We start from the raw sequence: 55,322 nt of genomic DNA, 5'->3' as shown, positions 1-55,322 counted from the left end.
GTGCGAGAGGTAGACGATGTTGGCGGCCCGGAAATTCACCTTGAGGCGCTCGACCTGGTTCGTCAGCTCCTTGGCGCTGTCATCGCAGCGATCCGCGCGGGCAGGCGAGGCGAGGGTCACAAGGCCGGTGATGGCGGCGGCGACCAGGATCGCGCCGCGGACGTTCAGTTTGAAAATCATGATGAAAAGCCCCTTAGGCCGCGCATTCAACCTTCGTCGCGCGCCGAGCGCAAGGGGTGCACCCAGAGCCTGCCGGGGACGGTCGTCGCCACCTTGCGTCCGGCCGACGGCAACCAAAAAGGGCCGTCGTGACGCCGAATCGGGATGCCTCGGCCGCGCCAGAACGCCTTCCATTCGCGGCAAAAAAGCTTAGAACGCTTCTACGCTTAGAGGCCCGCGAGGGCTCCAAAACCCCGAGATTTGCCCATGAACGCTCCCACCGCCTTCCCCGACCCCGCAAAACCCGTTCCGCCCTACAAGCACACCCCGCTGTTCCCGCTTGGCAAGGACGAGACGCCCTACAAGAAGATCACGGCTGAGGGTGTCAGGGTCGAGAAGGTCCTGGGGAAGGACATGCTGGTGGTGTCGCGCGAGGCGCTGCGGGCGCTGTCGGAGGCGGCCTTCGGCGACATCAACCACTATCTGCGCCCCGGCCATCTGAAGCAGCTCCGCGCAATCCTGGAGGACGGCGAGGCGAGCCCGAACGACAAGTTCGTCGCGCTCGACTTCCTGAAGAACGCCAACATCGCGGCCGGCGGCGTGCTGCCGATGTGCCAGGACACCGGCACCGCGATCATCATGGGCAAGAAGGGCTGCAACGTCATCACCGACGGTGACGACGAGGCGGCGCTGTCGGAAGGCGCGCGCGACGCTTACCTGCGCCGCAATCTGCGCTACTCGCAGGTCGCGCCCTTGTCGATGTACGAGGAGAAGAACACCGCCAACAACATGCCGGCGCAGTGCGAGATCTACGCCGAGGGCGACGACGCCTACAAGTTCATGTTCATGGCGAAGGGCGGCGGCTCTGCCAATAAAAGCTTCCTGTTCCAGGCCACGCCCTCGGTGCTGACCAAGGACCGGCTGCTAGCCTTCCTGAAGGAGAAGATCCTGACGCTGGGCACCGCGGCTTGCCCGCCCTATCACCTCGCCATCGTGATCGGCGGCACCTCGGCCGAGCTGTGCATGAAGACGGTGAAGCTCGCCTCCGCCCGCTATCTCGACGCGCTGCCGACCCACGGCTCGCCCGACGGCAACGCCTTCCGCGACGTCGAGATGGAGAAGGAAATCCACAAGATGACGCAGTCGCTCGGCGTTGGCGCGCAGTTCGGTGGAAAGTATTTCTGCCACGACGTGCGCGTGATCCGCATGCCGCGCCACGGCGCCTCGCTGCCGATCGGGCTCGGCGTGTCCTGCTCGGCCGACCGGCAAGTGCTCGGCAAGATCACCAGGGATGGCGTCTATCTCGAGGAGCTCGAGCACAACCCGGCGCAATATCTGCCGCAGGTCGAGCAGTCGCTCGGCGGCGAGGTCGTCAAGATCGACCTCAACCAGCCGATGAAGGACATCCTGGCGACGTTCTCGAAGTACCCGACCAAGACGCGGGTCTCGATGACCGGCACCATGATCGTCGCGCGCGATAGCGCGCACGCCAAGCTGCGCGAGCGCCTCGAAAGGGGCGAGCCGCTGCCGGACTATTTCAAGAACCATCCGGTCTACTACGCTGGTCCCGCCAAGACGCCCGAGGGCTACGCCTCCGGCGCGTTCGGCCCGACCACCGCGGGTCGCATGGATTCCTTCGTCGACCAGTTCCAGGCGGCAGGCGGTTCGATGGTGATGGTGGCCAAGGGCAACCGCGCGCCTGCCGTGCGCGAGGCCTGCAAGAAGTACGGCGGCTTCTATCTCGGCTCGATCGGCGGTGCGGCGGCGAACCTCGCCGAGCACTGCATCAAGAAGGTCGAGGTGCTCGAATATCCCGAGCTCGGCATGGAAGCGATCTGGCGCATCGAAGTCGTCGACTTCCCGGCGTTCATCATCATCGATGACAAGGGGAACGACTTCTTCAAGGAGCTGAATTTGGGCTAGCGCTCCGCGCAGTTGAACGGCGGTCCGCCGCTGATGGTGCGCTTCAGCGCGGCACCACATACTGCGTCGGCGCGCCATTTTCGGGCCCATCGAACATCACGAGCACGCGCCATGGCTCGCCGCTGATGTCGCTGAGCACCAGCAGGGTCTCTGCCTTGGCGGTGCTGTCGGCGACGCTGAGCGTGTGGGTCGTTCCAAGCTTGCCGCTGCTGGTATCGTAGAAGACGACGGCGGGCGAGATCTGCTGTTCGTTGACCGGCCCGGTCAAGAGCAGCAAGCCGCCTGACACGGCGGCGATGTCCCTGATACCGGTCATTGTACCAAGCGGCAGCGGCGGGTCGATGAGCTTGGCCTTGAGCGGCATGTTCTCGGTGAAGACGGCCTTTGCGTCGACCGTGAGAATATAGGCATTGCCGCCTTTGGAAGGACCACGGAAACCAAGATACATCAGGTCCGCCTTGACCGCGATGCCTTCGATGTTGGCGCCGTTGTCGCCGAGGGGCTTGTCGTAATCCGCGGGCAGTGCGTCCTTGATTGCACCGCGCAGGCGCGTCACAGATGCTTCGACGCCGATCACCTCGTCCGCGGAGATCGGGAAGGGCGGCTCTCCAGTGAGCTTGTCGACGGGAAAGCGAAAGAGGTGATAGCTCGTCGGATTGCTGTCGTCGGGATGATGACGTTTGCGGCCGTGCGATCCGACCACGTAGAAATAACCGTCATCGTAAGCGGTGCCCTCGGCATCCGGATCGCCGCTGGCCTGATCGCTCAGCAGGCGGATTACCTTGCCGGGATTGATCGTCGTGCCTTCGATCGCAAAGAACTGCGCGTATTTCTTTTCGTCGTTGACGACGAGGCAGGATTTGAGGGGCGGGGATGTGGTCGCGCACGCCGCTCCGCTGATGTTGGTGCGGGCATCCGCGTTCTTCTTGAACGGCTCGCTCAGTTGCCACGCCGGCGACCGCGGCTCGAGCTCATCGGCACTCGCCGGCGCTGCTCCGGCAAGTGCGGCCACGGCGGAGGTCAGGAACAGGTGGATGCGATTGCGAGCGGGGAGGGAGACCATGCAAATTCCCCTTCTGCTGCAAGTGTGTTGAGATCAATAAAAATCTTTAGTTGTATGCTGTATCCTGCTCGTGAAGCCGGCTGTGGTCAACGACCTGAGCGCCTTGGCCCCGTGGCCAATGACCGCAGCCCGTTAGCTGCAATTCGTAACCTGGTTCGAGCACAGCGAGCGCCACCAGCCGCGGACGCCGTCCTGGCTCTCGACGAGGCCCCAGAGCCCGCTACAGGCAAAGATGCGCTTCGGGCCGCCGTCGGTGTCGATTGGGCCGCCGAGCTCGCGCTGGGCCGGCATCCATTTGGCATCGACGAACGGCGCCTGGAAAAGTCCGCCCACGCGCGTCGCGCCATTGGCGTAGGATGCGCCGACCTTGTTGGACGCGACCCAGCCGCGCCCCGCATAGGGTTTTGGCGCGCTGCGCGGATATCTCTTGTCGTCCTCGTAGTCCTTGCCCGGCGGTTTTGCGCCTTCGATCAGAAACCAGCCATCCTTGAAGCCGATGATGCGGAATTCGGTGAGCCAGCCGCCGTCGGGCGTGTTCTCGGCACCGCCAAGCTTCAGCCGGTAGGGCGGCGGCAGCGTGCCGAGCACGCGCGCTTTCGCCGAGGGCTCGGCGCGCACGTTGAGGCCATCAGGATCTTTGTCGATAGACCAGGCGCCGAGATCACACGGCTCGGTCCCATCGGGCAGCGTTGCGCGCCTGGCGGCGAGATCGGCGTGGAGCTTTGCGAAATCGGTATCGTCGTTGTCAGGATCCGGCGCGCTGCGCGGCTTCAGCTCGGCCGAGACCGCGCGCGTCGCATCCGGCGTCAGCGTGACGAGCAGGGCCTGGCGCGCAGCGAACACGCTTGCCGGTGTCTTCGGATCGTTCGACGAGGCCGGATAGACGGCGAGGGTGCCGGTCGATCCTTCGGTCCGGTAGGCCGTGCCGGTGACATAGCCCGCCGGCACCATGGCGAGCGCGCTTGCGCGCCACGCCGGTTCGGTGTCATCCGCGCGCGCCGCTTGCGTCGCGACACACAGGATCGCTGCCGCGATGAGACGGAGCACGCGCACGGTTCGCAACGTGCCTACGCGCGCGCACCCGTGAACGGAAAACTGCCCATCGGGCCGATGCCCATCTCGCCGCTCATGCTGTCGCCAGAGACCGTTCCGATGAACTCGAGCGTCAGCGGCATCGGATTAGTGATCGAGACTTTCCAGTTGACGGCGTCGCCGCTGATGGTGCCGTCGAAGATCTCGGCCGAATTGCCGTCGGCGCCCTGCGTTCCGGTCAGTGTGCCGCCGGAGTTCAGCAAGGTCAGCGTGGCCTTGCGCTCGCCCATGGGCGTCGTCATGGTCAGAGTCCAGTTGCCGTCCACGGCCATTCGTGTCTCCCAACTTTTTCCCGGCACCTCGCGACAATCCGCAAGGTGAGCCAGGGACGCCTATAGCCTAACTCGGGGGACGTGCCTAACGCTCTCTTTGACGCGCCCTTAAGCGCGGGCTGCGCGAATACGGCTGCCGATGAGCAGGCGGAAGGCCACGTACTGGATCGCGAACGCAACGATCTTCGCGCCGATCAGGACCACCGAAATATAGAAGGCCCACAGCTTCATGTCGCCGGTCATGGCAACCGCAACGGTCCCCGCGGCGAGCGCAAACATCAGCGCGGCCCAGGCGTAGCCCGCGACGGTAACGTATTCCGGAATGGTCTCGGTCACGATCGCCGGCAGATAACGCAGCATCCAGCCGCGCTTGAGCATGATGATGCCGATCGCGACATGCCCGATCGCGGGCTTCGCCAGCACGAAGCGCGGATCGTGGGTGAGCAGCGTTGCGCCACCGAGCACGATGACGAGGCCGAGGCTCGCCCAGGTCATGTAGCCCAGCGTCTGGCCCTTGACCCGCGACCAGACCACCTGGCCGATGGCGCCAAGGATCGCGACTGCGGTCGCGAGGATGACGTTGTCGGTCACGAGATAGATTACCAGGAAGACGATGGTGGAGAGGAAATCAGAGACGAGCCGGCGGAATACGTCTTTCATCGTCTGTCCTGTCTTCAATGGGGGTGGGGCAGCGCGGCGGCGGGCGCAGCATATTTGATCTGGCGATACTCGGGATACCATTTTGTGAAGTAGATCGCGCTGTTGCGGGCGGCGAAGGCGACCGCAAGGCCCGACCAGAGCGGCAGGCCGGGGACGTAGAGCAGCGCGATGTTGGCGGCCATCATCAACAGCGCGGCGGTGGTCCAGGCGCCGGTGATGACGTAGTTGGCGGTGAGGAAGCCGGGCATCGCCGCCGTCTCGGCCGGGACCGTTTCAACCGCATATTGCAGCGTGAACGGGTGGCGGACCAGCATCGAGCCGAGCGAGATGACGAAGATGCCGATGTCGACCGACAGCTTGACTCCCAGCGTGCTGAGCTTCGGGTCGATCAGCGCGAGGTAGAGGCCGATTGCGGCGAATACGATCGCCGAGCCCGTCGCTAGGATCTTCACGGAGCGGCCGCGCGCGACATCGACCGTGATGGTGGCGAGGCAGATCGCAGACGCGGCAAACACGCTGATCGTGGCCGACGTCACCAGCATCAGGAAAGTGTAGGCGCCGTAGGGCGCGAGGATCAGGAAAATCGCCATGAGCCGCCTCGGTCTGGCTAATCTTTACGATGTAAAGATCAATAATTCAGGAGCGATGCTGGGTCAAGCGAAATCTTTACAGTGTCAAAATAACGTAGGTGACTTCCAAAAAGTGAAGGGCAGCAATGGCTTGGTCGGACGCCTCGTCGGCGAATTCCGCCCAGGGCAGGCGCGACAGGATCGGCAGCGCGGCGGCGAGCAGGAGGCCGACCGAGAGCAAGATGCCGCCGTTGAAGATGACATGGCCGCTCCGTCGCAGCCGGATCATCCGGAGTGCGAGCGCTGCGCAGGCCAGGGCGAGGACGGCAAGGCAATCTGCGGTGATCGAGGGCATATGCATGCGAGGCCTCTTTGGTGACATCCGCGATGTCATTCCGGGGCTCGCGACGTCGTCGCGCCCCGGAATGACAAGAGTTACTGCGCGCCCACCCAATTGCCGTGAAAGCCGTCGGGCACGCGGTGGCCGAGCTGCACCAGCGCAACGGGGCCGGCTTCGACATCGGTGGCGTTGAACACCGCGAGGTCGCTGCGGTTCTCCCGCGCGCGCCAGACCACCGCCAACAGCCAGCCGTCGCCTTCCGTGGCATCCGTCGCGCGCTCGACGAACACCGGCTCGGAGATGGTATCGCCGGCCGGCAGCAGATAATGACCGAGCCGTCTGCCGTTGCCGTCGACATGGACGATGCCCGACAGCGCGCCGAACATCGGCAGCCGCGGATTGGCGCAGGCGTACCAGCCGTGATGGCTTTTCAATCCGGCGCGGCGGTCGTCGATGCGGGGGAATTCGCCGGTGAGATCGTCGAGATAGGTCTGCTGGAAGCGGTCGGTCTTCCCCGAGAGATCGAACGTCCAGCGGCAATGGCGCGCGCGTGATTTCTCCGGATCCGTCGGCCGGCCATCGGGATGCGGAAACAGCGGCGCTTCCTCGAACTGCATGACGTCGGCGATGATGCGGTTGCCGTCCTCCCACGCGTTCATGATGTGGAAGACGTAGCAGGCTTCGCCGCGAAACCAGACGATGTCCTTCGCCGTGCCGTTGCGCTTCATCACGCCGACATAGGCGCCCTTGTCCGGCTCCCAGGCATAAGGCGGCCGTCCGCTCATCGCGCGCTCCATGCTGCCGGTGATCGGCAGGATCGGAAACAGCGCATGGTTCTCGGTGACGATGAAGTCGTGCACCATGCTGGCATAGGGCGCCTCGAAACGTTCGAAGCGCGTCGCCTTGCCGGAGGCGTCGATCGATCCGTAGGAGAGGGCAGGCGTCAGCGGACCCGCGGCGTTGTAGCCGAAGAACACGAGCTCGCCGGTGACCGGGTCGACCTTCGGATGCGCCGTGAAGCTGCCGGCGACACGACCCTGATAATCGTGATAGCCGCGCGTCGCCAGCGTGCCCGGCTCGATCTCGGTCGGCAGATGCGCTTCTTCCAGCGCCAAAAGCTTGCCGGCATGAAAGATGATGTTGGTGTTGGCGACGCCGCCGTCGGTGAGGTTTTGTGGCGCATCCGGCAGCTTGCGGCCGAAGCCGCCGAACAGCGCGCGGCCGGCATCGTGCTCGGCCAGCCATTTCGGCGTGCGGACCCAGCGGTTGCGATAGCTGGCGCGGCCGTTCTCGAGGTGGAAAGCATGCAGCATGCCGTCGCCGACGAACCAGTGCGCACCGGGCGCATCGAACTGCGGATTGGGACCGTTGCGATAGAGCACGCCATTCAGATCGCGCGGCAATTCCCCGACGATTTTGAGGAATGGCGCATCGGCTTCGAATGGAATCGGACCGAGGTTATGGCGGCGCTCGGTGACGGCGTCGTGCTGCACGGCGTATCCCTCCTTATCTTTACATCGTAAAGATCGAATAATGCCGATCACCGCATTCGTCAAGTGAAATCTTTACACTGTCAATATTGCGTCATATAGCTTGCAAATGGCCAAAAGCGACACCAACAGCGAAACAGCGCGCAAGCCGCGTACCCCGAGCAAGACATCGTCGGCCGCGAGCGCGCAGGCGCGTTCCACACGCCGTCCGGCAGTAGCGAAGACGGAGACGCCGTATCATCACGGCGCCCTGCGCGAGGCGCTGCTCCAGGCCGCCGAACGGGTGCTGGAGCGCGACGGGCTCTCCGGCCTGACCTTGCGCGCGGTGGCGCGGGAGGCGGGCGTCTCGCATGCCGCGCCGACCCATCATTTCGGCGATCTCACCGGCCTGCTCAGCGAGCTCGCGGCCGTCGGCTTCCGCCAGTTCAACGCGGCGATGGCCTCGTCCTGCGACGCCGCCACCACGCCGCTGGAGCGCGCGCTGGCGCGGCCGAAGGCCTATGTCGCCTATGCGCAGGCCCATCCCGGCATGTACGGCATCATGTTCCGCACCGAACGGCTCGATTATTCCAGACCCTCGCTGCACGAGGCGGCCGAAGCCTCCTTCGCCGGGCTCGCCAATGCCATCGGCATGATGCGTCAGGAGCAGATCAGCGAAGATTCGCTGACGCTGAACCAGGGTGCGGCGATCGCCCGCGCCTGGTCCATGGTGCACGGCTTCACCATGCTGCTGCTCGACGGACGGCTCGAAGACATTTTGGGGCGGCTGCCCGAGGGGACGACGGCCGAACAGTTGCTCGAGGCGATGCTGACGGCGCCCATCACGGCGAAGCTGCCGGCATAGCGCGTTCGGGCGGGCGCTGCCCTAGCGCATCGTCGCGAGTTCGACCGCACGTCCACGCGTGCCGACAATCTTCACCTCGTCCTTGCCGCAAGTGAAGCTGCGGGCGAAATCGTCCGCCGCCTTGCGAGCGAGCTCATTGGCGGTGGGGTTGGCGATGGCATCGACATAGGCGACGTGGCAGACCGACCCCGGCGGCAGCCGCGTCACGACGAGCATGGCCTTGGTGTTCGGCCGTCCCTGCTTGTCGGGATCGGTGCTATCGGCGATGTGCCAGCGCTGGATCATGGCAATCGGCTTCGTGCCCGCGCTACGCCATTCGACGGTGGCCTCCGACGAATTGAATGGCGCGAACCAGACCTTTGCCGCCGGTTCCTCCGCTGCGGCCTTGCGGTTGCGGCCGACCGAGACGATTTCGCGCAGATCATCCTCGGCGATCAGCACGATCAGGCCGTTTTTTCCCGGGCAGACCCGTGTGGTGCTGCCGTCGAGCTCGCTGGGCTTGCCGATCTGGCGGCAGTCTTTTGGCGCTGTGGAGGAATAGCTGCTGCCCATGGATTGGGCGGCGACGTGACCCGCGCTCAGGCAAGTCAGCAGCACGGTCAGACAAAGGAACGCGATACGCCTCATGACGACGCCTTGATACAGAGGGAACTTCCTCCATCAGACGTCTTCACTGTGGGCAAGGTTCAAACAGAGGCGGGATGTACCTGACAGCGGCGCGGAATCGTTCTAGAAGGGCGCCTTCCGCTGCGCTTACCGCGCTTCGTCCGCGACATCTCATTCGATCATGCCAGCCATCGCTTCCAGCAAATCCTACCGCGTCGGCCGTTCCAAGACCGGACTTGGCCTCTTCGCCACCATGCCGATCAAGAAGGGGACCCGGATCATCCGTTATTTCGGACCGATCCTGGACTCCAAAATTCCCGCGCATGACGAGATCGAGAACAAATACCTGTTCGAGCTCAACAACCGCTGGACCATCGACGGGTCGGTGCGCAAGAACCTCGCCCGCTACATCAACCATTCCTGCCGCCCCAACGCCGAGTCCGACGTCCGGCCGCGCGAGCGCAAGGTCTTCATCCGCGCCATCAAGAACATCGAGCCGGGCGACGAGATCAACTACGATTACGGCACCGACTACTTCAAAGCCTATCTCAAGCCGATCGGCTGCAAATGCCCTTCCTGCGAGGCCAAGCGCAAGAAGCTGCGCGCCGAGGCCCGCGCCGAACGCACCAAGGTGAAGGCGCGCACGGAAGCCAAGGCCAAGAAGGCGGGCGCGAAGGCCGGCAAGAAGAAGCTCAACGGCCATGCCGTTGGCAAGAAGAACGGTCGCGCGCGGGCTTAGCCATTAGCCGCGGTGTCATGCGCCGCGAAAGCGGGGCATCCAGTACGCCGCAGCCCATCCGCATCCGTCTACTGTCTCGGAATACTGGGTCGCCCGGTCGAGCCGGGCGACGACAGCGAGTGACGTGGTCTCACGCCGTCACCACATTCCCGCTCTTCCGCAATCCCACATATTGCAGCTCGGCAAACACGCCGGTCGCGATCGCCTGCGCGACGACCATGAGCTCGCCGCTGATGTTCGGCGACACCGCGCCCGAGAACAGCAGCGCGATGCTGCCGACCGTCCAGGCCGCGTTGCCGACCACGACCAGCAGCACGAGCGGCCTCGCCACGGAGGCACGCGAGGCAAGCCAGCCGACCAGCGCGGTGTAGGCGATCAGGAACAGGCCGGTCTCACGCAGCAGCGCTTCAGGCAGGTTGAACAGCGATGCGAACGCGCCGGCGCCGAAGGTGAAGCCGAGGGCGGCGACGCCGCTGAAGATGGCGTCGGCGAGAAGCGCGCGGCGCAGGAAGGTGGATGCGTCGATCATCGTGGTCTCCATGGTTGGGTTGGGCTTGGGGGTGAATTCAGTGCCGTCCGCGCCACCAGGCGCGGAGCAGGCGGGCGAGGCGGAACGGGCAGAGGCTCTTGCCGACGCCGTGCTCGAAGGCTGTTACCTGCGCGACGACATAGTGGCCGGTCGAATGCACCAGGGGCTCGGGCATGTTGAGGCTGCGTGCCAGCATGCGGGTCGCGAGCGTCACGGCCCAGGGAACAAGGTGGTCTGCGATGGTCCGGTAGAGCAGCAGCGCGATCATGGTCATTTCCTGTTGCGACCGAAGATGCGCCGTGGCGGGGACCAATTCGATTACCTCGCGGGTAAAGAATGCGCCCGTTCGCGACAGTCCTAAAGTGTTCGATGCTGTTCGCTAGGCGCGCGCAGGCTGGTCACCGTGCGCAGTCCCGAGACCATCGCTCTACTAGAAAAAGGATGGGCCGGTTATTTGAAGAAGCGTTTCGGCGGGCTCTACCGGCAAGACATCACGCGACCTAACGGGCGTGGTAGTTGGTTGAGCGTGTGTCACTTGCCAAGCGATGTTCTTGTTGCGCAGGAGCTGCAATCGAAAATTGGAAGGGCTGTAGACGCGTGGGTGACGGTGGGCGGGGCAACTATCTGCAGAATGATCGGTTAAGGAATGATCGCTCTCAGCCTCCTGCGATCGCGCGATGGACGAGCGCGATGACCTCGTCAGCATCCTGTTCGGTGCTGTCAAAGCGAGCCACAAACCGGATTACGTCCTGGCCCCGTCGCGCGAATTGCAGCCCGCTCGCTGCAAGACGGTTGATGGCCAAAGCGGGCAGGTTGATGAAAACCAGATTGGCTTCCACTGGCGCAATGAGCTGAACGTCGGGTAGCGCAGCGAGACCCGCTCCAAGACGCGCGGCCACGGCATTGGCCTTCGCCGCGAGCCGCAGATAAAGGCGATCCTCGACGTAGGCGAGCAGCTGTGCAGACGCAAAGCGCATCTTCGACGAGGTCTGGCCGGCGCGGCGAAGCCGATAGGACAGGGATTCGACGAGATCCTGGTCGAACACCACGATCGCATCCGCCGACATCGCCCCGTTCTTCGTCGCCCCGAAGGACAGGATGTCGACGCCAGCGCGCCATGTCATGTCGGCCGGGCTGCAATCGAGCCGCGCCAGCGCGTTGGCGAACCGGGCGCCATCCATGTGCAGCGACAGATTCCTGTCGTGGGCGATTGCTCCGATTTCGGCGATCTCGGCGAGGGGATAGATTGTTCCATATTCGCTGGCCTGAGTGATCGACACCGCATCGGGCTGGGAGCGATTGCGGACTCCCCAGGCCGCCTGGCCCAGCGCCTGGCGCAGGCTCGACGGCTCGATCCGAAAGTTTCGGCCGGACATGGCGACGAGCTTCGCGCCGCCTGTGAAGGCTTCGGTCGCGCCGCCTTCCGCGGTGTGGATATGCGCCTCTTCGTGACAATAGATGGCGCCATAGGGCCGCGCGCAGCTCGCGAGTGACAAGGCGTTGGCCGCCGTACCGGTCGAGACCGGGAACACGGTGACCGCGGTCTCGAACAGCTCCGAGAAGCGCGCATTCAACAATCTCGAATAATCGTCGTCCCCATAGGCGGCGGCCGGGCCGCGATTGGCCTCGGCGATCGCTCGCAGAATCTCGGGGCAGACCGGCGCGACATTGTCGCTGCGGAAATTCGGGAGCGTCGGGGCTGCTTCGTTCATACCGTCCTGTCCTGCCGTCATATCACGGTTGATTCCTGCTTGTTGATGCGCCGATTGATCAGGAGCAACGGGATTGCGGTGACGAGGATAAGCACCGCGGCCGCGGCGGCCGCCAGACCCGCGCCGGTGCCCTCGATGGCATGGTACATCACGACGGTCGTGGTGACCCAGCCGCTCGCATAGAGCACAATGGTCGCGCTCAACTCGGATGCCGCGGTGATCCAGACCAGCACCAGCCCGCCGACAAGGCCGCTGGCCATCAACGGCACGGTCAGGGTCGCGAAGGTTTTGCTTGGCGAGACCCCGAGATTGATCGAGGCTTCCTCGAGCGAGGGATCGAGCTGGTGCACGATTGCCGAGGACGACCGGATCGCGAAGGGGAGCTTGCGGACGACATAGGCGATGACCAGGATCAGCCAGCCGCCGGTCAGAATCAAGGGACCGCTGTTGAACGCGATGATGAGCCCGATCGCCAGGATCGTGCCCGAGACTGCAAACGGCACCATGCCGACGAAATCGAGCAATCCCGACAGGCGCGAGCGGTGCCGGGCCACGACATAGCCGATCGGGGCGCCGATCAGCATGGTGACGGCGGCCGCGATGCTGGCGAGCGTCAGCGTGTTGAGCAGCGGCCGATAGGAGCCCGACAATAGGGTGGCGTAATTGCCCAATCCGAACTCCCAGGTCAGGACAGGGCCGCGAAAGCGCAGGAGGGAGATCATCAACACGGCCGCGAACGGCAGCAGCGAGGCAATCACAATGCCCCAACTCACGATTGTGGCCGTGAGCCGCAGCCCCGGCGTCAGAGGCAGCTTCGCGGGCGCGCTGCGGGCATTGGTCGAAAACCGGCGCTTGCCAAGGTAGTGCCGCTGAACGAGCAGCGCGATCGCCGTGCAGGCGATCAGGAGCACGCTGAGTGCGCCCGCCGCGGCCGGGTTGGCATCAGATTCGCCGGCGAACAGCTTGAAGATGTCGACGGCCAGGAACGGCCGGTCCTCAGCCAGCACCGCTGGCACGCCGAAATTCTCCAGTGCCTCAATGAACACCAATAGTCCGCCGGCAAGGATCGCCGGCATCACGATGGGCAGCAGCACGGTGCGGATCACATAGGGCCGTGAGCCGCCGAGATTGCGGGCTGCCTCCTCCATCGAGGCGTCGACTGCCTGGAATCCGGCCAGCACGGGCATGACGACGTATGGATAGAGCGTCAACGTGAACACGATGACGATGCCGGGCACGCCGTAGATCGATCCGATCGGGATGCCGATCCCGCGCAGAGCGGTGGTGACGACGCCAGCATGGCCGAACAGCAGCACGAGGGCGTAGGCGCTGACGAAAGAGGGCAGGACCAGCGGTAAGGACGCAAGCGTCAGCAGCAGCGCGCGGCCCGGTATGTCGATCCGGGCGAGACAGAAGGCGAGCGGGATGCCGATCGCGCATGCGAAGGCCGTCGCGAGCGCGGCGCAGAGCAGACTGTTGCCGATGCTGCCAAGATAGTAGCGGCTCTTCACAATCGCCGCATAGTTCCCAAGTGTCAGGCCGCCCGTGCCGTCGATCCGAAAGCTTGCATCCAGGACGAGCGCCAGCGGGTAGAGCAGAAACACCGCGAGCAGCACCAGCGCCGCCAGCGTCACGATGGTGGCGAAGCGTTTCATGGCGCCGGATACGCCGTGATCTGGGCAGGGTCGTAGGCAAGGGTGAGCGGCGCGCCGGGCAAGAGATCGAGCGCCTGGCCGCCGAGCGCCGCAATCCGAATCTGGGTGCCGTCCGGCAGGGTTGCGTGGAGGCGTTGTACCGGGCCGAGAAATTCACGCAGCGCCAGACGCGCATGCACAAGCGAGCCACCGGAACCGTCTCGCAGCTGCAGGGCCTCCGGCCTGACCGACAGCAACACCGGCGCGCCCGGCGCTGCGACCTCGCCTCTGACCGTGAATTCCGTTCCGGCTGCTGCGACAGGGGTGTTACGGCCGTCGAAAGCTCCCGCGATGCCCGGCACCATATTGGTCGAGCCGAGGAATTCGGCGACGAAGGCAGTCTGCGGCATTCGATAGATGCGCTCCGGCGTGTCCACTTGCTCGATCTTGCCGTGACGCAAGACGGCGATGCGGTCGGAGATGGCGAGTGCCTCCTCCTGATCATGCGTCACGTAGATCGCAGTCAGGCCGAGCGCCTGCTGCAGCTGTCGGACCTCGATCCGCATTTCGGTGCGCAACTGCGCGTCGAGGTTGGACAGCGGCTCGTCGAACAGGAGCACGGCGGGCTCGATCACGAGCGCGCGGGCGATTGCCACGCGTTGCAGCTGACCGCCGGAGAGCTGGTGTGGCGAGCGCGGACCGTAACCTGCAAGGCGCACCCGCTCGAGCGCCTTATCGACGCGCGATGCGATCTCGGCAGCCGGAACCTTCCTGGCCTTCAGCCCGTAGGCCACGTTTTCGGCGACGGTGTGGTTCGGGAAGATCGCGTAGTTCTGAAACACCATGCCGGTGTCGCGGCGATGCGCGGGCAGAGCATCGATGCGCCGGCCGTCGAAGCAAATGGAGCCGGATTCGACGTCGATGAAGCCTGCGATCATGCGCAGCAACGTCGTCTTCCCGCAGCCTGACGGCCCAAGCAGCGTGAACAGCTCGCCATGCTTGATGTCGAGCGAGATGTCGTCCACGGCCCGCACCGCGCCGAAGGTGCGGGTCAGGTTTTCAATCCGGATCGCGGTCATCGGATCAGCGCGTGTTCTGGATCGTGGTCTTCAGCCGCGCGAGGGTGTCGCGACGGGCCGCTTCCCATTTGGTGTCGTCATAGGGCAGCACCTTGACTGCCGAGAACGGCAGCATCCCCGGTGCGACTGCCTCGAGCTCGATGTCCTGACGGGCAGGGCGCCGGAACGTCGCCTTCAGCAACATCTCCTGGACTTCCTTGCTGCCCAGATAGTCGACCAGCCGTTTGGCAGGCTCGGGGTTCGGTCCGCCTTTCAGGATGGCCGCGCCTTCGACGCCCGCATAGGTGCCCTCGGCCGGATAGGCGACGCTCACCGGCGCACCGTTATGGGCCCACAGGAAGCCGGCATATTCGAGCGTGATGCCAAGCGGATATTCGCCGCTGCCGATCCCGTCGAAGACCTGGGTCGAGCGGTTGAGCACCTTCGCATTCGCAAGAAGCCCGTCCATCTTGGTCCAGGCTGCGTCGTCCGCGCCCCACAGCGAGAGAAGCGTGGTCGCGGCCGCATATGAGAATCCGGAATTGGCAGGGTCGGTAAAGGCGAGCTTGCCTTTCCATTTCGGATCGAGGAGGTCTGCCCAGGCTTTGGGCCCGCTGGCCTTGTCGATCGCCTTGGTGTTCTGGCCGATCACGACGACCTGGATGTTGGTGCCCAGCCAAAGGTCGTTCGGATCGCGAAATTGCGCCGGCACGGCTTCGCGGCCCTTCGCCGCGTAAGCCTGAAGGTGCGGGCTCGCCAGCCGCAGCAGCGTCGCGCTGACGCCCCAGATCACGTCGCCCTGCGGATTGGCGGCCTCGGACGCGACGCGGCGCACCAGCACACCTGATCCGGTCGAGACCACGTCGACCTTGATTCCGGTCGCCTTGGCGAAGCCTTCGGCTACAAGCTTGTTCACGGTGTCGTCGTTGGCCGAATAGAGCACGACGCTCTGCTGGGCCGAGACCAGCCCGGCCGCGAACAGCGATGCCGCGAGCGTCACGACTCGGGCGAGGATGGAGGCAGGAGGTCTCATCGTGGTTCGCCCTCGTGGGTTCAGCGATTGCTCATGCGGTTGCGGCGAGGTACTCGGTGGCCGCCTTGAGCCCGGCGCCGGGTTCGATCGGCAGGCCGAACTTCGTGAGTGCGTCCTCGAGATGCAGAAGGTCGGTCAGAATGGTCCCCGCGCTCAAAGCACCCATCGTGCCAAACCGGATGACACGGCCGGAGAGACGGTTGCGGGCGCCTGCGATCACCGTGCGGTGATCCTGGTAGAGCTGCCGCACGATGGCTCCGCCTTCGAGCCCGTCGGGGACCTTGAAAACCACGACCGTGTTCGAGCGTGGCTCATCGCGGCAAAAATCTGCGAGTCCGAGCGCCGCGCCGCCGGCGCGCAGCGCGGCGGAGAGCTTCTTGTGGCGCGCGAGCACATTGGCGAAGCCTTCCTCGTGCATCATCGTCAAGGCCTCACGCAGGCCATAGATGAGGCTCACCGGTGCCGTGAACGCGGTCTCGTTCTGCTCCGCGGATTTCAGCGCGCGACGGAAATCCCAATAGAAGGCCGATCGCTGCTCGTCCTGCCCGATCACGTGCCACGCCTTGGCGCTGACGCTGGCAAGTGCGAGGCCGGGCGGGCACATCAAGGCCTTTTGCGAGGCCGAGACAACGATGTCGACGCCCCATTCGTCCTGCCGCATCGCGATGCCGCCGAGACCGCTGACGGAGTCTGCGATGAGCAGCGTTGGCCGGTCGCGCACCAGTGCGCCGAGCGCCGCGAGATCGGCCACGATCCCGGTCGAGCTCTCATTGTGCACGACGACGACGGCGCGATAGGTGTGGTCGCGCAATCGGGCTTCCACCGCGGCGACATCGATCGCCTGGCCCCATTCGATCGCGACCGTGTCGACGGTGATGTTCATGGCCTTGGCGATCGTGGTGAAACGCTCACCGAACTGACCATGCTCGACTACGAGGATCCGATGGCCCGGTCCGGCCACGTTGACGAGCGCAGCCTCCATAACGCCGGTTCCGGAGCTCGCAAAGAACAGGATGCGGTTCGTCGTGCCTAAAATCGGGCGGATCATCTCCTCCGCCTCGCCGATTGCAGTCCGGCATTCGGGTCCGCGATGGTTGACCATCACCCGAGCCATCGCCTGCCGCACCCGCTCGGGCACTTCGGTTGGACCGGGAAGCCGAAGACGGTATCCCGTCGAGGCAATGGCGCTCGGAGTGTCTGTGATCGTCATAGCTTGAAGTCACCGTTCTGACGCATATAGGGAACGAGGCCGCCCGCGCGCAGGATCGCCAGCATGATCGGCGGCAGCGGCTCCGGGCTGAGGGTCTCACCGCTGCGTTCGTTGCGGATCGCGCCGGTGCCGTCGGAGATCAGGATGTCGCCCTCACGAATTCCGCCGGTTTCGCAGACAAGCGGCAGCAGGCCGTTGTTGATCGCGTTGCGGTAGTAGGTGCGCGAGAAGCTTCGCGCCATCACCGCCGGAATGCCGGCCCCGAGCACGGTTGTGACGGCAACCTCCATCGCCGAGCCGCAACCGAAATTCTTGCCCGCCACCAGGATGTCTCCCGGTTGCACAGAAGCTGCAAAGGTCGGATCGACATGCTCGAACAGGAATTGCCTGAGAACGGCGGGGTCGAGGCTCTCCCGCTTGCGGGTCGAGCTGATGATCGAGTCGGTGTTGACGTCGTCGCCGACAAGTCGCGCGCGTCCTCGCAGGGCTGTCATCGCGACACCTCGCGAGGATCGGTCACGACACCGCGGGTCGCGGCGGCTGCGCAAGCTGCCGGGGAGGCGAGGTAGATCGATGCCTTGGCGTTGCCCATGCGGCCCTTGAAGTTCCGGTTGGCGGTCGAGATCACCGAAACCCCGTCGCCGGGGATCACCCCGCAGGTCCCGCAGCAGGAGCCGCAGCCCGGCTCGACCACGGTTGCGCCGAAGCCGACCAGGGCGTCGAGCGTGCCATCGGCCGCCATGGCGTCGCGGACCTCGCGCGATGCCGGCGTGACCACGAGCTGCACGCCGGGTGCAACGCCTCCACCCGCCTCGAGCACCGCGAGAGCCTGATGGAAGTCGCGTAACCTGCCGCCCGTGCAGGTGCCGAGATAGACCATCTGTACCGGCGTGCCGGCCGCATCCTCGAGCGCCACGACCTGATCCACCAGATGCGGCAACGCGATCCGCGGCGTGAGGGCGTCGAGCGCGATCTCCACGGTCCGGCTGTAGTGCGCATCCGGATCCGCTGCGACCGGTTCGAAAGCCTGGCCGGTGCGGCCCTGCAGATAGGCGATGGTTTCAGCATCGGCCGGGAAGATGCCGGTCTTCGCGCCCATCTCGACCGCAAGATTGCTCAGGACGAGGCGGTCCTCCAGCGCGAGGGTGGCGACACCCGGTCCTGCGAATTCGAGTGCCTGATAGGCGGCACCGTCAGCGCCGAGCATGCCCGCGAGGGCCAGTGCGATATCCTTCGCATAGACGCCGCTCGGCAGTTGTCCGGTCAGGACGACGCGGATCGAATCCGGCACGCGCAGCCAGATCCGGCCACACAGCATGACCGCGGCGAGATCGGACGAGCCGATCCCGGTCGCAAAGCAATTCAGTGCCCCGTATGTCACGGCATGGCTGTCGGCTCCGACGACCAGGCCACCCGGCAGAGCGCGGCCCGTCTCCACGATGAGCTGGTGACCGATTCCTTCACCGGCTTCATGCAGCGTGACGCTGAACCGCTTGGCGAAGTCCCGCATCACGCGGTGCAGCTCGATCGTCTGCGGGCTTGTCGGCGGCACGTAATGGTCGAGCGCAAAGACCAATCGGGCGGCATCGCGCACGTTCTCTCCGCCCATCGCCTTGAAATAGTCGAGCGCCATCGGGACCGAACCGTCGGTGCCGAGCGCGCAATCGACCTCGCAGACCACGAGGTCCCCGGCGTGCGCATCCTGCCCGGATTTTCGAGCGAGGATCTTCTCGGAGATCGTACGCCCGGCCATCGCTAGACCTCTGGCATCTCGCAGCCGAGACGTCGGAGCGAGGCGTCGACCCAGCTGCGATCGAGCGTACCGGCTTCGATCGCCGCCATTTGCTTGGTCTCGGCAGACTGCTTGGCTTCGGCGGCCTCGATCACCGCTCGGCAATCGTCGATGGCGACGGCTAGCACGCCGTCGTCGTCGCCCAGCACCAAATCGCCGGGCTGGATGACCATGCCGCCGATCGCGATCGGTCCGTTGATCTCGCCCGGACCGTCCTTGTACGGACCGCGATGGGTGACACCCGCCGCGAAAACGGGAAGGGGGTTTGCCCGGATCGCAGCGGCATCGCGGATCGCGCCATGGATAACGATGCCGGCGACGCCGCGCCGGGCGGCCTGCGCGAGCATCATCTCGCCGAAGATTGCGTTGCTGAGGTCGCCGCCCGCATCGACCACGATGACGTCGCCGGCAACCGCGATGTCGAGCGCTTTGTGGACCATCAGATTGTCGCCGGGGCGCGTCTTCACGGTCAAAGCGGGACCGGCCATGCCGCCAGCCGCATGCATCGGCCGGAGCGTGGCGCCGCCCGCGGCCATGCGCGACATCACATCGCTGATGTTGGCGACCGGAAGGGCGCGAGCCCGTTCGACCCATTCGCCTGCGACAACACGCTTGCGGGAAAGGATCCTGAACCCTACGGCCATATCAACCCCATTGAAAATGGAACGCCGTTACGCATAGTGTAACGGTGACGAGCCGAGGTCAACTGAAAATCGGCAGGACAGGGATTTTCGATGCCCAAGACGCAAGGGGTCGCCGCCGTGCAACGGGCGTTGGCGATCCTGGATACCTTCGCTGGAGCCGGGTCGCGCAGCCTGGCCGACATCGCCAAGATCACGGGCTTGGCGAAACCGACCGTGATGCGCTCGCTGGTGTCGCTGGATGAAGCCGGCTACGTCGTCCGCCTCAGCGACGGCCGCTACGCACTCGGCGCGAAGACTTTCCAGCTCGGCACCACCTATCGGGCCAATTTCAATCTCGAACAGCATGTGCTGCCGGTCCTTCAGCGGCTAAGCCAGGAGACGTTGGAGAGCAGTGCGTTCCACGTGCGTGAACGCGATAGCCGGCTCTGTCTGTTTCGGGTGGATTCGCCGCAGCTCGTGCGCGACGTCGCGCGGCCCACAAACCTCGCGCCACTCGATTTGACCTCGACGGGACAAGTGCTGCGGACGGCGCGCTGGGCAGACCGCACGGATGGCGGCGTGCAGGTCTTCGTCAGTTCCGGAATCTACGACGCTGTGACGGCCTCCCTCTCCACCGCCGTTTTCGGCCACGACGGAGCGCTGGTGGGCGCCATGACCGTGAGCGGCCCAATCGAACGCATCCGTCAGGCCGACCTCCAGGCGCTGGCGTCCCGGCTCACCGACGCCTCGTATCGGCTCTCACTTGTGCTCGGCGCGCCATTGCCCCGCGAGGTCGGCGCGCCGCGGATCATCAGTCTGCCATCGGCCGAAACAGGCTCTCCCTGACGCCGCCCCGTTCTCCATCAATCCTGATGGTTCTCACGATCATCCGGCCCGAGACGCTCGTGCGTCGGCACAGGGCCGGCTTTCGCTGCTACTGGCGTTGGAAGTGACATAGAGGGAGATCGGCCGATTAAAGCCGCCCCTGCGGAGGGTCTCGGCGTCTTTCTCGGGGGCGTTGTGGGTGGTAGGGCTTCCGCCCTCCTCGAAGGATGGAATCGAAGTGAAATTCTTTCCTAATTCTCGCTCGGGCAAATTTCTGCGAGGCGCGGCCGCCGCGTCCGACGATACGCGGTTTTGCCGAGGCGGTGAGGAATGCACTCGTAAAGAAGTGAGCTAGCCGGTTGCGCGCGGGAGCATGCCCTTGGCGGTAATCTCCGCCGAAAGCTCTTCGATCGTCTTGCGTTGTTCCATGGCGGCTTTGCGGATCAGCGCAAAGGCGGCTGGTTCTGCCAGCGCGTGCGAGTGCATCACCTGGAGAACGGCGGCGAGCACGACGCGACGCGACCGAAGACGCTGCTCGAGCTTGACCACCTGCTGCTTCAATTCGTTGGTGCGTTCGCTTCGCTCGATTGCCATGACGAGCGCCGCGTAGATGCCGGCCGAGCGCAACGGCTTGACCAGGAACGAGGCCGGATCGAGCTCGAACACTAGCTTCAGCCGGCTTGGCGTTTCGGTGCCGAGCAGGGCGATGACCGGGCAGCGTCCCAGGAACGCGCGTCGTGCCGGTTGCGTCAAAGGCAGGAACTCGTCATCGATCAACGCCAGATCCGGCGCGAAGTCGATCGCCTCTGTCGGCTCCCACGCGATGCTGTCGACCCCAAGACGCTCGAACTGGCGTCGCACGATGGTTGCGTCGCGTTCGTCCTTGATGGCGACGATTGCCTTACGCCCGCGCAGCGAAAATGAAGACGGTCTGCTCATTTTACAACCCGCAAATGCGGCGCATTCGGCAATGCGCCGCCCGCCGAGGTCTCCCTCGAAGGGCTGACGGCAACGTCGAGCTGCGTCAGGTAAGGATCAGGCTTAACAGGCGCGTCGGCTTCCCAGAAGATATCAAACTGTCCTCGCGGATTGGAAACGGCAAGCCGCGGTGTAAGGACGCAATGATTGTTGCCGCCGTCGATCCAGACCGGTCCTTGCGGCGAATTGTAGCGATGGCCGGCCGCGGCGCGCCGCACCTCGGCGATACTCGATGTGCCAGCGCGCTGCAACGCGCGCGCCAGCAGATAGACGGCGACATAGGCGGATTGCCCGTCGACCGAGGGGCTGCTGTCGTCGCCATAGCGCGCCTTCCAGCGTGCAACGAATGCGCGGTTCTCCGGCAGGCGGATGCTCTCGAAATAGGCCGATGACGTGATGCAGCCGGCCGACGCCGGTCCGACGATCGACAGTTCCGGTTCGCACAGGCTGCAGCTCAGCATCGGAATCTCGAGCCCGGCGGCCTTGGTGCCGGCGTGGAAGGCGCGAATGAAGTCGTAGCTCGAGCTTCCGACCAGCGTGTTGAAGACGATCGGCGGCTTGCGGCGGACGATCTCGTCGACGATGTGCCCGACGGCGCTTTCGCCGAGTTCGAGCAGCCGTTCGGCCAGGATGTGGCCGTCTGCCGCGCTGACCAACTCCCGGGTGACGCGATTGGTCTCCCATGTCCAAACGTAGTTGGAGCCGACGCAGAAGATCTCCCGGGACAGATTGTCGAGCACGTACCGGACGAGCGGCAGGACGTTGTGATTGGGCGAGGCGCCGACATAAATGACGTTGTCGGAGCACTCGAAGCCCTCGTAGCGCGCAGGATACCAGAGCAGGCGATCGGTGCGCTCCACGATCGGCAGAACTTGTTTGCGCGACGCCGACGTGTAGCAGCCGATGATGTGCTCGACGCCGACATTGCGGATGAGATCGTCGCAGACCGTATGGTATTCGGAGATGATGCCGCGAGGATCGCGGATATGAGCGGCAATCGAGAAGCCGAACTCCGTCTGGTTGTTGATCTCGTCGACCGCCATCATCGCGCTCTTGAGGATCTCGCGGCCCATAGCCTGATATGGCCCGGACTGCGAGCAGATGATGCCAACGGGAACAGACGGTTTTGTCATTGACGACTTTCGGTAGTGCAACGCGAAGATGAAATCATCATCGGCGATGACAGTGCAAGTGGCTTGCCGTTTTGCTGCGCAGCACTATCGAAATTTAGGCAGAGAGCATCGTTGACAATGCGATGGGCAGTTACTTAGACTTTTCTCCTACAGGGCTACCTGTCGAACCTCGCGTGCGCCGATCTGGCCGATGACGTCCAGCTCCTTGCACTAAGTGCTTCGTTCGATTGCGGCCCCTAAGCGACAGATCATAGCCGCGGCATTTGAGCCATTCGTCGCCTCATTCGGGAGGGACGGGTGGCTTTTTTCGTTTGCCGCCAAGGAAGCTGGCGATGCGTCCGCGTCGCCAGAACGGTGACGCATGCGCGGAGACGACCGCGCGTCACATCGAGTGTGAGGATGAAGAACGATGGCGGCAACAGATCTCCACTATCTCGGACTCGTCGACGTCGGGCGGAAGATCCAGGCGAAGGAGCTGTCGCCGGTCGAAGCGACCAAAGCGATGCTCGGGCGGATCGAGAAGCTCGACGGCAAGCTCAAGAGTTTCGCTTATGTGATGGCTGACTCGGCGCTCGCGGACGCTGCCACGGCCGAGAAGGAGATCGCTTCCGGAAAGATCAAGGGGCCGCTGCATGGTGTGCCAGTGGCGGTCAAGGATCTCTGCTGGGCCAAGGGCGCGCCGGCGGCCCATGGCATGACCATTCATCGAGATTTCCGTCCCTCCGAGGATGCAACGGTAGTTGCGCGGTTGAAGGATGCCGGCGCCATCATCCTCGGCAAGCTGCAGCAAACCGAAGGCGCCTACGCCGATCATCACCCGAAGATCGACCCGCCGAAGAACCCGTGGAACGCGGATCTCTGGCCCGGCGCATCCTCGAGCGGCTCCGGCGTCGCTACCGCGGCGGGCCTCTGCTTCGGCTCGCTCGGCACCGATACGGGTGGATCAATCCGCTTTCCGTCCGCGGCTAACGGCGTCACCGGGCTCAAGCCGACCTGGGGGCGCGTCAGCCGCTACGGCGCATTCGAGCTTGCGGCGACGCTGGATCATATCGGCCCGATGGCAAGGAGCGCGGTCGATTGCGGCGCCATCCTCGGCGTGATCGCGGGTCAGGACCCCAAGGACACGACGTCGGTTCCGCTGCCCGTACCTGACTATCTCGCCAGTTTGTCCGGCGACCTTCGCGGCGTGACGATCGGCGTCGACCGGCGCTGGACCAGCGAAGGCACCGATGGCGATGCGGCCAAGGTGTTGACCGAGGGTCTGCGTGTAGCGGCCGATCTCGGCGCGAAGATCAAGGAGATCGCGTTCCCCGATCCCAAGGCGGTCATCGACGACTGGTTCCCGCTGTGCGGCATCGAGGTCGCCGTCGCGCACGAGGACACCTATCCCGCGCGCAAGGACGAGTACGGCCCGGCACTCGCTGGCCTGCTCGATCTCGGTCGGCAGCAGTCCGGCATGGACTATCAGAAGATCGTGCTCCGGCGCGAAGCGTTTCGTGGCGCCGTCCGCCTTCTGTTCGAATCGGTCGATCTCCTCGCAGTGCCGGCCCAGGCATTCGCCGCGCCCACGCTCGCCAAGATGGCGTCGCTCGGCGAGGACGCCTCGCTGATCGCAGGCTTGCTTCGCTTCACATGCCCGTTCGACATGACGGGAAGCCCGACCGTGACGCTACCCGGCGGCTTCGCCGCGAATGGCGGTCCGGTTGGCTTCCAGTTCGTCGGTCGTCATTTCGATGAGGCCGGCCTCGTTCGCGCGGGCGATGCGTTCCAGCGCGTTACCGACTGGCACAAGCGTCATCCCGGGATCTGAGTTCAGGAGCCAATCATATGCCCGCAGAAGACTGGTTGAAGAATTCCATCATGGCCAAGCGTGCGGTCGCCAAAGGCGCGACCGGGGCGACGCATAGCCTGACGATCGAAGAGCAGGGCGGCTTCCACTACGTCTACGGTCCCTATGCAAAGCCGACCCTGTCGATCGACCCCGGCGGAGTGGTGGTTGTCGAGACGGAGGATGCGTTCGGCGGTGTGCTCACCAGCGAGAGCGACAGCCCCACCGCCAAACTGAACTTTCCCTATCTGAACCCGCAATGCGGGCCGATCGCGGTTAAGGGCGCCAAGAAGGGCGATTGCCTCGCGATCTACATCCGCGACGTCGAGACCCGCGGCGAGCAGCCGGCCGGCACGACCTGCATTATTCCTGAGTTCGGCGGACTCGTCGGGACAAGCTCGACGGCACTGCTCAATCCGCCATTGCCGGAGCGCGTGAAGAAGCTGCATGTCGACAGGAACGGCGTGCGCTGGAACGACAAGATTACGCTGCCCTACGAGCCGTTCATCGGCACCATCGGCGTCTCGCCGGAGATCGAGGCGATCTCGTCGCTGCAGCCGGATTACCACGGCGGCAACATGGATCTGCCCGACGTCGCCCCCGGGGCGATCATCTATTTCCCGGTGCATACCGACGGCGGGATGCTCTACGTCGGCGACTGTCACGCGACGCAAGGCGACGGCGAACTCTCCGGGGTGGCTCTGGAGCAGCGCGCGACCGTCACGCTGCAGGTCGACCTGATCAAGAACTGGAGCTTCGCCTGGCCGCGGCTCGAGACAAAGGACTTCATCATGACGATCGGCAGCGCGCGTCCGCTCGAGGACGCGGCGCGTATCGCCTATCGCGAGCTCGTGCGCTGGATGGCGGCCGACTACGGCTTCGACGAGATCGACGCCTACATGCTGCTCAGCCAAGCCGGGCGGATGCGCCTCGGCAACATGGTCGACCCTAAATACACGATGGGAGCATCGATCCTGAAGAATTACCTCAAGCCATGACATCCAGTCGCTTTCAGAAACAGGGGATATCACGATGAGTTCGGGACGCAAGTTAGGGATGGTTTTGCTCGGCGCCATGCTCGGTACCGCAGCGGCAATGACCGTTGCTCGGGCCGCGGAACCACCGTTGAAGGTGGGTCTGCTCGAGGACGTGTCGGGCGATCTCGCCTTCATGGGCATGCCGAAGCTGCACGGCTCGCAGCTGGCCGTCGAAGAGATCAACAAGAGCGGCGGCATCCTGGGGCGGCAGATCGAGCTGATCCATCTCGATCCGCAGGGCGACAACGCCCGTTATCAGGAATTCGGCCGACGTCTGCTCAATCGCGACAAGGTCGACGTGCTGATCGGCGGCATCACATCGGCCTCGCGCGAGGCGCTGCGTCCCATCGTCGACCGCACCTCGACGCCTTATTTCTACACCAACCAGTATGAAGGCGGTGTCTGCGACGCCAGCATGATCAGCATGGGCGCGGTGCCCGAGCAGCAATTCTCGACGCTGATCCCGTGGATGGTCGAGAAGTTCGGCAAGAAGGTCTATGTCATCGCGGCCGACTACAATTTCGGTCAGATCTCGGCGGAGTGGAACCGCAAGATCATGAAGGATCTCGGCGGCGAGGTCGTCGGTGAGGAGTTCATTCCCCTCGGCGTGTCGCAGTTCGCGCAGACGATCCAGAACATTCAGAAAGCGAAGCCGGATTGGCTACTTACGATCAATGTCGGCGCTGCCCAGGATTCGTTCTTCGAGCAGGCGGCTGCGGCCAACCTCAATCTGCCGATGGGATCGTCGATCAAGGTCATGCTCGGCTTCGAGCACAAGCGGTTCAAGCCGCCGGCGCTCAACAACATGCATGCGACTGCGAATTGGTTCGAGGAGATCGACACGCCAGAGGCTACCGACTTCAAGAAGCGCTGGCACGCGAAATTCCCTGACGAACTCTACATCAACGACATGGGCTACAATGCCTATAATGCGCTCTACATGTACAAGGCTCTGGTCGAGAAGGCGAAGTCGATCAAGCTCGACGACATGCGCAAGGTCATCGCGACCGGCGATGCATGCATCGACGCTCCCGAAGGCAAGGTGTGCATCGATCCGAAGAGCCAGCACACCTCGCACCGCATGCGCCTGATCTCGGTCGGGCCGAAGCATGAGGTGAAGGTCGAGAAGGACTATGGGACGATCCAGCCGTACTGGCTTGGCGAAATCGGTTGCGATCTCACCAAGAAGAACGACAAGGACCAATACACGCCGAGCCATCTCCCGAAGAAATCGTGACGCCTGACGGGCACGGATTTTGCTCGTATTGAGAGTTGCGCTCTTGGACAAGGCCGGCGCCGCAACGATGCGGCGCCGGGATCGGCAAAGGGACCAAGATGTCGGCTGAAGTATTCTCGGTATTCTATCAGTTCGCCGACGTGTTCGCGTTCCTCATTCTCTCGGCCGCAGGTCTCGCTATCGTGTTCGGCATGATGGGCGTCATCAATATGGCGCATGGCGAGTTCATCATGTGCGGCGCCTATGTCACCGTCGGCCTGGTGAATCTGGGCGTTCCGCTCGCGATTGCCCAGATCCTGGCCGCGCTGACGGCGGGGCTCATCGGTGTCGCCGTCGAGTTCCTGATCGTGCGGCGCTTCTACAAGCGGCCGCTGGATTCTCTGCTCGCCACTTGGGGGCTCAGCCTCATCGTGACGCAATCGATGCTCCTGATTGTCGGTTCAGCCGTGCGGGGCATCGGAACGCCCGAAGGAAGCTTCGCAATCGGCGGCTATACGTTCTCGACCTATCGTCTGGTTCTGTTCGGTTGCGCGGTGGCCGTGCTGGGCGGTCTCTACATCGTTTTCATGAAGACGCGCTTTGGTGTGATCGCCCGGGCGACGATGCAGAATGCGGCGATGGCGAAGGCGCTGGGCGCGCGAACGGGCCGAATCTATTCGATCAGCTTCGGGATCGGCACCGGCCTTGCCGGACTTTGCGGGGCGCTCTACGCGCCAACGATGACGCTGATTCCGACCATGGGGGCGACCTTCGTGGTCGAAAGCTTCGTTACGGTCGTCATTGGAGGGGCAAACGTGCTGCTCGGAACAGCGCCGGCCGCTGTGTTCCTGGCGATGATCCGGATGGCGCTGAACGCGAGCTACGGCCAGATCATCGGACAGATTGGCATGCTGGTCGCCGTTATTTTGATCATTCGGGTGTTGCCCGAGGGGCTCTCCAGCGTTCTGGTTCGTCGTGGGCGCTAAAGGGAATTTGTGATGTTCAAGCTGCTGGAAGGTCCGCAGACGCTCGGACGTGGCAAGATCTTCTGGTCCTGCTTTCTTGCAGTGCTCGCGGGCGCACTGACATATCCGCTGTTCGCCGACTCCTATGATGTGGGGAATTTCGCCTATTTCCTGATCTGGATATTCATGGCGCTCGGCCTCTGCCTGATGTGGGGCTATGGCGGGATGCTGTCGTTCGGCCAGACCTTGTTCTTCGGCATCGCCGGTTACGGTTATGGCGTGCTCGCGATTAACATGGGCGGCGGCACCGCAACGATCGCCGCGCTTGCGCTGTCCGTTGTCCTTGCGATGGTGGCGGCCGGCATCCTCGGCTATTTCATGATCTGGGGTGGCATCAACGGCATCTTCTTCGGGATCGTGACGCTGTCTGCGACGCTGGTGCTTGCCTTCTTCCTCGGCCAGACGGCGGGGCCGGAATGGCACATCGGCCCGGCGCGGCTGAATGGCTTCAACGGCATGAAGGGCATGGACCCGCTCGCCGTCGGCGACTTCTATATCGAAGGATCGGCGCTCTACTACGTCATGATCGCGCTGATCGTGATCGTCTATCTCGCGTTGCGCATGTTCGTGAATTCGGGCATCGGAAACGTCATCGTGGCGACGCGCGAGAACCCGCAGCGCGCCGAGATGCTGGGTTATGACGTCCGGAAATACCAGCTCCTGACCTTCGTGATCGGCAGCGGCCTCGCAGGGCTGAGTGGTGCGCTGTACACGTCCTGGGGCCAATTCATCACGCCGTCCAGCATCGGCCTGCCTGCGGCGGCGATGCCCATCGTATGGGTGGCTTTCTCCGGACGGAGCGATCTGACCGCAACTCTGGTCGGATCGTTCCTGCTGCTGTTCGGCTTTCAGACCATCACGGTCTACAGCCAGCAGGCAGCACTCGTGCTGATGGGAGCGCTGCTGCTCGCCACGGTGATGCTGGCGCCGCAGGGTTTTGTGCTCGGCATCGGCAAGCTTGCTGCCGACTGGTGGAGCGGACGTCGGCGGCGCGATGATAGCCCCGTCATGGCGGAGGCTGGTCGCTTGCAGTCGGAAGAGTCCTGATCATGGCGCTGGTCGAAGTCAAAGGCGTATCCAAGCGTTTTGGCGGATTGACCGCAGTCTCCGACGTCGACCTCACGGTCAACGCCGGCGAGGTCCACTGCCTGATCGGGCCCAATGGCGCCGGCAAGAGCACATTGTTCAAGTTGATCGTGGGTCTCTACCCGCCGAGCCAGGGCAGCATCCTGTTCGATACCGTCGACATCACCAAGGAGCGTCCCTACGCACGCGTGCAGCGGGGCATGAGCATCAAGATGCAGGCTCCGAGCGTGTTCAAGGAGCTGCCGGTTCGGCAAAACATCCAGACTGCGCTCCAGGAACGACTGTCCGGCGCGGAACGCATCGCCGAGGAGGATCGCCTGCTGACTCTGCTCAACCTGGGGCCGGACAGCGATAAGCTCGCGGGTGCGCTGTCGCATGGCCAGCAGCAATGGCTCGAGATCGGGATGGCGCTGGCGCTGAAGCCGCAGCTCCTGCTACTGGACGAACCGACTGCCGGCATGTCGCCGGAGGAAACCTTCAAGACCGGCGAGCTGATCAAGTCGTTCAATGCAGAGGGTATGACGGTTCTTGTCGTCGAGCACGATATGGCCTTCGTGCGCCAGGTCGCCCAGCGCGTCACAGTGCTGCATCTCGGCAAGATTTTCGCACGTGGCGATCTCGAAAGCATTTTGCAGGACGCGAAAGTCGCGGAAATTTATCTCGGTAAGACGCATGCTCACTGAACCCAAGCCCACTGACCGGATTCTGGACGTATCGGAATTATGGGCGGGATACGGTGCGACGCCGATTCTGCAGGGCGTCACCATGTCGGTCTCCCGCGGCGAGATTGTCGGCGTGATCGGCCGTAACGGTGTCGGCAAGTCGACTCTGATGCGGTGCCTGATCGGTTTGCTGCAAACCTGGCGTGGCACGATCAGCTTCATGGAGCAGGACGTAACAAAGCTCGAAGCCGACGCGCGGGCGAGGGCGGGCTTCGGCTACATCCCGCAGGGACGCGATGTCTTTCCGCAGATGACCGTCGAGGAAAACCTGCAGGTCGGCGAGTTGATCGGCGGTCCCGGCGGCAAGAAGCTGCCTGAACTCGTCTATGAGTATTTTCCGCGACTGAAGGAACGCCGGCGGCAGGCCGCAGGCACGATGTCGGGCGGCGAGCAGCAACAGCTCGCCATAGGCCGCGCGCTGATCGGCAATCCGTCCTTGATGATCCTGGACGAGCCGTCCGAGGGTATCCAGCCCTCGATCGTCCAGCACATCTGCGAGGCGCTGAGATCGTTCCGGAACGAGCTCGGGACCACCATCATCTTCGTCGAGCAGAACCTCGACACGATCCTGGCAATCGCCGAGCGTTGTTACATCATGGAGAAGGGCAAGATCGCGCAGTCGCTGGCAGGTGGCGAGGTTAACGAGGACAATGTCCGCGAGCAGCTCCTGCTCTGAACGGCCGCATGGCATGTTTTCAAGTCGTCAACAGGGAGGGAATGGACATGGATCTGGGACTCAAGGGAGCAAAGGTTCTCGTCACCGGCAGCACCAAGGGGATCGGCAGGGCGATCGCCGACACATTCGCGGCGGAAGGCGCGGATGTCGGCATCTGCGCGCGCAACCAGGCCGACGTCGACAGCGCAGTCGCCGCGATCAAGGCGAAGGGCGTCGCTGCCTTTGGTAGTTCGGTCGATGTCTCCAACGGCCCGGCGCTCAAGGCCTGGGTCGAGGACATGGCCTCGAAGCTTGGCGGCATCGACGTCGTGGTCGCCAATGTCAGTGCGCTGTCGATCGGACAGGACGAGGAGAGCTGGGAGAAGGAATTCTCCACCGACATGATGGGCACCGTGCGGCTGGTCAATGCGGCGATGCCGTATCTCGAGAAGAGCAAGGCCGCGGCGATCGTGACCATCTCCAGCGTTTCAGGGCGGGAGGTTGACTTCGCGAGCGGCCCCTACGGCACGTTCAAGGCCGCGATCATCCACTATACGCAAGGTCTCGCCTTCCAGCTTGCCAGCAAAGGCATCCGCGCCAATTCGGTGTCGCCGGGCAACACCTATTTCGAGGGCGGTGTCTGGAATCAGATCAAGGATGGCAATCCCGAGCTGTACAAGACCGCGCTGGCGCTGAATCCGACCGGCCGCATGGGCACGCCGCAGGAAATGGCGAACGGTGCGGTGTTCCTTGCCAGCAAGGCAGCGAGTTTCATCACGGGGACCAACCTCGTGGTCGACGGTGCCCTCACGCGCGGCGTGCAGTTCTAGGCGCTCCCTGAGTAGCGCAGTCACGAAACCGGGCCGTCTGCGGTGCCGGTGGGCGAAGCCGTTTCCGACAACAGCAGGACTGTCAGATGTCAGCAGATCCAATTCACTACAAGTCGATCATCGAAATCTCCGAGCTGTTCCGCCGCGGCGAGCTTCTACCTTCGAAAGTGACCGAGGTAATGCTGAGCCGGATCGCGAAGCTCGATAGCAAGTTTCACGGTTATGCCTTGGTGCTTGCCGAGCGAGCCATGGCGCAGGCGAAGCGCTGCGACGCCGAGCTTGCCAAGGGCATCTGGCGCGGGCCGCTGCACGGCGTGCCGATCGGATTGAAGGATCTCTGCTACACCACTTTCGCGCCGACCGCCGGCGGCACGACAATCCACGCCCGGTTCGTACCCTCCTTCAACGCGACAATCGTGGACCGGCTCGAACACGCCGGCGCCGTCACGCTCGGCAAGCTAAAAATGACCGAGGGCGCCTATACGAGCCATCATCCCGACGACCAGGCGCCGCTCAATCCCTGGGGGACCGACTACTGGGTCGGCTCCTCCTCAAGCGGATCGGGCGTGGCCACTTCGGCGGGACTTTGCTTTGGCTCGATCGGCAGCGACACCGGCGGCTCGATCCGGTTTCCGTCGGCGACGGGCGGGCTGACCGGGATCAAACCCACCTGGGGACGTGTGAGCCGCCACGGCGTCTTCCCGCTGGCTGACTCTCTCGATCATGTCGGGCCGATGTGCCGGAGCGCAGCCGATGCCGCGGCCATGCTCGGCGTCATCGCGGGCGCAGACGTCAATGATCCAACCGCCCTTCAGGCGCCGGTGCCGAACTATCTGGCGGGGATCGGTGACGGCGTGCGGGGCTTACGGATTGGCGTGGACCGCAGCTACACGCAGGACGGGATCGATCCGCAGGTGGTCGCCGCCTTGCTGGAAGCGGAGCGTACGCTTGCGGACCTCGGCGCCGATATTCGTGAGGTCAAGTTCCCAGCTTACGAGAAGCTCGTGAGCATGTGGATTCCGATGTGCTCCATCGAGACCGCAGAGGCGCATCTCGAGACCTATCCGTCGCGGAAGTCGGAATACGGTCCCGATCTGGCGCAGCTGATCGAGCAGGGCAGATCGATCAGCGGCCTCGAGATCGCTCAGATCCATCATGAGCGGTTGAAGTTCTGCGGCAGCCTCGCTGCGCTGTTCGGCGATATTGACCTGCTCCTGATTCCCACCATGCCCGTGCCGATCCCAACGCTGACCAAGATGGGCGAATACGGCGCCGATCCGAACGTGCTGCTCAGCATCCTGCGCTTCACGGCGGTATTCGACTTCTCGGGCAGCCCGACCATCACGCTACCGAACGGCATGGCGGCGGACCGATTGCCTCTCAGCATGCAGTTCGTCGGTCCGCATCTGTCCGAAGATACGCTTGCCCGCGCCGGGTATGCCTTCCAGTCAGTGACGGATTGGCATACGCAGCGTGCTTCCATCGAATGAAAGGCAGCGAAAGGCATTATAACGTGTCTGAAGTTGAAGGCGCAGCGCTGGCTGCATGCCGAAGCGCTTTGTGGCGTTAGCGGCGATGAAGTTCTGCAGTGCCGACGAGATCTCGGCGTCGGTGTCGGCCGCACGCCGAGCCAGTGCGTCGGTGACCTCGGAAGTCGCATCCCGCGACTACCCCTGGACGGGATTGAAGGATACAATTCGGACCGGATAGGCGTACTGGCCGGACCGCAGATTTTGCAGGATGATCTCGAGGTTGGTGTCAGCCTCGTCGGTCTCGCGCCGGGCGCAACCAGCGCGCGCCGACGTCTTCAAGCACCAGATAGATGTCGCGGTCGATGCGGTCGGCCGGCACGATCGAGGGCGAGGAACGTAATCCCGCGCGGCGGGAATGACGCGACGAGCACGACGTATCGCAGGGATTGTCATCCACAGAATTGGAGCGAGGTGTCGCGCGCGGTCTAGTGTGCTTGGCTAAGGCCGCCTCATCGCCATGGCTGTCACGCGTCGCCTATGCATCTACCTTTCTGTCGGCACACGCTTGTGCTGATCGATCGCGGGGCCTGCCTCCTCTCGCTTGGATGATCGGGTGCTTGCCGCCAGGACCGGATGGAGCGCGTCGTGAAGCTTTGCTCCGTTCCTGATGTTGAACAGATCCGCGGAAGGCCGGCTGTCTCTACTGACGTTCGCAACCGCACAAATCGAGATAGGGCCAGGGTTAGATCCGGCCCGGCGACGTGATCCGCCATTGACAGGTCGGCGGAGATGATAGAATTATAACAGGATAAGTTGCAAAAATAACAATATGTCACCATCGTACCAGCGTCTTGCGGGGCGACGGGAGGAAAGTTTGGAACTGTCCGGTTCGGTTGCAGCAGAACCTCGGTCGTCGACCTCGCTTGTGATGGTCAGTGGCATCAACAAGCGCTTCGGCGGCGTGCGAGCGCTGCGTGACGTCAACCTCGAGGTTCGCGCCGGCGAGGTCCATGCGCTACTGGGCGAGAACGGCGCGGGAAAATCTACCCTGATCAAGATTCTCAGTGGTGTTCATGCCCTCGACAGCGGCACGATCGAGATCGCCGGCAGGCCGGTGGAATTCGACAGCCCGGCGAAGTCGCGCGAGGCGGGGATCGCTGTCGTTTATCAGGATCTCAGCCTCGTCGAATCCTTGAGCGTTGCGGACAATCTGTTGCTCGGCCGTGAGCCGCGTGCGCGTTTCGGCTTCGTCCGGCAGCGCGCGCTGATGGCCAGGGCCGAGGCGTTCCTGAACGCGCTCGGCATTCCCCTGGATGCGAGTGCGGCTGTCGGCTCGCTGCCTTTCGCCTATCGCCAGATGACGGAGATCGCCAAGGCGCTGATGGGCGAGGTCCGGCTTCTGATCCTCGACGAGCCGACCTCCTCGCTGACATCGGATGAGGTCCGGATCCTGTTCGATGCGATCGGGAAGGCGACGCGCCGCGGAGTCGGCGTGATCTATGTGACCCATCGGCTCAATGAGGTGTTCGAGATCTCGCAGCGCGTCACGGTGCTGCGCGATGGCGCTAACGCAGGCACGTTTGTCACCGCCGAGACCGACATGAAGCGGCTGGTGAACGCGATCGTCGGAACCGATCGATCGGCACCCACGGGCCCGCGCACCGAACCTGTCGCGAAGCGTGAATTGGATCCGTCGCCGGTTCTGTCGCTGTCCGACGTGTCCAACGATCGGCTTCGCGCCGTCGATCTGTCCGTGCTGAAGGGCGAGATCCACGGCCTCGCCGGATTGATCGGCAGCGGCCGCACGGAGATTTTGGAGACAGTGTTTGGCCTCCGGCCGCTCGAGAGCGGCGCAATCGAGATCGAGGGCCGGCGATGGCTGCCGAGAGGGCCTGCCGATGCGATCGAGCAGGGCATCGCGCTGGTGCCGGAAGACCGGCATGTGCAGGGTCTGGTCCTGGACCATTCGATCGAGCGAAACGTCACCTTGCCGCGAATTCCCCACTTCTCGCGCTGGGGCTGGATGCAGCAACGCGCCGCCGCCAGGCGGGCGGAAACCGCGGTCGCCAGGCTTTCGGTGAAAGCGCCAGGCGCGTTCAGCCTGGTCAGGACGCTCTCCGGCGGCAACCAGCAAAAGGTCGTGTTCGGAAAATGGAATGATCCGCGGCCGCGCGTGCTGCTCCTGGATGAACCGACGGTCGGCGTCGACGTGGGCGCACGCGAGGAAATCTATGCCGTGATCCGGAATGCCGTCCGCGACGGCAGCGGGGTCCTGGTCGTCTCGTCCGATCTCGTCGAATTGATCGAGCTCTGCGACCGCATCTCCGTGATCGTCAACGGGCGTGTAGCTCGTACGCTGTCGCGCGGCGAGATCGATGATGCCGAAGAGCTGCATCATCTCCTCCAGATGTACCAGGCCTCCGGGCCGGGCCACTTGCAAGAGCTTCCCGCATGACCGAACTGACTGCTCCCAACGTGGTCGCCTCGTCGACCCCATCTGATCGCCGCCGCAAGATTCTCCAGAATTTGCTGCGGGGCGAGCGGCCGTACATGCTGTACATCGCCTTCGTGATCCTGCTGGTCGTGTTCAGCCTGTCTTCGCCCTGGTTTCTCTCGGTCGACAATTTCCTGAACATCGGGCGCCAGACCACGCTGGTGTCGATCATTGCAGTCGGCATGACCTTCATCATCATCGCACGTCAGATCGATCTGTCGGTTGCCTCGACGCTGGCGTTGTCGGGCATGGCGGCCGCTCTCGCGATGAGCCAGATCAACAACAGCTGGATCGTGGGGGCCGTGGCCGGGCTCGGCACCGGTGCGCTGGTCGGGCTGCTCAATGGCATCCTGACCACGCAGCTATCGATCCCGTCATTCCTGGTGACGCTGGGCTCACTGAGCATGGCGCGGGGACTGGCGATGATGGTGACCAACACCAAGCCGGTGATCATCACCAACGAGACCTATTTCGCGATCTTTGGCGAAGGCACGTTCCTCGGCATACCGGTTCCGATCGCCTGGACTTTGGCGGCGATGATTATCGGCATCCTGCTGCTGCACTACAATGTGTTCGGCCGGCGCATCTATGCGGTCGGCGGCAACCCGACCGCGGCGCTCTATTCCGGCATCAACACCAAACGGATCACGACTGCGGCCTTTGTCCTGACCGGCACGCTGGCCGGATTGGCGGCGCTGGTGCTGTCGGCGCGTTCACATGCTGCGCGGCCAGATGTCGTGCAGGGCATGGAACTCGACGTCATCGCCGCGGTGATCCTCGGTGGCTGCAGCCTGTTCGGCGGGCGCGGCTACATCCTGGGGACGCTGTTCGGCAGCTTGATCATTGGCACGCTCAACAACGGCCTTGTTCTGCTCGGCGTGAGCTCGCCGATGCAGCTCGTGATCAAGGGGGCGATCATCGTTGCCGCGGTTGCTTTCACGAAACGCTAGTCGACGTCAGGCGCGGCGCATGAACAACAAGTTCATTGCGCTGCGCGGGTAGGGGCAAGGTCGCTGGCCCTCCGGTGAATCGGCGACCAAAAAATGGAGGAAACAATGAAGCCAATCTTGCGACAAACCTTGCCTTTGACTGCGTTGGTGGCCGCTGCCGCCCTCTCGATGATCCCGTCGGCTCGCGCCGAAGTGCCCGCGACCTGCGTCAAGGGTGTCGATCTCGCGAAGCTCGGGCCGAAGTCGATCGTCGGCCAGGGACCCCACGGCGAAAAGGCGGCTTCCCCCGAGGTGCTCGCGCTGTCGGAAGCCGACGCCGCCAAGATCAAGGAGAAGAACTTCAAGGTCGGCATCTCCATGCAGACGGTCAACCTCGACTGGTCGCAGCTCCAGATCCAGGGCATCACCGATACGCTGAAGAAGTACGGCGTGACGGTGACGGGCGTCGCGTCCGCCGAATATCAGGTGGACAAGCAGATCGCCGATATCGAGAACACGATCCGGCAGCATCCGGACGGCATCATTTCGATTCCGGTCGATTTCACCGCGACCGCGCCGACCTACAAGAAGATCGCCAAAGCCGGCATCAAGCTCGTGCTGATGGACAGCATCCCGACTGGTCTGAAGCATCCCGAGGAATATGCGACGATGGTCTCGGCCGATAGCCAGGGCAATGGCCAGATCGCGGCACAGATCCTGGCATCCTGCGTGGCGCAGGGCGGCACCATCGGTCTCGTCAATTTCGGCGTCGACTATTTCAGCACCAACGAGCGCACCAAGGGCGTGCGGGAGTGGATGAAAGCAAACCGCCCTGACATCAAGATGAAGCAGGTCGACTTCACCGATCCGCCGAAGGTCTCGCAGATCGCGGGCGACTTCCTGACCGGCAATCCCGACGTCAAGGGACTGTACGCGGTGTGGGATCAACCGGCGCTCGACACGCTGAGCTCGATGCGGGCTCAGGGCATCGATATTCCCATGACGACGGTCGACCTCGGTCTGCAATCGGCGATCGAGATTGCCAAGGGCGGGCCGCTGAAGGCGACCGGCTCGCAGCGTCCCTACGACCAGGGCGTCGCCGAGGCGATGGCGATGATGAACGCGCTGTTGGGTAAGGAAACGCCTGGCTGGATCGGTGTGCAGTCGCTGCCGGTGACGCAGTCGAATGTGCTGGAGTCCTACAAGACCGTATTCAAGAAGGACCCGCCGGCCGAGCTGACGGATGCCTGCAAAAAGGCGAAGCCCGCCTGCAACTAGCCCGAAACAGCGATGCGCGATCCACCGAGACCGCGCATCGCTCAGCAAGCCTGATCCGGGCGAACCAGCCCCCGTCCGGATCAGGCCGTGCTGGTGACGTATTCGACGGGAAGGCTGCGGAAGTGCTTGCGCGTGTCTGCCGACACGGAGCCACCGACGATGATCCGCGAGAATGAGCTGACGTCGGAGAAGAACGCCGGCTTGAGGCTGCCGAGCTTGCTGGCGTCGACCACGAGGATGCTCTCCATCGCGGTAGCGATGACGGCCTGCTTGATGGCGACTTCGTGAAAATTCGAGCAGCTGGCGCCGCGGGTCCAGTGCAGGCCGCCGGCCGAGATGAAAGCCTTGTTGACCCCGAGCCGCCGCAGGTAGGACAGGCCGTCATCCGACGAGAACGACTGCGACGACGGATGGTAGAGCCCGCCCATCAACATCACCTGCGTCGCTGGCCGGTGGGTGACGATCGAGGCGACGTTCAGCGAATAGCAGATCACCGAGAGAGGCATGTCCTCGGGCAGGCAATCCGCCAGCGACTGCATCGTGGTGCCGCAGTCGATGAAGATGGTGTCACCTTCCTTGATCGAGGCGGCTGCGGATCGGCAGGCGAGGCGCTTGTCCTGTGTGTGCTGGTCGATTTCCTGTTCGAATGTGTACTTGATCCCGGTCGGCGACGCCGCGTTGACGACGTAGCCGCCGAGCAGGGCGAGCGCCGCCTCGGGCCCGGCAAGGTCGCGCCTGACCGTCATCTCCGACACCTTCAGCAGCTCTGCGGCGTCCTTCAGATGCAGTGCGCCGCTCGTCTCGACGGCGCGTCGCAGCCGTTGCAGCCGTTGGACGCGGGTCTCGCTGGGGCGTGCGGTCGGTGTTTCAGTCATTTTCGTCACCGAGCTTGCTTATCCGGTTGACAATGATCTTACAATGATGTGAGTTTAGCAACGTCAATCTGTTACAATAATAACATTTGGCCCAAGGGGTGTTTCGCTGTCGGCGACGGGAGGCAGCAGAAGCGCCGGCGGCCAAGGGATGGGAGGATCGCATGTTGCAATCGGCACATTCAGTCTATCTGCCGTTTCAGCCGATTCGCTAGCATTGCGCGGCGTACCGATGGCGCAGGGCGTCTTGATATCAAATCCATCCGCGGTGCCGGCGCAGCCCCATGCGCGGGATCACAATCATCCGCATCCGATCGCGCGCAACAGCGGCCGCGCGCTCGAGATGGACTGGGTCGATGATATCCGGATCAATCTGTCCGCCGCCGAGCGCCGCGTTGCGAGTCTGCCGGGCCGGCGCACCGTCAAGAAGGACGCGCAGGCGGCGTGGTTGCTCAAGGCGATCACCTGCATCGACCTGACGACACTCAACGGCGACGATACGGCCGAACGGGTGAAGCGTCTCTGTGCCAAGGCGAGGGCCCCGATACGAAGTGACCTCGTCGAGGCACTCGGTTTTGCCGGGCGCCGGCTGCACACGGGCGCGATCTGCGTCTATCACCGCTTCGTCGCAACCGCGGTCGAAGCGCTCGATGGGTATGACATTCCGGTCGCTGCGGTTTCGACTGGATTTCCGGCAGGCCTCGTGCCTCACGATCTGAAACTCAAGGAGATCGAGGCGTCCGTCAGGGACGGTGCGCAGGAGATCGACATCGTCATCACGCGTGAGCATGTGCTGACCGGAGACTGGCGGGCTCTCTACGCCGAGGTCCGGGATTTCCGCGCAGCCTGCGGCGATGCGCATCTGAAAACGATCCTGGCAACCGGTGACCTCAAAACGCTGCGCAACGTCGCCAAGGCGTCGATGGTCTGCATGATGGCCGGCGCGGACTTCATCAAGACCTCCACCGGCAAGGAAGGCGTCAATGCCACGCTGCCGGTGACGCTGGCGATGCTGCGCATGATCAGGGTCTATGAGGAGCGGACCGGCTTCAAGATAGGCTTCAAGCCGGCCGGCGGAATCTCGACGGCGAAGGATGTGCTCAACTACCAGTTCCTGATGAAGGAGGAGTTGGGACGCGATTGGCTCGAGCCGGATCTGTTCCGCGTCGGCGCCTCGAGCCTGCTCGCCGACATCGAGCGCCAGCTCGAGCATCACGTCACCGGCCGCTACTCGGCCTTCAACCGTCATCCCGTGGGCTGAGCATGAGTATCGCACATTACTTTGAGACCATGGATTATGGTCCCGCTCCCGAGGCGGACGGCGAGGCGCGCGCCTGGCTGAAGCGGCACGACGCGACGTTTGGGCATTTCATTGCCGGCAAATTCGTCGCGCCGGCTTCGGGCAAGCATCTGGCGACGATCGAGCCAGCCACCGGAAAGACGCTGGCCAAGATCGCGCAAGGCATCGCAGCGGATGTCGAGGCTGCAGTCGGCGCCGCGCGATCGGCGCAGTCGTCATGGGCAAAGCTCGGTGGTCACGGTCGTGCCCGTCATCTCTATGCGCTGGCGCGCATGCTGCAACGTCACGCTCGTCTGTTCGCGGTATTGGAAGCGATCGACAATGGCAAACCGATCAGGGAAACCCGCGATCTCGACGTGCCGCTGGCCGCGCGCCACTTCCTGTATCACGCCGGCTGGGCACAATTGCAGGACCGCGAATTCGCCGACCATGTCCCGGTCGGTGTGATCGGCCAGATCATCCCCTGGAACTTTCCGCTGCTGATGCTGGCCTGGAAGATCGCGCCCGCGCTGGCGACCGGCAACACCGTGGTGCTGAAGCCGGCGGAGTTCACGTCACTCACCGCGCTGCTGTTCGCCGAGCTCGCGGCGGAAGCCGGCCTGCCGCCCGGCGTGTTGAATGTGGTGACGGGTGATGGCGCCACCGGCGCGTTGCTGGTCGAAAATCCCGGTGTCGACAAGATCGCCTTCACGGGGTCGACCGAGGTCGGGCGGTTGATCCGTCAGTCGACCGCAGGCAGCGGCAAGTCGCTGACGCTCGAGCTCGGCGGCAAGTCGCCGTTCATCGTGTTCGACGACGCCGACATCGATGGCGCCGTGGAAGGCGTGGTCGATGCGATCTGGTTCAACCAGGGCCAGGTCTGTTGTGCCGGATCGCGGCTTCTGCTGCAGGAAGGGATCGCAGAGACATTCCGCAAGCGCCTCATCCGCCGCATGGAGACGCTGCGCGTGGGTCCGCCGCTCGACAAGGCGATCGACATGGGCGCGGTGGTCGCACCGGTGCAGCTCGAGCGGATCAAGGCGCTGGTCGAAACCGGCGTCAAGGAGGGCGGCGAGAAGTATCAGGCGCCGGGGCCGATCCCCGCTGAGGGATGCTTCTATCCCCCAACCTTGCTTTGGAACGTACATCCGTCATCGACCGTGGCGATCGAGGAGATATTCGGCCCGGTGCTGGTCGCGATGACGTTCCGCACGCCGGACGAGGCGGTGATGCTCGCCAACAACACGCGCTATGGCCTTGCCGCCAGCGTGTGGAGCGAGACCATCGGGCTGGCGCTCGATATCGCGCCGAAGCTTCAGGCCGGCGTGGTCTGGGTCAATGCGACCAATTTGTTCGATGCCAGCGTCGGCTTCGGCGGCTATCGCGAGTCCGGCTTCGGTCGCGAGGGCGGCCGGGAAGGTCTCTACGAATATCTCAAGCCGAAAGCCTGGAGCGGGCGGAAGCCGCGGGCGAAGGTGCCGCCGCCATCCCCGGCGGCTTCTAACGACGGCGCCGGATTTGGCACGCCGCCGATCGACCGAACCGCCAAGCTGTTCGTCGGCGGCAAGCAGGTTCGTCCCGACGGAAATTATTCGCGCGCGGTGCTGTCGCCGAAGGGGAAGCACCTCGGCGAAGCCGGCGAGGGCAATCGCAAGGATATCCGTAACGCGGTGGCCGCCGCGCGCTCGGCCGAGGGTTGGGCGCGGGCGACGACGCATAATCGCGCCCAAATCCTCTACTACCTTGCCGAGAATCTGTCCGCGCGTGGCGACGAGTTCGCCCGGCGCATCGGGGATATGACCGGCGTTTCGCCCGCCAAGGCGCGCGTGGAGGTCGAGGCGAGTATCGAGCGGCTGTTCAGCTATGGGGCCTGGGCCGACAAATACGAGGGGACGATCCATGCACCGCCGTTGCGCGGCGTGGCGCTTGCCATGCACGAGCCGATCGGCGTGGTCGGGGTGGCCTGTCCGGACGAGGCCCCGTTGCTGGGCTTCATCAGCCTGGTGGCACCGTTGATTGCGATGGGCAACCGCGTCGTCGCCGTCCCAAGCGAGCGGCATCCGCTTGCAGCGACCGATTTTTATCAGGTGCTGGAGACGTCGGATGTGCCGGCAGGCGTCGTCAATATCGTCACCGGCGAGCGCGATGCGCTCGCAAAGGTTCTTGCCGAGCATGACGACGTCGATGCGCTCTGGGTGTTCGGCTCGCAGGCGGCCTCGACTGCTGCGGAGCGGCTGTCGATCGGCAACCTCAAGCGCACGCTGGTCGACCACGGGCTGGCGCTCGATTGGTACGACCGGGTGGCGAGCGAAGGTCCGATCCTGCTCCGCCACGCGGTGCAGGTGAAGAACATCTGGATTCCCTATGGGGACTAAAGACGTCACCTTGCGGTGATACGGGTTGGCATCCGGACCATCAGAGTTCGGGCGATTTTGAAGACAAGGGAGGGACGCAACATGCTCAAGGGCATCAATCCACTGCTCAATGCCGACGTGCTTTATGCCTTGCGCGCAATGGGGCACGGGGACCGCCTCGTGGTGTGCGACACCAATTTTCCTGCCGACTCCATCGCGCGCCAGACCGTGTTCGGCGAGCTGCTTCGCATCGACAACGTCAGTACGGCAAAGGCGATCGAAGCCATCCTCTCGGTGCTGCCGCTCGACACGTTCGTCGACGATGCCGCAATCCGCATGGAGATTGTTGGCCAGCCCCAGGAGGTGCCGCCGGTGCAGCGCGAGGTGCAGGCCGCGATCGACCGCGCCGAGGGACGCTCCTGGCCGCTGGTCGGGGTCGAGCGCCATGCCTTCTATGAAAAGGCCAAGACGGCCTACTGCGTGATCGCCACGGGAGAGCGGCGCTTCTACGGCTGCTTCCTGTTTTCCAAGGGCGTCATCGCGCCGGACGGAGAGTGACGACCATGAGCAAGACTGGCGTCGCAGTGCTCGGCATCTTCGTCGTCGATCTGGCCTTCCGGGCCGGCAACATGCCCGCGATCGGTGAAACGATCGCCGGCTCGGGATTTGCCATGGGACCAGGCGGCAAGGGGTCGAACCAGGCCGTGGCCGCTGCGCGCGCAGGCGCAGGTGTGACCTTCATCTCCCGGATCGGCCGCGACGCCTTCGGTGATCTTGCCATCAAGACGTGGGAAACCGAGGGCATTCGACCGCGCGTCGCCAGGACTGCGGAGGCGCCGACCGGCGCGGCCTTCATCTATGTCCACGAGACACGCGGCGACAACGCCATCATCGTGGTGAGCGGAGCGGCCGACGGTCTCAGCCCCACCGACGTCGATGCGGCGGCGGATGCGATCCGCACCAGCCGCGTCTTCGTGACCCAGCTCGAGCAACCGGTCGCGGCCGCGCAGCGCGGGCTCGAGATCGCGCGCGCCGCGGGCAGCATCACCGTGTTCAACCCGGCACCTGCGGTCAAATTCGACGATGGCCTGTTTGCCTTGTGCGACTACGTCGTTCCCAATGAGACCGAGGCGGAAGCGCTGACGGGGATCGCGGTGAGCGATCTTGCCGGCGCCCGCCGCGCCGGCGAAGCGTTGGTGGCCAAGGGAGCGGGCACCGCGCTGATCACGCTCGGCGAACGCGGGGCGCTGTTTCACGGGCGAGATCGCTCGCTACACGTGCCCCCGTTTGCCGCCGGCAAGGTGGTCGAAACCGCGGGCGCGGGCGATGCATTCGTCGGCGGCTTCGCTGCAGCGCTTGCGGGCGGCGCCGATCCCCTGGAAGCGGCGCGCTTCGGTTCCGCCACGGCGGGGATTTCCGTGACGCGCGCGGGGACTGCGCCTGCCATGCCGCGGCGCGCTGAGATTGAAGCCCTGTTGAAGGGATGATCTGCTCATGATGCGGAATGATCCGATCAAGCATGTCTTCATCTGGCCGGCGGTGCTCGTCGTGCTGGCGATCTCGATCTTTCCGCTGATCTATTCGTTGACCACGAGCTTCCTCAGCTATCGCCTGGTTCCGCCGATCCCGCCGCGGGTCGTGTGGTTCGGCAATTATGCTACGCTCCTGCAAGAGCCGCGCTTCTGGAATGCGATCTTCACGACGACGCTGATCGCGTTCATTGCCGTCGGGTTGCAATACGTGATCGGGTTTGGCGTTGCGCTCGCGCTGAACGCGCGCGTTCCGGGCGAACGGCTATTTCGCGTGGCCTTGCTGCTGCCCATGCTTCTGGCCCCGGTCGCCGTCGCGCTTGTTGCTCGCATGATCTTCAATCCGACCATGGGGCCGCTCAACCAGTTCCTTTCCATGTTCGGCATGGCGAACCTGCCGTTCCTCACCAACGGTCATTGGGCGCTCGCCTGCATCATCGCTGTTGAGATCTGGCAGTGGACCCCGTTCATCATCCTGATGATGCTGGCTGGCCTGCAAACGCTCCCCGAAGATGTCTACGAGGCGGCCGAGCTTGAGAACGCCAGCGCCTGGCAACAGTTCTGGGGCATCACCTTTCCGATGATGCTGCCGATCTCCGCCGCGGTCGTCTTCATCCGCCTGATCGAGAGCTACAAGATCATGGACACCGTATTCGTGATGACGGGCGGCGGACCGGGGGTGGACACCGAGACCCTGACCTTGTTCGCCTATCAGGAGGGTTTCAAGAAGTTCAATCTCGGCTACACGTCGGCGCTCAGCTTCCTGTTCCTGATCGCCATCACGATCATTGGCGTCACTTATCTGGCGCTGCTGCGGCCGCATCTGGAGAAGCACCGATGAGCGGGCAGGGCCTTACCGGACTGTCGCGCTGGAGCCGCCGCCTGGTCGCGGCCGGTGTCTTCGCATGGTGCCTGATCACGGCGTTTCCGCTCTATTGGGTGGTCGTGACGGCGTTCAAGACCCCGCCGGGCGTGGTCGGCGGCCCGACCTATATTCCGTTCGTCGATTTCACGCCGACCCTGCAGCCCTTCATTGATCTCTATCAGGGTATCCGTGGCGAGTTCTTCCGGACCTTTTTGAACTCGACAATCGTTGGCTTGTCGGCGGCAGCGATCGCGACTGCCGTCGGCGCAATGGCGGCCTACGCGCTGGTGCGGTTCGAATTCAGGGTGCGCTTCGGCGCCGGCCTGATCTTCTTCCTGCTCGCGCTCGGCGGCTATCTGCTGTTCAACAATTCGCTCGGCTTCACCCGCCCGCAGGCGCTGCTGCTGGCGTTCCCGATCGCGCTTGTCGCTGCAATCCTGGCCAACCGCCTGCCGCTGCCGGGGCCGATCCTCGGCAATGAAGACATCCTGTTCTGGTTCGTCAGCCAGCGCATGTTTCCGCCGATCGTCACGGCCTTCGCGCTGTATCTCCTCTACAGCGAAATCGGCCGGCTCGGCTTCCAGCTCATCGACAGCTATGTCGGCCTGACGCTGTGCTACGTCGCGTTCTCGCTGCCGATCGTGGTCTGGCTGATGCGCGACTTTTTCGAGGCCATTCCGATCGAGGTCGAAGAAGCCGCGATGGTCGACAACGTGCCAAGTTGGCGCATCTTCCTCGGCATCGTGGTGCCAATGTCGATGAACGGACTGCTGGCGACTTTCATGATCACGCTCGCCTTCGTCTGGAACGAGTTCCTGTTCGCGCTGTTCCTGACCAATTCCAGATGGCAGACGCTGCCGATCCTGGTGGCGGGACAGAACAGCCAGCGCGGCGACGAATGGTGGGCGATCTCGGCCGCGGCGCTCGTCGCCATCATTCCGATGATGATCATGGCAGGTCTGCTCAGCCGCATGATGCGGTCGGGCCTGCTGCTCGGAGCGATCAAATAGCAAAAACCTATGTAGGGAGGACTGGACGATGTTGCGACGGACGTTTCTGATGCTGACCACCTCGCTCGCGATGGCTTGCACCGCGAGCCAGGCGAACGCTGCTTGTAGCCCGGATTACTCCGGCGTCACCCTGACTGTGGCGTCGCAGACCGGACCGTATATCGCCTCCGCGCTCAAGCTCGGCGCGGACGAATGGACCAAGAAGACCTGCGGCAAGGTCAATGTGGTCGAGTTCCCCTGGTCGGAGCTCTACCCGAAGATCGTTACATCGCTTACCGGATCGGACGCGGCGTTCGATCTGGTCAGCTTTGCGCCGGCCTGGCTGCCCGACTTCGTCACCTATCTCAGCGAGATGCCGAAAGAGATGCAGTCCGGCAAGGATTGGGACGATGTCGAGCCGGCCTACCGTGAGCGCCTGATGGTGTGGGAAGGCAAGATCTATTCGCAATCGATGGACGGCGACGTTCACACCTACACCTATCGCACCGACCTGTTCAGCGATCCCAAGGAGAAGGACGCCTTCAAGGCCAAGTACGGCTACGACCTGGCGCCGCCAAAGACCTGGAAGCAATATCTCGACATCGCGGAGTTCTTTCAGCGCCCCGACAAGGGACTCTGGGGCACGGCGGAGGCCTTCCGTCGCGGTGGCCAGCAGTTCTGGTTCTTCTTCAGCCACGCGGCGGCCTATACCAACAACCCGAACTATCCGGGCGCGATGTTCTTCGACCCCGAAACGATGGATGCCCAGATCAACAATCCGGGCTGGGTGAAGGGATTGGAGGAATATATTCGCGCTTCCAAGCTTGGCCCGCCCAATGCGCTGAACTTTTCGTTCGGCGAGGTCAATGCCGCCGTGGCCGGCGGCCAGGTGGCCGAGTCGATCGGTTGGGGCGACACCGGCGTGATCGCCGCCGACCCCAAGCAATCGAAGATTTCCGGCAAGGTGGGCTCTGCAGTGCTGCCCGGCTCTGACGAGATATGGAACGCCAAAACCAAGAAGTGGGACAAGTTTCCGGCAGTGCTGCCGGCACCCTTCATGGCGTTCGGAGGCTGGCAGATTGCCGTGCCAAAGGTGGGCAAGAACCAGCAGGCGGCTTGGGATTTCGTCAAGACGCTGACAAGTCCTGAAGTCTCCGGCAAGGCCGCGATTACCGGTGGCACGGGTGTCAACCCATACCGCAAGTCGCACACCACGAATCTGGAGTTGTGGAGCAAGATCTTCTCGCCGACGGAAGCCAAGGAATATCTCGGCGCCCAGGCCGACTCCATTAACGGCAAGAACGTTGCGCTCGACATGCGTTTGCCCGGCTATTTCTCCTACACCGAGGTTGTGGAGATTGAGCTTGGCAAGGCGCTGGCCGGCCAGACCACGCCGCAGGCCGCGCTGGACGCGGTCGCGAAGGAATGGAATCGCCTGACTGATGAGTTCGGCCGCGCGAAGCAGCTCGCCGCCTATCGCGCGGCGATGGGCCTCTCACCGAAGAACTAGCTTCCCGCAGAGACTGCCCCGGATGATGCGTGAGCATCATCCGGGCTTTGTTGGCCGTCGATATAGGGGACGGAAAAAGGAATCCATGGCGCACGTCGAGATCGAGAACGTCAGCAAGGCATATGGGCCCTACAAGATCATCGAGGGGCTTAATCTGAGTGTGGCCGACGAGGAGTTTGTCGTGCTTGTCGGGCCGTCCGGCTGCGGCAAGACCACGACGTTGCGCATGATAGCGGGACTGGAGACGGTCACCAGCGGAACCATTCGTATCGGTAATCGCGATGTGACGCAGCTGCGCCCGGGCTTGCGTAATTGCGCGATGGTGTTCCAGAACTATGCGCTCTATCCGCATATGACTGTTGGTGAGAATATCGGCTACGGCATGAAGGCGCGGGGCGAGTCGCGCGCCAAGATCGCGAAAGCCGTCGAGGACGTGGCGCGGGTTCTCGACCTCGAGCAATACGTGGACCGTCGGCCCAAGCAGCTCTCCGGTGGGCAGCGTCAGCGCGTGGCGATCGGCCGTGCCATCGTGCGCAGCCCGGACGTGTTTCTGTTCGACGAGCCATTGTCAAACCTCGACGCCAAACTCCGCATCGAGATGCGGACCGAGATCAAGGCATTGCATCGCCGTCTCGCCAAGACGATCGTTTATGTCACACACGATCAGGTCGAAGCGATGACCATGGCCGATCGGGTCGTGGTGATGAATCGCGGCCGCATCGAGCAGGCGGCTGATCCGATCACGATCTATGAGAAACCAAGCAATCTCTTCGTCGCGGGCTTCATGGGCGCGCCCAGCATGAATTTTATCCACGGGGAGATTGCCGCTCGCGACGGTGCACTGATCTTCACCGAACCCTCGGGTACGGCGTTGAGATTGCCGAAATCCCGAGAGGCGGCCTATGCAGGGAGCATCGGCAAGCCGGTTGTGCTCGGCGTGCGGCCCGACCACGTGCTGCGGCAAGATGCGCCATCGGGCTCCTCCGTCCGCATGATGGTGAAAGACGTGGAGCCGCTCGGGCCGCATACTCTCGTGATTGGAACCGTGGGCGCATTTCCATTCACGGCGCAGATGCAAGTCGGTGTTTCTGCGGCGCCCGATTGCCCAATAGATGTCGCCATCGATCTGGAGCGAACGCACCTTTTCGACAAGGTTTCCGGGGAGGCCGTTTCATAGTCGGCCGTCCTCTGGCGGTGCAGGTAATTCCAAATCTTTACTTCCAGCGTGCGCATGCCTCATCGCGGTCACTTGCGCTGCGGCGAGCTCGCACGTGATGCGGGCGACGTTGCCCCCTTCTTCGCAAACTTTGCTGGTCCGGTATTGGTGTCGAGCAGAGTCTGCGAAAAGAGATTAAGCGATTTCAGATGGTTACATGCCAATATTCATTACCTCGCGGGTAATGGAAGGGCTGAAATCCGCATGCTAGGTTTTCGAGCATGAACGCACATGCATCCACGGCACAGGCCGAACGCAGCCAGCCCGTCCATATCGGCGACCATTTGCGCGAATGGCGGCAACGCCGCCGCATGAGCCAGCTCGATCTGGCGGGCGAGGCCGAGATTTCCGCGCGGCATTTGAGCTTCGTCGAGACCGGCCGCGCTGCGCCCTCGCGCGACATGGTGCTCAGGCTCGCCGAACGTCTCGAGGTACCCTTGCGCGAACGCAACGTGCTGCTGGTCGCGGCCGGCTATGCGCCGGCGTTTCCGCAGCGCCCGCTGGAGGATCCCGCCTTGAAATCAGCTCGCCAGGCGATCGACCTCGTTCTCAGGGCGCATGAGCCCAATCCGGCGCTGGCCTATGACCGGCACTGGAATCTGGTTTCCGCCAACCGCATGGTGGCGCCGCTGCTCGACGGCATCCCGCAGCGGCTGCTCGGCCAGCCCTTCAACGTGCTGCGGCTCGCGTTTCACCCCGAGGCGCTGGCGCCGCGCACGGTCAATCTCGCGGAGTGGTGCGGGCACCTGCTGGAGCGGCTGCACCGGCAATGCGAGGCGACGGCCGATCCCGAGCTGATCAAGCTCTATAACGACCTCAAGAGCTACCCCATCCCGGCGCGCTCGGGGCCGCTGTCGAGCGACAATGTCGCGATTCCCTTCAAGCTGCGCCATGGCGGAGAGATACTAAGTTTCTTCTCCACCACCATGGTGTTCGGCACACCTGTCGACATCACGCTGTCGGAGCTGGCGCTGGAGACGTTCTTCCCGGCGGACGAGCGCACCGCCGAGCGGCTCAAGCAGATGGCAGCAGCTATGACCTAGCGCCCTTGCCTCGGGACGGGTTCGGCTTATCTTCGGCTTATCTTGGGTCAAACCCGCATCGCCCGAAGGAGGCGCTATGAGCACGTTGAAACCGCTCCAGATCGATGTCGTCTCCGACGTGGTGTGCCCCTGGTGCTATATCGGCAAGCACCGGATCGAGAGCGCGCTCGCGCTCGTTCCCGACGTTCCCGTCAAACTCAATTTCCGTCCCTTTTTCCTCAATCCCTGGGTGCCGCGCGAGGGCATCAGCCGCGAGGACTATCTCACCACCAAGTTCGGCTCGGTCGAGGCCTATAAGGGCATTGCCGGTCGCGTCGTCGCGGCTGCAAGCGAGGAGGGCCTCGTCTACAAGCCCGAGCTGGTCGCGCGCCAGCCCAACACGACCGACTGTCACCGCCTGATCCTCTGGGCCGAGGGGATCGGCAAGGCGCCCGAGATGAAGCAGCGGCTGATGGAGCTGTATTTCCGCGACGGCGGCGACCTCACTGACGTGAACGTGCTGGTGCAGGCGGCCGCCGATGTGGGCCTCGATGCCGACGACGTGCGCAAGCGCCTCGCCACCGACGAGGACGTCGCACGCGTTTCGGCCGACGCGCAGGAGGCCGCCGAGAAGGGCATCTCCGGCGTGCCGACCTACGTGTTCGCGCAGAAATACGCCGTCTCCGGCGCGCAGGATCCGAACCTGCTCGCCCGCGCCATTCGCGAGGTCTCGGCGGAGATCAACGCGCAGGCGGCAGAGTAGATTTCGCTTATTTGCGGAGCAGACGCACCACGCGTCGCGCGCCGTCGTGCGCGACGTTGAGGCCAACCAGCGCCGCGTGAATGAGCGCGACGACAGGATCGTGACGCCGCAGCGGAATCAACACGTCGCCGATGGCAAAGCGCCCGCGCCAGATCGGGTTGATCATGGGGTGGTCGGCGCTCGCCGTGGAATCCGCGCTGGCGATGGCCGGATCGGCGCAGAGATGGCGGGTAAGGTCGAGCGTTAGCTGCACGCCCGGCGAATATCTTGCAAAGCGTTCGTCGATACCGAGCTTGAAGAAGAAGGCGCGGTCCTGGTGGCGCAGCACGATGCCGGCTGCCACCGGCGTCGTGCCGGCGCGCAGCGTGATGACCTCGCACTGCGCGGTCTCTGCCAGCGCGGGAACCGCGCGGCGAATGAAGGTCGCATCGCCCGCATGCTGGATCAGCGCGGTGCCGCGCTTGCCTTTCCAGCCACTGGCCTCGAGTTGCAGGAATGTTTCGAGCGCCGGCCCGATCTCGTCGGGCTTGCGCGCGACCTCGAAGGCGACGGGCCCGTGCTCTTCGAGGCGATGGCGCTGGCGACGCAGCTCTTTGAGCTTCTTGGCGCCGAGCGCTTCATGCAACAGCGTTTCACCATCCTGCGTCGCGTCGAGGCTGGCGCGGATGTAGGAGGAGAGGACACGTGGCTTCAGTCCGTCGCGATTGAGAACCTCATTGAGCGAACTCATCGCCGCGCCGTCGAGCGCAACGTCGTTGAGCACGAGCGCATGCGCGCCGGCCTCGCGCGCCTGCTGCAACAGGCGCGTGGCCGCTTCGATCGGCGCGTCGCGGTCGATCAGCGGGCTGCACAGGGTGCCGTAGGGATGCGCGCTCACCAGCGCGGGCAGGGGGATCTTCCAGGCGCGCCGGAGCGAGACCACCGGCATCAGCCCGATCAGCCGCGCCGACGAGCCGTCGAAGGCGGGCAGCGCCGAGGCGTCCGTGCGGCCGCGTGCGGCCTCGCTCACGGCGAGCTCCCAGCCCGGCAGGTAGTAGCCGTTCGGCTCGATCGCGCGCTGAGCGAGCGCGCGCCATTGGCCGGGATCGATGGACGTGAGGGGGACGAGCGCGCGGGTTGCCGCGGCAGCCCTTGCCGATGCCGGATTGATCGCTGCCTGATGCGCGATATCGACCACGTCCCGTCGTTCCCCGTTCAGAAGGTCATGCTTAGCGCAAAGATTGGAAAATTCCGTTGGGACGCCGCTTCAATTCGAATGGTAATATTAACGTCTCATTGAGCATTCGGGCCGCCGCGGCGTGCCATGATGGAAGCTCTCGACCTGGAGGATCACAATGATCGCCACACCTTTCACGCCGATGGCGTCGCTCCTTGGTGGCGCGTTGATCGGCCTGTCCGCCGTGCTCCTGATGTGGGCGACGGGACGGATCGCCGGTGTCAGCGGCATCGCGGCGCGGCTGTTTCCGCCTTACGAGGACCGCGAGTTCGCCGGCCGGCTCGCTTTCGTCGCCGGCCTCGTCGCCGCGCCGATCCTGGTGCGCATTGTCAGCGGAAGCCTGCCGGTGCAAACGATCGCGGCGGGAACGCCGGTGCTGATCGTCGCCGGATTGCTCACGGGCTTCGGTGCGGTCTGGGGCAGCGGCTGCACCTCCGGCCATGGCGTCTGTGGCCTGTCGCGGCTGTCGCTGCGGTCGTTGGTCGCGACCATCACCTTCATGTCGGCGGGCATCGTCACTGTCTTCGTGATGCGGCACTGGGGCTGACGACGATGGCAATCCTCATTCAATTCGCGATCGGCCTCGTCTTCGGTATCGGGCTCATCGTCTCCGGCATGTCGAATCCGGCAAAGGTGCTGAACTTTTTGGACGTCGCCGGCATTCCCGCCGGAACGTGGGATGCAAGCCTCGCCTTCGTGATGGCAGGTGCGGTTGCGGTAACCTTCATCGGCTTCAGCCGTGTCTTGAAACTCGCGCGACCGTTTTTCGCAGACCGCTTTTACCTTCCGACGCGAAAGGATATCGATTCGAGAGTTATCGCCGGTCCCGCCATCTTTGGCATCGGATGGGGGCTCGCAGGCTTTTGTCCGGGCCCTGCGCTCACCGCGCTCGGATTCGGCTCGGCGTCCGCTTTCATCTTCGTGGCCCCAATGCTTGCCGGCATGGTGCTCGCCCGCTTCGTCGCGCAGCTCCTGTCGTCAACGCGCTTCGTCGCGCCGGCCGATCCGCTCGAAACCTGACATGGGCAGGACCGGGCGAGTGGATCTCGTCCGGTCCTGCCCTGTTACAGCTTCAGTGACTACCAGCGGTCGCCGCCGACACCGACGCCCACGCTGACGCCGGGCGCCCGAATGCCGACGCCGCCGCGCGGACCATCGTCCCAGTCGCGATAGGTGCGGCGCTCGTAATAGCGATCGCGCGGCATCGCGTTGTAGGAGTCGCGCACGATCACGCGCGAGCCGCCACGGGTGCGATAGCAATTGCCAGCGTCATCGCAGACAAGCCGGACTTCCTGAACGAGCTCAGGGTTGGCGTATTCGCTGGTCGTATAGATATCGGCGGCCTTCGCGCCGCTCGCCGCAGCGAGGGCGCCGACGCCAGCCAATAGTGCGATCGTGAATGTCCTCATCGTGTCCTCCTCCGAAACTGCCCTCGGGGGTAACAAGAAGGGGAGGCGGTGATCGTTCCGGGTCGAATTACAGGTTTTTCCCGGAACCGGAGCGCGTGTCGGCGTGATTTGTTTCTAGATCGGCTCGTAGGTTTCCGTCCCGCAGATGTCGTCCGCTTCCGCGCGGCGGCGATCGACGACCTTTCCGCCTGATATCGTCACGATGTAAATCTGGGTGCCGAGCGTGGAGCCGGTGGCGGAGGTGAGCTGCGCGCTGACGCAGGCGGTCCAGCCCTGTCCCCGCACCTCCCGATGGGGCGGGGCGACGTGCACCTCGCGCGGATAGGACGTGTTGAGGAAGACCACGTTGATCTGCTCGCGGACCACGCGCTTGACGTCGGGGGGCGCTTCGGGTGGCGGCTGCTCGGCTTCCTTCAGGCGCATGAACTCGGGCACCGGCGCGCGGCTGTCGGCGAAGCCGCAAGAACCGAGTGCGAGGGCGCTGGCCAGCAGCGCCGCATGAGCAACAATCCGCAACATCCGTGAAGGTCCCCTGCGGGCCAACAGATAGGCAGGAATGCGATCCGGCAAAGTCCCGGCCGATCAAGATTTGCTGAAATCCCGGCCCCCCGGCATTTGCTATTACGGGATTGCAGGCTAATTTGTGCCCCAGACGAGGGGGATTGCATCAATGCGGATTTTGGTCATCGCGGCCGCCGTGCTCGCACTAACGGCTGCGTCGGCGCAGGCGCAGGGCCGCAGCAGAGGCCAGCCGAACGAAGCGAAGTCGGACAATAAGCCCAAGGTCGACGAAAAGGCCTACAAGGCCGCGCTCGAGCGCATTCCGGAGCCCAAGGAGAAGTACGACCCGTGGGGCGGAGCCCGTCCGGCTGAACCTGCCAAGAAGCCCAAATAAATGAGGGGGGCGTTGGCGAGCCGTCTGTGTCAGTCGGCCGCCGCCATCGTGCTCCTCCTGTTTTCGTCGTGGCCAGGCATCGCCTGGGAGAGCTGGGGTGGCGATCCCGGCGGCTCACGCTTCTCGCCTTTGCGGGAGGTCACGCCCGACAATGTCGGCAATCTGGTTCGGGCCTTCGAATTCCATACCGGCGATCTCGCGGCGCGGCCGCCCGAAGTGATGCGGCGAACCAAATTCCAGGCGACGCCATTGTTCGTCGAGGACAGCCTGATCTTCTGCTCGCCCTTCAATGAGGTGATCGCGCTCGATCCCGGCACGGGCGCGCAGAAATGGCGCTTCGATCCGAAGATCGCGACCAACCAGCGGCCCGCCAACCGCTACGTCTGCCGTGGCGTGACCCACTGGATCGACGATGAGGCGCCCGCGAATGCCGCCTGCCGATCGCGCATCTTCATGGGCACGAACGATGTCCGCCTGATCGCGCTCGATGCAAAGACCGGTATTCCCTGCGCCGGTTTCGGCACTGGCGGTGAGGTCAGGCCGGATATCGGCATGAAGCTGGACTGGCCCGGCGAATTCCAGATCACCTCGCCGCCGGCGGTCGGCCGCGGTGTCGTCGTGATCGGCTCCGCGATCGGCGACAACCGCCGCGTCGACGCGCCGAGCGGCGTGGTGCGCGCGTTCGATGCGCGCAGCGGCCAGCCGCGCTGGACCTTCGAGCCGCTCAAGCGCGACGGTGTCGAAGCCGGTCATGCCAATGTCTGGGCGCCGATGTCGGTCGACGCGGCGCGCGGGCTGGTTTTCCTGCCGACATCCTCGCCGTCGCCGGACTTTTGGGGTGGCAAGCGGCCGGGCAACAACGAGCACGCCAATTCGGTGGTCGCGCTGCGCATCGAGACCGGCGAGCTCGTGTGGGCATTCCAGACCGTGCATCACGACGTCTGGGATTACGACCTGGCGTCGCAGCCGACGCTGACGCGCATCGACACCGGAGACGGCCAGCGCGATGTCGTGATTCAGCCGACCAAGCAGGGATTTGTCTTCGTGCTCGACCGCGATACCGGCAAGCCGGTGTGGCCGGTGGAAGAGCGCGTGGTGCCGCAAGGCGGCGCGGAAGGTGAACGACTGTCGCCGACGCAGCCATTCCCGACGCATGTGCCGCCGCTGACATCGCAAAGAATCTCGACTGAGGATGCGCTCTCGCTCCTCCCCGGCCTGGGTCGCTCCGCTTGCGAAAGGCAGTTCTCGGAGGCACGTAACGAGGGGTTGTTCACCCCACCCTCGACGCAAGGCACGGCGGAGTTTCCCTTCACCGGCGGCGGCGTCAACTGGGGTAGCGCAGCCTTCGACCCGGTCAACCAAATCCTCTACGCCAACACCGCCCGCGCCGTTCATCTCATCAAGCTGATCCCGCGTGCGGAGGCGGCTGGATTCGATCCGCCTCCCGGTCATGATTTCGGCCAGCAGAAGGGCGCGCCGTTCGCGATGTCGCGCGCGGTGGTGATGTCGCCGCTCGGGCTTCTTTGCAACAAGCCGCCTTGGGGCGAGATGGTCGCAGTCGATCTGAAGGCCGGCAAGATCCTCTGGCGCTCGACGGTCGGCACCACGGAAGACCTTGCGCCGCTCGGCGTGCCGCTGCCGTGGGGCGCGCCGCTCGTCAACGGGCTCGCGGTCACCGCAGGCGGTCTCGTCTTCACCGGCGCGATGGATGCCTATCTGCGCGCCTTCGATGCGCGAAGCGGCCGCGAGTTGTGGCAAGGCCGGCTGCCGGTGCCCGGCGTCGCCAACCCCATGACCTATCTCTGGAAGGGCGAGCAATATGTCGCGATCGGCGCCGGCGGCCACTCCGAGGTCGGCACCTCGATCGGCGACAGCGTCGTTGCGTTTCGCCTGGCGCGGCCGGGTGAAGGGCCGTCGCTATGGTCGCGCACCATCGATCGTCCGGGCGGACGATTTTGGGTGTCGTCGTCAGCAATTGTGTTCGCGATCATCCTGCTGATCATCGCGAGCCTGCGCTGGCGTCGTCGACGTCGTATAAAGCAAGCATGATGCTGCGTTGTGTATGCGATGCGAACGGTTGTTCACATCGCGCACGCTATCGTACGAAAGCGAGGCCGATGCGCCTGTCATTGCGCCATACGGTGCGGCAATTCCGTACGAAATTGTCGCGCGCGATCGAGAGCGTGAATGATTTCGGCAATATGACGGGGGAATCGAGCTCGATCGCCGCGCCGCCTTCCGACATGTTTCGCACCGTGCACGCGATGCCGCTGCTTTCAAAGGTGATCGTTCCACCCTTGAAAACACGGTAACGCTGCGCTGCACGTTTCTCGATCATCGGCATTAATCCATAACGATGATTGTGAAGTAGTGCATAGAAATTACGTTGAAATAAACTCAATACTGGCGCTACTTGCACAGCGCTTCAGAGTTCGTTTACGACGTTGGAGCGGTGAGTCGCTTCCCGCCGACTTTCCCTCATAAGCCCTTCCTTTATGGCGTTACGCGCCGATGGAGATATTGATGAAGACTACGCTTTCGCTTCTG

57 protein-coding genes and 1 pseudogene (2 of these 58 cut by a window edge) are annotated in these 55,322 nt (G+C 63.9%); 31 read left to right on the top strand and 27 right to left on the bottom strand.

The window, feature by feature from the left end; translation table 11 throughout:
* A protein-coding gene (locus AB7245_RS29555; protein ID WP_071912253.1) for a hypothetical protein crosses the window boundary here: on the bottom strand, nt 1-180 show its start. 294 nt of this gene lie to the left of the window's left edge; the window shows 180 of its 474 coding nt (coding positions 1-180); it begins with the start codon at nt 178-180; its stop codon lies beyond the left edge, outside the window.
* Nucleotides 181-426: 246 nt separating this feature from the next.
* Here AB7245_RS29555 and AB7245_RS29550 point away from each other — a divergent pair, with 246 nt between their 5' ends.
* Nucleotides 427-2,082, top strand: coding sequence for a fumarate hydratase (locus AB7245_RS29550; protein ID WP_135214610.1), 1,656 nt, complete (start codon nt 427-429; stop codon nt 2,080-2,082).
* A gap of 43 nt (nt 2,083-2,125) precedes the next feature.
* On the opposite strand, the gene AB7245_RS29545 is transcribed toward AB7245_RS29550, so the two are convergent.
* The 7 genes from AB7245_RS29545 to AB7245_RS29515 all read right to left on the bottom strand — a co-directional run bounded on the left by AB7245_RS29545 (nt 2,126) and on the right by AB7245_RS29515 (nt 7,571).
* A complete protein-coding gene (locus AB7245_RS29545) occupies nt 2,126-3,145 on the bottom strand; it encodes a DUF3616 domain-containing protein (RefSeq protein ID WP_354126302.1) in 1,020 nt (339 codons plus the stop codon).
* 132 nt (nt 3,146-3,277) lie between these two features.
* On the bottom strand, nt 3,278-4,198 hold the full coding sequence (locus tag AB7245_RS29540) for an SH3 domain-containing protein (RefSeq protein ID WP_354126303.1): 921 nt from the start codon (nt 4,196-4,198) through the stop codon (nt 3,278-3,280).
* A 14-nt stretch (nt 4,199-4,212) separates the two neighbouring features.
* Nucleotides 4,213-4,509, bottom strand: a complete 297-nt coding sequence (locus AB7245_RS29535; protein WP_071912259.1) for a hypothetical protein — start codon at nt 4,507-4,509, stop codon at nt 4,213-4,215.
* A 108-nt stretch (nt 4,510-4,617) separates the two neighbouring features.
* Nucleotides 4,618-5,169 carry an inner membrane-spanning protein YciB gene (locus AB7245_RS29530; RefSeq protein WP_085404236.1) on the bottom strand — a complete coding sequence of 184 codons (552 nt, stop codon included), beginning with the start codon at nt 5,167-5,169 and terminating at the stop codon, nt 4,618-4,620.
* 14 nt (nt 5,170-5,183) lie between these two features.
* On the bottom strand, nt 5,184-5,759 hold the full coding sequence (locus AB7245_RS29525) for a hypothetical protein (protein WP_354131407.1): 576 nt from the start codon (nt 5,757-5,759) through the stop codon (nt 5,184-5,186).
* A gap of 76 nt (nt 5,760-5,835) precedes the next feature.
* Nucleotides 5,836-6,099, bottom strand: coding sequence for a hypothetical protein (locus AB7245_RS29520; protein WP_071912263.1), 264 nt, complete (start codon nt 6,097-6,099; stop codon nt 5,836-5,838).
* Between the two features lie 74 nt (nt 6,100-6,173).
* A complete protein-coding gene (locus tag AB7245_RS29515) occupies nt 6,174-7,571 on the bottom strand; it encodes a carotenoid oxygenase family protein (protein WP_354131408.1) in 1,398 nt (465 codons plus the stop codon).
* 106 nt (nt 7,572-7,677) lie between these two features.
* On the opposite strand from AB7245_RS29515, the gene AB7245_RS29510 reads away from it, so the two are divergent.
* Complete coding sequence (locus AB7245_RS29510; RefSeq protein WP_354131409.1) at nt 7,678-8,412, top strand: TetR/AcrR family transcriptional regulator; 735 nt, start codon at nt 7,678-7,680, stop codon at nt 8,410-8,412.
* A gap of 21 nt (nt 8,413-8,433) precedes the next feature.
* On the opposite strand, the gene AB7245_RS29505 is transcribed toward AB7245_RS29510, so the two are convergent.
* Nucleotides 8,434-9,039 carry a hypothetical protein gene (locus AB7245_RS29505; RefSeq protein ID WP_439035196.1) on the bottom strand — a complete coding sequence of 202 codons (606 nt, stop codon included), beginning with the start codon at nt 9,037-9,039 and terminating at the stop codon, nt 8,434-8,436.
* Between the two features lie 160 nt (nt 9,040-9,199).
* Between AB7245_RS29505 and AB7245_RS29500 the strand changes: the two genes are divergently transcribed.
* Nucleotides 9,200-9,757: an SET domain-containing protein gene (locus tag AB7245_RS29500; RefSeq protein WP_354131410.1), complete on the top strand. Its 558-nt coding sequence runs from the start codon at nt 9,200-9,202 to the stop codon at nt 9,755-9,757.
* Nucleotides 9,758-9,887: 130 nt separating this feature from the next.
* On the opposite strand, the gene AB7245_RS29495 is transcribed toward AB7245_RS29500, so the two are convergent.
* From AB7245_RS29495 to AB7245_RS29450, 10 genes are all read right to left on the bottom strand, one after another.
* On the bottom strand, nt 9,888-10,286 hold the full coding sequence (locus tag AB7245_RS29495; RefSeq protein ID WP_354131411.1) for a hypothetical protein: 399 nt from the start codon (nt 10,284-10,286) through the stop codon (nt 9,888-9,890).
* Nucleotides 10,287-10,323: 37 nt separating this feature from the next.
* Nucleotides 10,324-10,554: a hypothetical protein gene (locus AB7245_RS29490; RefSeq protein WP_014494050.1), complete on the bottom strand. Its 231-nt coding sequence runs from the start codon at nt 10,552-10,554 to the stop codon at nt 10,324-10,326.
* A gap of 388 nt (nt 10,555-10,942) precedes the next feature.
* The gene (locus tag AB7245_RS29485; RefSeq protein WP_208087669.1) at nt 10,943-11,998 is read right to left on the bottom strand and encodes a threonine aldolase family protein; all 1,056 of its coding nucleotides are present in this window, start codon (nt 11,996-11,998) and stop codon (nt 10,943-10,945) included.
* Between the two features lie 17 nt (nt 11,999-12,015).
* The gene (locus AB7245_RS29480) at nt 12,016-13,653 is read right to left on the bottom strand and encodes an ABC transporter permease (protein ID WP_354131412.1); all 1,638 of its coding nucleotides are present in this window, start codon (nt 13,651-13,653) and stop codon (nt 12,016-12,018) included.
* A complete protein-coding gene (locus tag AB7245_RS29475; protein WP_063982310.1) occupies nt 13,650-14,711 on the bottom strand; it encodes an ABC transporter ATP-binding protein in 1,062 nt (353 codons plus the stop codon). The genes AB7245_RS29480 and AB7245_RS29475 overlap by 4 nt, the downstream gene beginning before the upstream one ends.
* A gap of 4 nt (nt 14,712-14,715) precedes the next feature.
* Nucleotides 14,716-15,723, bottom strand: a complete 1,008-nt coding sequence (locus tag AB7245_RS29470; protein ID WP_354131413.1) for an extracellular solute-binding protein — start codon at nt 15,721-15,723, stop codon at nt 14,716-14,718.
* Between the two features lie 31 nt (nt 15,724-15,754).
* The gene (locus AB7245_RS29465; protein WP_354131414.1) at nt 15,755-16,933 is read right to left on the bottom strand and encodes a pyridoxal-phosphate-dependent aminotransferase family protein; all 1,179 of its coding nucleotides are present in this window, start codon (nt 16,931-16,933) and stop codon (nt 15,755-15,757) included.
* A complete protein-coding gene (locus AB7245_RS29460) occupies nt 16,930-17,427 on the bottom strand; it encodes an alpha-IPM isomerase (protein WP_085404246.1) in 498 nt (165 codons plus the stop codon). The genes AB7245_RS29465 and AB7245_RS29460 overlap by 4 nt, the downstream gene beginning before the upstream one ends.
* Nucleotides 17,424-18,686 carry a 3-isopropylmalate dehydratase large subunit gene (locus AB7245_RS29455; RefSeq protein ID WP_439035195.1) on the bottom strand — a complete coding sequence of 421 codons (1,263 nt, stop codon included), beginning with the start codon at nt 18,684-18,686 and terminating at the stop codon, nt 17,424-17,426. The genes AB7245_RS29460 and AB7245_RS29455 overlap by 4 nt, the downstream gene beginning before the upstream one ends.
* A 2-nt stretch (nt 18,687-18,688) precedes the next feature.
* A complete protein-coding gene (locus tag AB7245_RS29450; RefSeq protein WP_354131416.1) occupies nt 18,689-19,369 on the bottom strand; it encodes an RraA family protein in 681 nt (226 codons plus the stop codon).
* Nucleotides 19,370-19,459: 90 nt separating this feature from the next.
* Between AB7245_RS29450 and AB7245_RS29445 the strand changes: the two genes are divergently transcribed.
* Complete coding sequence (locus AB7245_RS29445; protein WP_049807412.1) at nt 19,460-20,194, top strand: IclR family transcriptional regulator; 735 nt, start codon at nt 19,460-19,462, stop codon at nt 20,192-20,194.
* 330 nt (nt 20,195-20,524) lie between these two features.
* Here the strand turns inward: AB7245_RS29445 and AB7245_RS29440 are convergent, their stop codons facing one another.
* Nucleotides 20,525-21,112 (bottom strand): ANTAR domain-containing response regulator, encoded by a 588-nt coding sequence (locus AB7245_RS29440; protein WP_028151206.1) that lies wholly within the window; start codon nt 21,110-21,112, stop codon nt 20,525-20,527.
* Complete coding sequence (locus AB7245_RS29435; protein WP_028151205.1) at nt 21,109-22,284, bottom strand: transporter substrate-binding domain-containing protein; 1,176 nt, start codon at nt 22,282-22,284, stop codon at nt 21,109-21,111. Before AB7245_RS29435 ends, AB7245_RS29440 begins: the two co-directional genes overlap by 4 nt.
* 409 nt (nt 22,285-22,693) lie before the next feature.
* On the opposite strand from AB7245_RS29435, the gene AB7245_RS29430 reads away from it, so the two are divergent.
* The 9 genes from AB7245_RS29430 to AB7245_RS29390 all read left to right on the top strand — a co-directional run bounded on the left by AB7245_RS29430 (nt 22,694) and on the right by AB7245_RS29390 (nt 32,173).
* The gene (locus AB7245_RS29430; RefSeq protein WP_354131417.1) at nt 22,694-24,094 is read left to right on the top strand and encodes an amidase; all 1,401 of its coding nucleotides are present in this window, start codon (nt 22,694-22,696) and stop codon (nt 24,092-24,094) included.
* A 17-nt stretch (nt 24,095-24,111) separates the two neighbouring features.
* Entirely contained in the window at nt 24,112-25,110 is a 999-nt protein-coding gene (locus AB7245_RS29425) for an acetamidase/formamidase family protein (RefSeq protein WP_208087657.1), read from the top strand.
* A 58-nt stretch (nt 25,111-25,168) separates the two neighbouring features.
* Nucleotides 25,169-26,386: an urea ABC transporter substrate-binding protein gene (locus AB7245_RS29420; protein ID WP_439035763.1), complete on the top strand. Its 1,218-nt coding sequence runs from the start codon at nt 25,169-25,171 to the stop codon at nt 26,384-26,386.
* Nucleotides 26,387-26,484: 98 nt separating this feature from the next.
* Entirely contained in the window at nt 26,485-27,351 is an 867-nt protein-coding gene (locus tag AB7245_RS29415) for an ABC transporter permease subunit (protein WP_028151201.1), read from the top strand.
* Between the two features lie 12 nt (nt 27,352-27,363).
* Complete coding sequence (locus AB7245_RS29410) at nt 27,364-28,437, top strand: branched-chain amino acid ABC transporter permease (RefSeq protein WP_071912300.1); 1,074 nt, start codon at nt 27,364-27,366, stop codon at nt 28,435-28,437.
* 2 nt (nt 28,438-28,439) lie between these two features.
* A complete protein-coding gene (locus AB7245_RS29405; protein ID WP_085404254.1) occupies nt 28,440-29,159 on the top strand; it encodes an ABC transporter ATP-binding protein in 720 nt (239 codons plus the stop codon).
* Complete coding sequence (locus tag AB7245_RS29400) at nt 29,149-29,874, top strand: ABC transporter ATP-binding protein (RefSeq protein WP_135214633.1); 726 nt, start codon at nt 29,149-29,151, stop codon at nt 29,872-29,874. The genes AB7245_RS29405 and AB7245_RS29400 overlap by 11 nt, the downstream gene beginning before the upstream one ends.
* Nucleotides 29,875-29,921: 47 nt before the next feature.
* Nucleotides 29,922-30,683: an SDR family NAD(P)-dependent oxidoreductase gene (locus AB7245_RS29395; protein WP_028158375.1), complete on the top strand. Its 762-nt coding sequence runs from the start codon at nt 29,922-29,924 to the stop codon at nt 30,681-30,683.
* 86 nt (nt 30,684-30,769) lie between these two features.
* On the top strand, nt 30,770-32,173 hold the full coding sequence (locus AB7245_RS29390; RefSeq protein ID WP_354131418.1) for an amidase: 1,404 nt from the start codon (nt 30,770-30,772) through the stop codon (nt 32,171-32,173).
* A 33-nt stretch (nt 32,174-32,206) separates the two neighbouring features.
* Here the strand turns inward: AB7245_RS29390 and AB7245_RS29385 are convergent.
* Nucleotides 32,207-32,612: pseudogene (locus AB7245_RS29385) on the bottom strand (hypothetical protein); the annotation flags it as partial.
* A 372-nt stretch (nt 32,613-32,984) separates the two neighbouring features.
* Between AB7245_RS29385 and AB7245_RS29380 the strand changes: the two are divergent.
* The 3 genes from AB7245_RS29380 (at nt 32,985) to AB7245_RS29370 (ending at nt 36,856) form a co-directional block, all read left to right on the top strand.
* Nucleotides 32,985-34,610, top strand: a complete 1,626-nt coding sequence (locus tag AB7245_RS29380; RefSeq protein ID WP_404979442.1) for a sugar ABC transporter ATP-binding protein — start codon at nt 32,985-32,987, stop codon at nt 34,608-34,610.
* Nucleotides 34,607-35,599, top strand: a complete 993-nt coding sequence (locus AB7245_RS29375) for an ABC transporter permease (RefSeq protein WP_283017018.1) — start codon at nt 34,607-34,609, stop codon at nt 35,597-35,599. The genes AB7245_RS29380 and AB7245_RS29375 overlap by 4 nt, the downstream gene beginning before the upstream one ends.
* A gap of 105 nt (nt 35,600-35,704) precedes the next feature.
* On the top strand, nt 35,705-36,856 hold the full coding sequence (locus AB7245_RS29370) for a substrate-binding domain-containing protein (protein WP_439035194.1): 1,152 nt from the start codon (nt 35,705-35,707) through the stop codon (nt 36,854-36,856).
* Between the two features lie 80 nt (nt 36,857-36,936).
* Here AB7245_RS29370 and AB7245_RS29365 read toward each other — a convergent pair whose 3' ends face one another.
* Nucleotides 36,937-37,731, bottom strand: coding sequence for a DeoR/GlpR family DNA-binding transcription regulator (locus AB7245_RS29365; protein ID WP_085404259.1), 795 nt, complete (start codon nt 37,729-37,731; stop codon nt 36,937-36,939).
* Between the two features lie 340 nt (nt 37,732-38,071).
* Here AB7245_RS29365 and deoC point away from each other — a divergent pair, with 340 nt between their 5' ends.
* The 10 genes from deoC (at nt 38,072) to AB7245_RS29315 (ending at nt 49,255) form a co-directional block, all read left to right on the top strand.
* Nucleotides 38,072-38,989: a deoxyribose-phosphate aldolase gene (deoC, locus tag AB7245_RS29360; protein ID WP_224580998.1), complete on the top strand. Its 918-nt coding sequence runs from the start codon at nt 38,072-38,074 to the stop codon at nt 38,987-38,989.
* A 2-nt stretch (nt 38,990-38,991) separates the two neighbouring features.
* On the top strand, nt 38,992-41,382 hold the full coding sequence (locus tag AB7245_RS29355) for an aldehyde dehydrogenase family protein (protein ID WP_354131419.1): 2,391 nt from the start codon (nt 38,992-38,994) through the stop codon (nt 41,380-41,382).
* A gap of 81 nt (nt 41,383-41,463) precedes the next feature.
* Nucleotides 41,464-41,919: an RbsD/FucU family protein gene (locus tag AB7245_RS29350; RefSeq protein WP_014494077.1), complete on the top strand. Its 456-nt coding sequence runs from the start codon at nt 41,464-41,466 to the stop codon at nt 41,917-41,919.
* 5 nt (nt 41,920-41,924) lie between these two features.
* On the top strand, nt 41,925-42,848 hold the full coding sequence (locus AB7245_RS29345; protein WP_354131420.1) for a ribokinase: 924 nt from the start codon (nt 41,925-41,927) through the stop codon (nt 42,846-42,848).
* 7 nt (nt 42,849-42,855) lie between these two features.
* Complete coding sequence (locus AB7245_RS29340) at nt 42,856-43,731, top strand: carbohydrate ABC transporter permease (RefSeq protein ID WP_354131421.1); 876 nt, start codon at nt 42,856-42,858, stop codon at nt 43,729-43,731.
* The gene (locus AB7245_RS29335; protein WP_354131422.1) at nt 43,728-44,765 is read left to right on the top strand and encodes a carbohydrate ABC transporter permease; all 1,038 of its coding nucleotides are present in this window, start codon (nt 43,728-43,730) and stop codon (nt 44,763-44,765) included. The genes AB7245_RS29340 and AB7245_RS29335 overlap by 4 nt, the downstream gene beginning before the upstream one ends.
* A 49-nt stretch (nt 44,766-44,814) precedes the next feature.
* Entirely contained in the window at nt 44,815-46,254 is a 1,440-nt protein-coding gene (locus tag AB7245_RS29330) for an extracellular solute-binding protein (RefSeq protein WP_321576352.1), read from the top strand.
* An 85-nt stretch (nt 46,255-46,339) separates the two neighbouring features.
* The gene (locus AB7245_RS29325) at nt 46,340-47,431 is read left to right on the top strand and encodes an ABC transporter ATP-binding protein (protein WP_354131423.1); all 1,092 of its coding nucleotides are present in this window, start codon (nt 46,340-46,342) and stop codon (nt 47,429-47,431) included.
* 260 nt (nt 47,432-47,691) lie between these two features.
* Nucleotides 47,692-48,513: a helix-turn-helix domain-containing protein gene (locus tag AB7245_RS29320; RefSeq protein WP_354120621.1), complete on the top strand. Its 822-nt coding sequence runs from the start codon at nt 47,692-47,694 to the stop codon at nt 48,511-48,513.
* Nucleotides 48,514-48,589: 76 nt separating this feature from the next.
* The gene (locus AB7245_RS29315; protein ID WP_439035193.1) at nt 48,590-49,255 is read left to right on the top strand and encodes a DsbA family oxidoreductase; all 666 of its coding nucleotides are present in this window, start codon (nt 48,590-48,592) and stop codon (nt 49,253-49,255) included.
* Nucleotides 49,256-49,262: 7 nt separating this feature from the next.
* On the opposite strand, the gene AB7245_RS29310 is transcribed toward AB7245_RS29315, so the two are convergent.
* The gene (locus tag AB7245_RS29310; RefSeq protein WP_354131425.1) at nt 49,263-50,432 is read right to left on the bottom strand and encodes a GNAT family N-acetyltransferase; all 1,170 of its coding nucleotides are present in this window, start codon (nt 50,430-50,432) and stop codon (nt 49,263-49,265) included.
* Between the two features lie 157 nt (nt 50,433-50,589).
* Here AB7245_RS29310 and AB7245_RS29305 point away from each other — a divergent pair, with 157 nt between their 5' ends.
* Together AB7245_RS29305 and AB7245_RS29300 are read left to right on the top strand one after the other, a co-directional pair.
* Nucleotides 50,590-51,018 (top strand): YeeE/YedE family protein, encoded by a 429-nt coding sequence (locus AB7245_RS29305; RefSeq protein ID WP_354131426.1) that lies wholly within the window; start codon nt 50,590-50,592, stop codon nt 51,016-51,018.
* 5 nt (nt 51,019-51,023) lie between these two features.
* Nucleotides 51,024-51,491: a DUF6691 family protein gene (locus AB7245_RS29300; RefSeq protein ID WP_439035192.1), complete on the top strand. Its 468-nt coding sequence runs from the start codon at nt 51,024-51,026 to the stop codon at nt 51,489-51,491.
* Between the two features lie 59 nt (nt 51,492-51,550).
* Here AB7245_RS29300 and AB7245_RS29295 read toward each other — a convergent pair whose 3' ends face one another.
* Together AB7245_RS29295 and AB7245_RS29290 are read right to left on the bottom strand one after the other, a co-directional pair.
* Complete coding sequence (locus AB7245_RS29295) at nt 51,551-51,880, bottom strand: hypothetical protein (protein ID WP_028152664.1); 330 nt, start codon at nt 51,878-51,880, stop codon at nt 51,551-51,553.
* A gap of 114 nt (nt 51,881-51,994) precedes the next feature.
* Nucleotides 51,995-52,399: a hypothetical protein gene (locus tag AB7245_RS29290; protein WP_085404268.1), complete on the bottom strand. Its 405-nt coding sequence runs from the start codon at nt 52,397-52,399 to the stop codon at nt 51,995-51,997.
* A gap of 151 nt (nt 52,400-52,550) precedes the next feature.
* Here AB7245_RS29290 and AB7245_RS29285 point away from each other — a divergent pair, with 151 nt between their 5' ends.
* Both AB7245_RS29285 and AB7245_RS29280 read left to right on the top strand, forming a co-directional pair.
* The gene (locus AB7245_RS29285; RefSeq protein WP_085404269.1) at nt 52,551-52,775 is read left to right on the top strand and encodes a hypothetical protein; all 225 of its coding nucleotides are present in this window, start codon (nt 52,551-52,553) and stop codon (nt 52,773-52,775) included.
* On the top strand, nt 52,776-54,824 hold the full coding sequence (locus tag AB7245_RS29280) for a pyrroloquinoline quinone-dependent dehydrogenase (RefSeq protein WP_354131428.1): 2,049 nt from the start codon (nt 52,776-52,778) through the stop codon (nt 54,822-54,824).
* 46 nt (nt 54,825-54,870) lie between these two features.
* On the opposite strand, the gene AB7245_RS29275 is transcribed toward AB7245_RS29280, so the two are convergent.
* Entirely contained in the window at nt 54,871-55,113 is a 243-nt protein-coding gene (locus tag AB7245_RS29275; RefSeq protein WP_071917354.1) for a PilZ domain-containing protein, read from the bottom strand.
* 185 nt (nt 55,114-55,298) lie between these two features.
* Here AB7245_RS29275 and AB7245_RS29270 point away from each other — a divergent pair, with 185 nt between their 5' ends.
* Nucleotides 55,299-55,322, top strand: partial view of an HdeA family protein gene (locus AB7245_RS29270; protein ID WP_014494092.1) — the 5' portion only. 270 nt of this gene lie beyond the right edge of the window; the window shows 24 of its 294 coding nt (coding positions 1-24); it begins with the start codon at nt 55,299-55,301; its stop codon lies off the right edge, out of view.

Origin of the sequence: Bradyrhizobium sp. 604_D8_N2_3, from assembly GCF_051810765.1 — a bacterium.
Lineage (GTDB): Bacteria > Pseudomonadota > Alphaproteobacteria > Rhizobiales > Xanthobacteraceae > Bradyrhizobium > Bradyrhizobium barranii.
This window is presented reverse-complemented; position numbering and strand designations above follow the sequence as displayed.

Excerpts from the sequence above, each read along its gene's own strand:
- AB7245_RS29535 (WP_071912259.1), bottom strand. The coding sequence starts at position 4,509 with ATGGCCGTGGACGGCAACTGGACTCTGACCATGACGACGCCCATGGGC.
- AB7245_RS29520 (WP_071912263.1), bottom strand. The coding sequence starts at position 6,099 with ATGCATATGCCCTCGATCACCGCAGATTGCCTTGCCGTCCTCGCCCTG.
- AB7245_RS29480 (WP_354131412.1), bottom strand. The coding sequence starts at position 13,653 with ATGAAACGCTTCGCCACCATCGTGACGCTGGCGGCGCTGGTGCTGCTC.
- AB7245_RS29415 (WP_028151201.1), top strand. The coding sequence starts at position 26,485 with ATGTCGGCTGAAGTATTCTCGGTATTCTATCAGTTCGCCGACGTGTTC.
- AB7245_RS29430 (WP_354131417.1), top strand. The coding sequence starts at position 22,694 with ATGGCGGCAACAGATCTCCACTATCTCGGACTCGTCGACGTCGGGCGG.
- AB7245_RS29400 (WP_135214633.1), top strand. The coding sequence starts at position 29,149 with ATGCTCACTGAACCCAAGCCCACTGACCGGATTCTGGACGTATCGGAA.
- AB7245_RS29375 (WP_283017018.1), top strand. The coding sequence starts at position 34,607 with ATGACCGAACTGACTGCTCCCAACGTGGTCGCCTCGTCGACCCCATCT.
- AB7245_RS29280 (WP_354131428.1), top strand. The coding sequence starts at position 52,776 with ATGAGGGGGGCGTTGGCGAGCCGTCTGTGTCAGTCGGCCGCCGCCATC.
- AB7245_RS29545 (WP_354126302.1), bottom strand. The coding sequence starts at position 3,145 with ATGGTCTCCCTCCCCGCTCGCAATCGCATCCACCTGTTCCTGACCTCC.
- AB7245_RS29340 (WP_354131421.1), top strand. The coding sequence starts at position 42,856 with ATGATGCGGAATGATCCGATCAAGCATGTCTTCATCTGGCCGGCGGTG.
- AB7245_RS29505 (WP_439035196.1), bottom strand. The coding sequence starts at position 9,039 with ATGAGGCGTATCGCGTTCCTTTGTCTGACCGTGCTGCTGACTTGCCTG.
- AB7245_RS29320 (WP_354120621.1), top strand. The coding sequence starts at position 47,692 with ATGAACGCACATGCATCCACGGCACAGGCCGAACGCAGCCAGCCCGTC.
- AB7245_RS29550 (WP_135214610.1), top strand. The coding sequence starts at position 427 with ATGAACGCTCCCACCGCCTTCCCCGACCCCGCAAAACCCGTTCCGCCC.
- AB7245_RS29425 (WP_208087657.1), top strand. The coding sequence starts at position 24,112 with ATGCCCGCAGAAGACTGGTTGAAGAATTCCATCATGGCCAAGCGTGCG.
- AB7245_RS29380 (WP_404979442.1), top strand. The coding sequence starts at position 32,985 with ATGTCACCATCGTACCAGCGTCTTGCGGGGCGACGGGAGGAAAGTTTG.
- AB7245_RS29395 (WP_028158375.1), top strand. The coding sequence starts at position 29,922 with ATGGATCTGGGACTCAAGGGAGCAAAGGTTCTCGTCACCGGCAGCACC.
- AB7245_RS29525 (WP_354131407.1), bottom strand. The coding sequence starts at position 5,759 with ATGGCGATTTTCCTGATCCTCGCGCCCTACGGCGCCTACACTTTCCTG.
- AB7245_RS29445 (WP_049807412.1), top strand. The coding sequence starts at position 19,460 with ATGCCCAAGACGCAAGGGGTCGCCGCCGTGCAACGGGCGTTGGCGATC.
- AB7245_RS29455 (WP_439035195.1), bottom strand. The coding sequence starts at position 18,686 with ATGGCCGGGCGTACGATCTCCGAGAAGATCCTCGCTCGAAAATCCGGG.
- AB7245_RS29450 (WP_354131416.1), bottom strand. The coding sequence starts at position 19,369 with ATGGCCGTAGGGTTCAGGATCCTTTCCCGCAAGCGTGTTGTCGCAGGC.
- AB7245_RS29420 (WP_439035763.1), top strand. The coding sequence starts at position 25,169 with ATGGTTTTGCTCGGCGCCATGCTCGGTACCGCAGCGGCAATGACCGTT.
- AB7245_RS29350 (WP_014494077.1), top strand. The coding sequence starts at position 41,464 with ATGCTCAAGGGCATCAATCCACTGCTCAATGCCGACGTGCTTTATGCC.
- deoC (WP_224580998.1), top strand. The coding sequence starts at position 38,072 with ATGGACTGGGTCGATGATATCCGGATCAATCTGTCCGCCGCCGAGCGC.
- AB7245_RS29345 (WP_354131420.1), top strand. The coding sequence starts at position 41,925 with ATGAGCAAGACTGGCGTCGCAGTGCTCGGCATCTTCGTCGTCGATCTG.
- AB7245_RS29530 (WP_085404236.1), bottom strand. The coding sequence starts at position 5,169 with ATGAAAGACGTATTCCGCCGGCTCGTCTCTGATTTCCTCTCCACCATC.
- AB7245_RS29410 (WP_071912300.1), top strand. The coding sequence starts at position 27,364 with ATGTTCAAGCTGCTGGAAGGTCCGCAGACGCTCGGACGTGGCAAGATC.
- AB7245_RS29315 (WP_439035193.1), top strand. The coding sequence starts at position 48,590 with ATGAGCACGTTGAAACCGCTCCAGATCGATGTCGTCTCCGACGTGGTG.
- AB7245_RS29465 (WP_354131414.1), bottom strand. The coding sequence starts at position 16,933 with ATGACGATCACAGACACTCCGAGCGCCATTGCCTCGACGGGATACCGT.
- AB7245_RS29500 (WP_354131410.1), top strand. The coding sequence starts at position 9,200 with ATGCCAGCCATCGCTTCCAGCAAATCCTACCGCGTCGGCCGTTCCAAG.
- AB7245_RS29485 (WP_208087669.1), bottom strand. The coding sequence starts at position 11,998 with ATGAACGAAGCAGCCCCGACGCTCCCGAATTTCCGCAGCGACAATGTC.
- AB7245_RS29365 (WP_085404259.1), bottom strand. The coding sequence starts at position 37,731 with ATGACTGAAACACCGACCGCACGCCCCAGCGAGACCCGCGTCCAACGG.
- AB7245_RS29295 (WP_028152664.1), bottom strand. The coding sequence starts at position 51,880 with ATGAGGACATTCACGATCGCACTATTGGCTGGCGTCGGCGCCCTCGCT.
- AB7245_RS29335 (WP_354131422.1), top strand. The coding sequence starts at position 43,728 with ATGAGCGGGCAGGGCCTTACCGGACTGTCGCGCTGGAGCCGCCGCCTG.
- AB7245_RS29285 (WP_085404269.1), top strand. The coding sequence starts at position 52,551 with ATGCGGATTTTGGTCATCGCGGCCGCCGTGCTCGCACTAACGGCTGCG.
- AB7245_RS29355 (WP_354131419.1), top strand. The coding sequence starts at position 38,992 with ATGAGTATCGCACATTACTTTGAGACCATGGATTATGGTCCCGCTCCC.
- AB7245_RS29370 (WP_439035194.1), top strand. The coding sequence starts at position 35,705 with ATGAAGCCAATCTTGCGACAAACCTTGCCTTTGACTGCGTTGGTGGCC.
- AB7245_RS29275 (WP_071917354.1), bottom strand. The coding sequence starts at position 55,113 with ATGATCGAGAAACGTGCAGCGCAGCGTTACCGTGTTTTCAAGGGTGGA.
- AB7245_RS29325 (WP_354131423.1), top strand. The coding sequence starts at position 46,340 with ATGGCGCACGTCGAGATCGAGAACGTCAGCAAGGCATATGGGCCCTAC.
- AB7245_RS29305 (WP_354131426.1), top strand. The coding sequence starts at position 50,590 with ATGATCGCCACACCTTTCACGCCGATGGCGTCGCTCCTTGGTGGCGCG.
- AB7245_RS29290 (WP_085404268.1), bottom strand. The coding sequence starts at position 52,399 with ATGTTGCGGATTGTTGCTCATGCGGCGCTGCTGGCCAGCGCCCTCGCA.
- AB7245_RS29390 (WP_354131418.1), top strand. The coding sequence starts at position 30,770 with ATGTCAGCAGATCCAATTCACTACAAGTCGATCATCGAAATCTCCGAG.
- AB7245_RS29440 (WP_028151206.1), bottom strand. The coding sequence starts at position 21,112 with ATGAGCAGACCGTCTTCATTTTCGCTGCGCGGGCGTAAGGCAATCGTC.
- AB7245_RS29470 (WP_354131413.1), bottom strand. The coding sequence starts at position 15,723 with ATGAGACCTCCTGCCTCCATCCTCGCCCGAGTCGTGACGCTCGCGGCA.
- AB7245_RS29435 (WP_028151205.1), bottom strand. The coding sequence starts at position 22,284 with ATGACAAAACCGTCTGTTCCCGTTGGCATCATCTGCTCGCAGTCCGGG.
- AB7245_RS29460 (WP_085404246.1), bottom strand. The coding sequence starts at position 17,427 with ATGACAGCCCTGCGAGGACGCGCGCGACTTGTCGGCGACGACGTCAAC.
- AB7245_RS29300 (WP_439035192.1), top strand. The coding sequence starts at position 51,024 with ATGGCAATCCTCATTCAATTCGCGATCGGCCTCGTCTTCGGTATCGGG.
- AB7245_RS29330 (WP_321576352.1), top strand. The coding sequence starts at position 44,815 with ATGCTGACCACCTCGCTCGCGATGGCTTGCACCGCGAGCCAGGCGAAC.
- AB7245_RS29490 (WP_014494050.1), bottom strand. The coding sequence starts at position 10,554 with ATGATCGCGCTGCTGCTCTACCGGACCATCGCAGACCACCTTGTTCCC.
- AB7245_RS29495 (WP_354131411.1), bottom strand. The coding sequence starts at position 10,286 with ATGATCGACGCATCCACCTTCCTGCGCCGCGCGCTTCTCGCCGACGCC.
- AB7245_RS29510 (WP_354131409.1), top strand. The coding sequence starts at position 7,678 with ATGGCCAAAAGCGACACCAACAGCGAAACAGCGCGCAAGCCGCGTACC.
- AB7245_RS29475 (WP_063982310.1), bottom strand. The coding sequence starts at position 14,711 with ATGACCGCGATCCGGATTGAAAACCTGACCCGCACCTTCGGCGCGGTG.
- AB7245_RS29405 (WP_085404254.1), top strand. The coding sequence starts at position 28,440 with ATGGCGCTGGTCGAAGTCAAAGGCGTATCCAAGCGTTTTGGCGGATTG.